Raw genomic sequence first — 57,671 nt, forward strand, 5'->3', positions numbered from 1 at the left:
CCGAGTGTTTGCCAGTCACTGGCTGCTAAAGGTATTTGGGGAACTTGCGGAGCTGTTACTCCTGGAATGCGGGTCCAGTTCCAGACAGGGAAGATATTAGCATATTCATTTCCTTCGGTTACTATGTTGGTGCATCCGTCGGACATAAAGTAAGTTTTCAGATTCTCTCCATTGCCATATTCGCAACGGGCTGTGCGTGTAGATACCATCCGGACATCAAAAGTGTAGGCAGGACGTATATGCAAGGTATAATCTCCGCGAAAATAGTGGGTATGCTTGGGTGACAAAGCATAGTCGGCAGGATGCTTTCCACTTAGGCGCGAGATGATATCTTTGTATTCATTGATGTGAGCCGGATCAAGTTCAATCATGCGTTTGGCGAACAAGGCTGTATGGGACTTTTTAGTGACTTCAGGACGACTTACACCTCTTCCCAATACATCGAATAGCATGTATTGTCCGCGCATGGTGGCATAATAAGTTTCACGCATGAACTTGCTCAGTAATGCCAGTTTTTCTTGAGGAATTGCATATTGGGTTCCTTTGGTATACATGGCTATTTGGGTGACACCTTTCAGAATTTCGTCTCCATAGCCACCGATATAGAGTTGTGCACCGTGCTGAAAATAGCTGTTGTCGTGCTGAAAACCTTCTTTGGTGGTATATACTACAGGACTGTATGCGTTTTCGAGTGCAATTTTTAGGTCGGTTTCATTTTCAGAAAGACATGCCCGGTATATCCAGTGCAGTGCAATGTCGGTACGGTTGGCGCCGGTCCATTTGGCAGGATGCCCACCGTCCTTCTCTATTCGTTCCAAAATCTTCTTTTCAAGTTCTGTCGGGAGCTGTTTCTCGCCTGTACGCATTTGTATCAGTAATATGCCCAGACGTTGAGGTTCCGCTATTTGATTGTACCACCAATTGTGGCACCACGGGTTGCGTTCGTGCCAGTACTCCAGCCCTTTTTGTATTTTGGCAAACAGGTTTTCGTCTTTATAATACTTGTTTTGAGGATTGGTATAGGCGAAAGCAAAGTCGGAGAGACGGTCAATATGTTTCATTGGTGGCCAGTTGGTTCGTTCAATACTGGCGTAATCCACATCTGTGAATGAACCGTCCACCTCATTGTAGGTCTTTAAATCTTTATCAATGGAAGGATTTTTGGCAAAGTCAAGCCTGATTTTCTGCATTAACGCTTCATACTCGTTATCAGCGTTCGGGATGTTCTGAGCAGATACTCCTGTCGACATCAGACTGCCTATGATAACTAATGCTATAAGCCGGATAGTGATCTTCATATTATTTTCAGTTTAATGTATTATTTAAGTTTTTATGGAACCATTTTATAAATCTGGTTGCCGGCTAACAGGAACGCTCCTGCTCCATAGACCTCCGTCATTTCACGAGTCACTTTCTTGGGATCTGCCCCGATGGGTTGTACATAGCCCAGCTTGCCGTCTTTCTCCACAGCTTTGACGAGGGCTTTCCAACCTTTCTCAATGGCGGGCATCATGACGGTTTTATCCAGCAATCCTTCATTGACACCGTAGGCCAGTGCATAGACAATGAAGCCGGTGGCACTTGTTTCGGGTGAAGGATAAGAGTCTGGGTCCAGCAGACTTGCATGCCAATATCCGTCCTTGCCCTGCAACCGGACGATACGGTTGGACAGGGTGATGAAGAGATCCTGGTAGAATTGGCGGTGCATGTTATTTCGGGGTAGTGTCTGGAGGATTTCACAAAGTCCACCTAATACCCAGCCATTACCGCGTCCCCAGAAAACTTTCTTGCCATTGGCCTCTTTCTGTTTAAAGTAGCGGTGATCTCTGTAGAAAAGCTCTTCTTCTTTGTCAAAAAGGTAATCGTAGGTTGCCTTGTATTCCCGATTCATGAATTCAATATATTTCCGGTCATTCGTCAACATATACATTTTGGCATATACGGGAGGAGCCATGAATAGGGCGTCGCACCATGACCAGCGTTCCAGGCTTGCCATATTTCTATAATCCAGTTCCAGCGTGCTTGCCGAAGGATGGTTGATGACGAATTCCGTGCGCGCCAGGGTGGGAAGCATCATATTGCGGTCGTTGTATTTCTGATGCATTTCCAGAAAGACTTGTCCTACGGCGATGAAGTCTGCATGATACATGTATTTTCCCATTTGCCAGGCATTCCGCCTACCTATTTTCAGGAGCCAATTGTAATATTGACTGTCACCATCTTCTTTTTCGGTCAATTCGGCCCAGTCTATCATTCCCATGTACAGTGCGGCATAGGTCCAGTTCAGGTCGTCATGTTCCGTACCTGTTGCCGGATTGGCTATTTGCCAGTCTGCCACACGTTTCATGGTAGATTTTATTTCCGTCTTATTAAAATTACTTTGTCCATAGGAACACAAGGTTGCAACGGACAGGATGGAATAGATAATTAAACGTTTCATTTTTACTTTTTTTAGGTGAGTACTTCACGATATTTATTGCCGGATAATGTTTCTTCATAATGTTAGTAAAATAATTGATTTGTTAATCTTCCTATTGAATTCTTTATTTGATACATTTAAAGCGGGTAGAATCAATAGTGCTAAGAATAAGTATCTTTTCATAATCTTCTTTTCGCTTTACGTATATTTGAGACTGGAGCAAAGATATATGTTTTTTGAACTACTTTCAGACAGTATTTTCCATATAGAGGTAGATGGACAATATGTGCTGTAAAAACGGACGGATTTGACATGTTGAGGCACAAATAGAGTGGAAGAGTCTATTGGAATTTGAACTCTTTTAGATATTTTTGCAAACACAACCTCTATTTATATTATATAACCTTGAGAAGTACATTACTATGAACCGACTTAAATACATATTGTTACTTTTTCTAATGCTGTCGCCTGCCAAATTTTACGGGCAATACTTTAAAAAACTGACAATGAAGGACGGACTTTCCAGCCCTTCGGTATTGGCTATCTATCAGGATACTTTAGGACGCATGTGGTTTGGCACAAATGAAGGAGTGAATGTTTACGATAGTAAACAGATTTCCAAATATAAATCTTATGATATCATAGATTATCAACATCGAAGAAAGAACCTCATCAACGGAGTAGTTAACCAGATTATAGGCGATTCAAATGGTGATATTCTGATGTTGAATAGCGGAGCTCTAATTAAATATGACATTCGTAAGGAAAGGTTTAGGGAGCTGGTTCCGCTTGGTGTCGGGGCTCTGGAGGTTTTATATGGAGAGATATGGTGCACTGTGCGCGACACTTTATTCAGATATGATACCGATACAGACTCATTATGCTTTTACCGAAAGTTGGATGTGGCTTCTGTCATGTGTATGGAAATGTCGGACAGGAAAATCTGGATAGGGACGGCAAGTGGGCTATATGTAATGGAGGGGGAAGAAGTAAAATGTGTACTTCCGGATATTGAGATATACAAATTGTTTGTGAGTAGTCGGAAAGAGTTATGGATTGCTTCGCGTATGCAAGGGTTGTATAAGGTGGGCAGAGATGGGAAGATCACGAAGGAAGAATACTCTCCGGAACGTGTTGTAAGTCAACAGATAAGAGGGTTTGTGGAAGATGAATGGCAGAATGTCTGGTTTGGGACTTTTGAGGGATTGCAGGTTTATAATCCTTACACGGATACATATCGTGTCTATCGTCCAGATTATCATCCGGGATCTTTGGAACATCAATCTGTTTTCTCTCTTTATAAAGACAGACAAGGTACTATATGGGTGGGCACTTATTACGGTGGCGTTAATTATTTCAATCAGTCGAAGGATGTATTTCTATATTATCCTTATGACAACACTAACAATCATTGCTTAAACTTTCCTATTGTGGGGCAGATGGTCGAAGATAAAGACCATAATTTGTGGATTGGTACAGATGGGGGAGGGGTGAATAGGCTGCATAGGGCAAGTGGAAGCTTTACTTATTACACGTCTTCCGGGAAGAACTCTATTTACCATAATAACATAAAAACGATTAGTTATGATAAAAAAAATGACCAAGTATATATAGGTACATATACTGGTGGAATAAGCCGATATAACAGAAAGCAGGACCGTTTTTATCATTATTTGGACCATTACAAGCGGACAGGAGAGGGTCCAAACCATATTATTTATCACTCTATATTTAAAGATGGATGGTTGTATGTAACTGCTCGTAATGGCTTTTGGAGAATTGATCCGGAGAAGAATGAATTTCAGTTGCTCAGTAAAAGGTCTCTTTTTCTGACGTTTGAGATTGACTCGCGAGGATACGTCTGGTTGGCTGCGGATTTTAAACTTTACAGGATAAAAATAGGTGACTGGAACCAGTTGGAATGTATCGAACTGAAAGGGAGTGCTATTACTAATGCCCGAATAACCCGCATCATGGAGGCTTCTGATGGAACGGTTTATGTAGCTACTTTGGGGGACGGCGTATATTCTTATAATCATGATACGGGAAACTGGGAACATTATACAAAAGAAAGCAGCCATTTGCTGAGTGACTTTTGCTATAACCTGGCAGAAACGCACATGAACAATATACTGATAACCGGTGATGAAGGTTTTTCCATTTATTCTCCTTTTAGTGACTCCATTCATTCTATAGAATTGGGACTTAAAGGAGGCATTTCGGCAGTAGCTGAAGGCGGTGGCATTTTAATGGCTGATGATGACCTGATTTATATAGGAGGGGTAGACGGGCTGATTGCATTCAGAGAGAAAGACTTGTATCAGGCGAGTGAGAGTAGGTCGTCTGAATTCTATTTTTCCGGTCTTTATGTCAATAACATGAAGGTTTCTCCCGATGACGGGTCGGGAGTATTATCCCAGGCACTAGCCTTTACAAGGCACTTAGATTTATCTTCGGAACAGAACAATATAATGATTAATTTTTCCAATTCCAATTATGTGGAGTTGGAAGGAAAAGATGAATACCAGTATAAACTGGAAGGTTTTGATGAAGATTGGGTGCTGACGAACCAGTTAAGAGTGAATTACACAAACCTGGCTCCGGGCAATTATATATTGAAAGTCCGTGATTTTGGCAATAAAGTGGAAAATGGGGAGCCTAAGGAAATAATGCTTGACATCACGATACACAGTCCTTGGTTTGCCACGGTTTGGGCATTTCTGGTATATTTTCTTGTGGTTGCGAGCATTGTTTATAGTTTCTGGAGGGTAAAGATGGCTCGCAGGATGTTGGCATTATCTTTGGCAGAAGAAAAGAACGAGAAAGAGCGTATAGAAGAAGTGAACAAAATGAAACTGCGTTTCTTTACGAACATATCACATGAGTTCCGCACTCCATTGACTTTAATAATAGGGCAGGTAGAGATGTTGTTGCAAATGGAGAAACTGGCTCCTGTCGTAAACAAGCGTTTGCGAGGAATACATAAAAATGCGATAAATTTGCGCCTCCTGATAACGGAATTGTTGGACTTCAGGAAGCAGGAACAGGGATTCATGAAGTTGAAAGTGGAGCGCGTAGATGTAATTTCTTTCGTGAAGGACATTTATCAGCTGTTTGTCGACTTTGCCCGTAAGAGGAATATGGAATATACATTCGAGCATGTGGAAGAGGAAGTGGATTTGTGGTTTGATCCGGTGCAGATGCAGAAGGTGGTCTTTAATTTACTGTCGAATGCTTTTAAATATACACCGGAAGGAAAGGATATAAAGGTTACTGTCAGGAGACAGCAGCGGATGATTGAAATAGCGGTAGCTGACAGCGGTTGTGGAATTCCCCGGGATGTCCAGCAGAAGATCTTCGAGCGTTTTTATCAGGTAGGAGACGAATACTCCAGAAAAGGGCTGTTGGGGAGTGGCATCGGGCTGGCATTGATTAAAGGAATAATAGATGCCCATAAAGGAGAGATTAAAGTGGACAGTACATTGGGAGAGGGTAGTGTTTTCAGGATATACCTGCCCATTGGAAATGTACAGTTTACGCAAGAGGAACTGGAGTATGAAAAAGTTGTGAAGTCTTACTCTGATCATAGGAATATGCTTATGGATGAAATAGCATTGCTGAATGATGCGATGGAAAAAGATGAACCGGAAATTATAGAAGATAAGACAGGAATGCCTCGCGTGCTGCTTGTGGAAGATGATGAAGAGGTGTTGGAAATGCTGGTGAACATCTTTTCGCCCACATACACGGTGTATAAGGCCACCAATGGACAGGTGGGCTTTGAAATGGCGCAACAGTGGCATCCGGATATTGTGGTCAGTGACGTGATGATGCCAGTGATGTCTGGTAAGGAAATGTGCTATAAAATAAAGAACTGCCTGGAATTGGCATATATGCCGGTGGTATTACTCACGGCTCAGACTTCGGAAGACTGCACGATAGAAGGATACATGTTTGGAGCGGATGATTATATAACGAAACCGTTTAATGTGAAATTGCTCTTGACCCGTTGCGGCAATCTCTTGAAAAACAGAAAGAAACTGCTCGGTAAGATAGCTCAAACAGAAAAGATGACTACCCCGGAAACCGGAATCTTGAATGTAATGGACCAGGAGTTACTGGATAAGGCAACAATCGTTATAAGGCGTAACTTTGATAATCCGGACTTTGACATGAACATGCTGGCTGCCGAACTGAATATGGGGCGTAGTAAGATGTTTACCCGCCTAAAGGAGGTGGTTGGACTTACTCCTAATGAATTTACCCTAAAACTGAAATTGGAAGAGGCATTGCGAATGTTGCAGGAAGCACCTCAATATAATATATCGGAGATTTCCTATCAACTGGGATTTGCTTCTCCCCGGTATTTTAGTCGTTGCTTCAAGGACTTTTATGGAGTGTCTCCATTATCTTATCGGAAGGAAACCTCTAACGAGGCGGAATCGAAGTAGAATTAATAAATAGGCTAATAATCAATGTCTTATATTTACCTGCCGTTTACTTGAGGATGTAAAAGCATTTACTTCAGTATGTAACGGCCTTTACCGCCTATTGTAATGGTCTTTACCTCGGTATGTAACGGCTTTTACCTCGGCGTGTAACGAGCGTTCCCCTGTGGGGTTACGGCATTCCCCCTGTAGAGTTATGGAAGGTATCCCGTATTACAACTCCTTTCGCTCTTATGATTTCTTCAGGCAAGGAAAGTGGTTTATTGTGCTAATTTCGTAGAAGTGCCAGGGGTAAAAATGTCCGTAGTGTAGCACAGATTGTCCGCTAAACAATTAGTGCACATGTATCATATATGCAGGGAAAGTGCATGTAAGGGAATTAGACTTAGTTTGCACTGTGCTTATTGAACTCTTTTCATCGTAAGCACAGAGTTAATTAATATCAATCAAAATCTATTTTATGAGAAACAAAGTATGGTTACTTGCGTTGGCTTTATTGGTCGTGCACTCAGGCAGGGCTTGGGGGGATGAAAATCATTCCCGGTCAACAGCTATTACACAGCAAGCTAAAACAAAAGTAGTGAAAGGTGTTGTGCTGGACGATATGGGTCCGGTTATTGGTGCTACTGTATTTGTGAAAGGAACCCAGAATGGTATGGCAACTAATCTGGATGGAGAATTTTCATTGACAGTTCCGGTCGGAGCTACTATTGTAGTTTCATTTATAGGTTACGAGGACAAAGAGGTTGTTTATAAAGGAGAGCCGGAGTTGAAAATCATGCTAACAGAAAATGTCACTACCCTGGAAGAAGTGCAGGTTATCGCTTACGGCACTACTAAGAAAGTAACAGTCACAGGAGCACTTTCTTCGATGAAATCAGATGAAATCATGAAATCTCCTGTAGGCAGTATTGCTAATGCCTTGAGTGGAAAAATCCCCGGATTATCCAGTGTACAATCCAGTGGACAACCAGGTGCAGATGACGCTACGATCTATGTACGTGGTGTGGGGTCGTTGACAGAAGGACTATCTGCCCCTTTGATGCTGGTAGATGGGGTAGAGCGTTCGTTTTACCAGTTGGACCCGAACGAAATTGAAGACATCACGGTATTGAAAGACGCTTCGGCAACTGCGGTGTTTGGTGTGCGTGGTGCCAATGGTGTCGTTTTGGTTACTACTAAGCGCGGACAGGAAGGCAAAGCTAAAATCAGTTTTTCTACCAGTATGGCACTTCAGTTGCCTACCCGTATACCGGAATTTGCCAATAGTTATGATTATGCAACAACTTACAATAATGCTCAGTTGCGTGATGGAGTGACAGAAGAAAACCTGGCGTTTTCACCGGAAATGCTGGAAGCATTCCGCACCCATAGTAATCCGTTGATTTATTCAGATACTGACTGGACTGATATGCTGATAAGAAAGACAGCAGTACAGACCCAACATAACTTTAATATTTCAGGTGGTTCAAAGCGTGTTCGCTATTTTGCCTCGCTGGGTGTATTTACTCAAGACGGACTTTTTAAAACCTTCGATACGCACGGACATAAGACAGGTTTTAAATATAACCGTTACAACTACCGTGTGAACATGGATGTGGATGTAACCAAAACTACTTCCATGAAAATCAATCTGGGAGGGCGCCTGACTGACAAACGTGAACCTAACTATAATAACGGTACAGCTACAAATGTTAAAAGCTTGTTCAGGGATATATATTGGACACCTCCTTTTGCAGGACCGGGTATTGTAGATGGAAAGTGGGTTACGGTAAATGCACAAACATTTGGAAAATTCGGTACTGTATATGATGCATTGAACTCCTATTATGGAAAAGGTTTCAATACGTATGATAATAATGTAGTGAACTTTGACTTTGTACTTGATCAGAAGCTTGACTTTCTTACAAAAGGATTGAAAGCTCACGTGAAAGGTGCCTATAATAGCGGTGTGAGTATAACTAAGCGTCGTGAAGGGCGCGCAGATCGTTATGAAGCTTTTCTGGGAGAAGGAGATGAAGTCTTGCTGAAGAAAAACCAGGAGATGCAAACGCTGGGATATAGTGATGAAAAATACGGTCAATCCCGCGACTGGTATCTAGAAGCTGCCGTGAATTATCAGAGGAAGTTCGGCCCTCATAACGTGTCTGCTTTGTTTATGTATAATCAAAATATGAAATATTACTATTCTGATAAGTCGTTTCCCGGTATTCCACGTAGTTATGTAGGTCTCGTAGGACGCGCTACTTATGACTATAAAACCCGCTATCTGGCAGATTTCAGCATTGGATATAACGGTTCTGAGAATTTTGCGGAAGGCAGTCGTTTTGGTTTCTTCCCTGCCGGATCCATCGGATGGATAATTTCGGAAGAACCTTTCATGAAATCTTTAAAACCATATATCAGTTATCTGAAACTACGTGGCTCGTATGGTATTGTGGGTAATGATATTGTATCTGATGGTTCCAGATTCCTGTATCTTCCCGATGCATATACAATCAGTACTGAAAAATACGGTTTTGGTTCAATTGTCAATAATGTATTGGCTGGAGCGAAAGAATCGAGAATTGGTAATCCGAACGTAACTTGGGAAACAGCGGCCAAACAGAATTATGGTATTGATCTACACTTTTTTGACAGTCGCCTGAAAACGTCTTTCGATTACTTCATTGAACACCGCAAAGACATTCTGATCTCCCGTAATATCAATCCAGGTTATCTTGCCGTAAGTTTGCCTATCGTAAATATGGGTAAAGTTAATAATAAAGGTTTCGAAGTGACGGCTCGCTGGGAAGACCAGATTCAGAATGTAAGATATCATATTGGAACCAATTGGGGATATGCCAAGAATGAGATTGTGTTCAACGATGAAATTCCTCAGCCTTATGAATGGATGCGTCGGACAGGTCGTCCTGTCGGGCAACAGTTCGGATATATGTACGATGGTTTCTTTACCGAAGAAGAGGCTGCCAATTATGCTTCGCTGAAAGGAAAAGAAGGTGGCATTCCAGATCATGGTGAGGGATTTACTCCTTTGGCCGGTGATGTGAAATATAAGGATCTGAACGGAGATCATAAGATTGACAATAATGATGTTTCGGCCATTGGTAATCCTATTTATCCATTGCTTACAGGTAATTTGTCAATGGGCTTCTCCTGGAAAGGTTTGGATTTCAGTATGACGTGGGCGGGCGCATTCAAAACTTCCCGTCTGGTTGCAGACTTTTATCGTTATCCGTTTGGAAGTACCAATAATCGCTCTTTGTTGAAGTATATGATCGATGATGCCTGGACGCCGGAAAAAGGAAATTCCGCAAAGGCGCCGGCTATTTCGTTGACAAACAGTAAACCGAATAATTATAAAGATTCTGATTTATGGTTGCGTGACGCTTCCTATGTTCGTCTGAAGAATCTGGAAGTGGGGTATTCTTTCCCTCAAGGTCTTTTGAGTAAGATGCATCTGAGCTCTTTACGCATTTCTCTTTCCGGTTATAACTTATTGACATTTGATGCATTGGGTTTCAGTGACCCCGAAAGTAATCCCAGTGGAGATACCTATCCGTTGGTGAAAGTTATAAACTTTGGATTAAAGGTTGGATTTTAACGCTTAAATAAAAGAAATGATATGAAAAATATAAAGAAACATTTTCATGCTATTGTACTGTTGTTGGGATTTCTGATTTCCACCAACGCATGCGAGGATTTAGCTTTCGGAGATAAATTCTTGCAGAAGCCCCCCAGTACGGATGTTACGATTGACACGGTCTTTTCTACGGCTGAGTATGCTCGCAGAGTTCTGTGGTACAGTTATCGATATCTGCCGATGGGACTGGAAACATCGAATAGTTATTGGAACACGATGTGGCTGGGAAATATTGAAGGCCTGACGGATTTGAATCAGGATTATCTGGGGTATTCGGGCGTTAATAAGGTTTATTATGCCGGTAATTATAATGCTGGTACGGAAAATTCGCCAAGAGGCACCTACATGGCTACCAAGATTCGTTTCAATGAGAATGAAACCCATATGTGGTCGGCTATTCGCAACGCCTGGCTGATTGTAGCCAACATAGACAGAGTGCCCGATATGGATAGGACAGAGAAAGAACGTTTGAAAGCGGAAGCTAAGGCGATGGTAGCTGTATATTATGCGCACATGTTGCGTCATTACGGCGGATTGCCCATTATAGATAAAGTCATTTCACCCGATGAAGCATCGATGCCTACCCGGGCCACTTTGCAGCAGACAGTCGATTTTATAGTAAGACTGTTGAACGAAGCTATTGATTGTCCGGAGTTCCCTTGGCATATATCAGAAGCGGAGATGTCTAATTGGGACGGACGTTTGACAAAAGCCGGTGCAATGGGGTTGAAAGCAAGAGTTTTACTTTTTGTCGCCAGTCCGCTGTTTAATAATGATGAGCCTTACTTTCAGGGAGCAGCTTCCGAAGCGCTGATGACTTGGTTCGGCAACTATGACCGTGAACGTTGGAAACATGCAATGGATGCTTGTGAAGCTTTCTTTAAGGCTGTTGACAGCAATGGTTTCTATAAATTGGTCGAAAAAGAAGATGTTAATCCCAGTGGATACCGTTATGCCTTCCGTGCAGCTTATTTTGATCGTGGTACTACCGAAACCTTAATATCTGTCCGTAGAGAGAATTATTATAAGGCTAATCAGCAACCCTATACCAACCAGTCTATTCGCTGGGGAGCAATCTGCCCGACAAAAGAATATTTTGATATGTTTCCGACTGCCGATGGAGAGAATTTTGATTGGAGTAATCCGGAACATACAAAGAATCCATTCATGAACAGAGACCCTCGTTTATCTGAAACATTCATATTGGACGGAGATCTTTTCCAGAACAGAACGGCTGGTGTTACACAAGAAAAGCCTGATGATAAGGAAAACTATCCGGCAGGAAGAGACTGGAATGTAGGACAAGTGACTGCTAAGTCTTTATTAACAGGATTATCTTGCAGAAAATGGGGATTGGACCGTGCAGGCGAATATAATGGTCATATTATTCAGTGGCCTCATCTGCGTATTGCAGAAATATATTTGAGTTATGCGGAAGCTTTGAATGAGTACAATAATGGGCCGAATGAGCTGGCTTATCATTATGTCGATAAAGTACGTGCTCGTGTCGGTATGAAAGGATTGAAGAAAGGATTGAGTAAGGAAGAATTCAGAAAAGAGCTTCTTCGTGAGCGTGCTTGCGAATTTGGTTATGAAGAAGTACGCTTTTTCGATTTAATCCGTTGGAAGATGAAAGAAAAATTCTCTACTCCTTTGCATGGATTGAATATCTATAAAAACAAGAATGACGGCAGTTATATTTGTGAAGAGTTTCCACTTCTGGGAGGAGAACAAAGTCGTTCTTGGTGGAATCCCGGTGGATTTTCGGAGAAATGGTATCTGAGTGCTTTCCCCCAGAATGAAATAAATAAAGGATATGGGTTGGTACAAAACCCCGGTTGGGAATAATACATCTGAAAAACATAGATAAAAAAGAGTATGAATAAAAAGATAAATATCATATTGGCAAGTGTGCTGTGTTCATTCAACCTGATGGCACAAGTAGACACATTGACGATTCATAAGGATAAAGTGGTGATAGATTACGGCCGCAATATTACTCATGATGCAAGAGAGGTTACCGGTGCCGTTTCTACGGCTACCAGCGATAAACTTTCGCATAAGAATAGCATTAATGCTACGAATCAATTGTTTGGTATGCTTCCGGGATTGCAGGTGTTGCAAAATGCCGGTGCGGTTTGGGAAGACGGAGCCACTTTGTATGTGCGTGGAATGGGGACTTTGAATTCCAAAAGTCCACTTATATTGGTCGATGGTTTCGAACGTTCTCTTAAGGAATTAAGTTCAGAAGAAATAGAATCGGTCAGTGTACTGAAAGATGCGGTAGCTACCAGCTTATACGGTATTCGTGGCGCTAACGGTGTAATTCTGGTTAAAACGAAACGGGGTAGTCTGACTTCTCCTCAGATTAGTTTTTCTTATGAGTTCAATATGGCTACTCCGAAGCGTTTACCCGATTTTGTAGATGGATATACTTATGCATCTGCGTTGAATGAGGCAATGAAGAACGATGGTTTGATGCCACGCTATTCGGTGGCAGAACTGGATGCTTTTAAAAACCAGACCAATCCGTTGTTTTATCCTAATGTAGATTGGGTAGACGAGACACTGAGAGGAGCCAGCTATGGTGATAATATAACCTTTTCGGCGCGTGGTGGCGGTAAGTTTGTAAGCTACTATACGATGTTAAACTTTATGGATAACCGTGGAATCTTGCAGCCTACCGAGGATAATGATGGCTACTCTACTCAACTTAAGTATTCCAAGCTGAATGTTCGTACAAATTTAGATATTGCGGCTTCACCTACTACAACTGTACAATTGAACTTATTGGGCAACTTCTCTGAACATAATCGTCCGGGAACAGGGGTTAGTGATATTTTTACAGCCTTATATCAGGTTCCTGCCGCTGCGTTTCCCATTAAGACGGAAAGAGGTATTTGGGGAGGTACTACGACTTATGGCAATAATCCGGTTGCTAATATTTCGGGTAAAGGATATGCGCGTTCTCAGACCCGTGCCTTGTTTGCCGATATACATTTGAAACAGGATCTGGCAGCTCTATTACCGGGTTTAACCGGTGGTATTAAAGTTGCTTTGGACAACACTGCTGCCTATTGGGATAGCAATACGAAGAATTTTGGTTACGAGTCGGCGGTTTTGAATTTGGAGACAGGGGAAAAAGAATTTAATACTCATGCCAATGAAGGTACACTCTCTTATTCTAAAAGTGTAGGTTCTGTTACCACTCACTTCAACTTTGAGGCTTATGCTAACCTGTCCAGACAGTGGGGTAAGCATGATTTGAATGCTACTTTCATGTACTCCATGGATAAGATAAAGTCAAAGGGACGTAATACAGGGCGGGCTTTCATGGATGTAATAGGTCAGGCACATTACGCATATAATAATCGCTATTTAGTGGATTTGTCATTGTCCGGTTCTGCGTCCAGTATATTAGACCCCGATGATCGTTGGGGAATATTCCCGGCTATTGGTGCCGGCTGGATTCTTTCAGAAGAAAGTTTCCTGAAGAATGACTGGCTGAACTTCTTGAAATTGAGAGCTTCGTATGGTGTTTCCGGGCGTGCTGATTACGCTGTGAACTTATTTCAGGATATCTATGGTAGCGGAGGCTCATACTTCTTTAAGAATGCTCCTACTTCTATGAGTGGCATGAAGTTGACTCAATTAGGAGTTGAGGGGCTTACATATGAAAAATCTCATAAGCTGAATGTCGGGGTTGATTTCAAGGCATGGAATAAATTGTCATTGGCTGTTGATGCTTTCTATGATCATCGTACAGACATTCTTGTTGCTGGCGGAAATGCAGTCTCTGGTATATTGGGTATGTCGGTACCGAATGTCAATGACGGAGTTGTTGATAATAAGGGGATTGAAATAGCTCTGAACTGGGACGATAAGATTTCAAATTTCACATACCACTTGGGTGGGCAGTTCTCATTTGTGCGCAATAAAATTATAAATCAAAATGAAGAGTATCGCCCCCATGATTATCAGAAGCGTACAGGAGGTTCTTTAAATCAGATTTTTGGTTATGAAGTGATGGGTATTTATCAGTCTCAGGAAGAAATCGATAATCGTGAGGTTAAGCAATATCTGGGCGATGTGCGTCCTGGAGATCTGATGTTTAAGGATCAAAACGGAGATAACCGGATAGATGCTTATGACCAAGTAGCATTGGGATATAACTCTACATGTCCCGAAATATATTATTCTTTTGATCTAGGAGCGGAATATAAAGGTTGGGGTGTCTATGCCTTGTTCCAGGGAACAGGTAATTACAGCAAGTTATTGGATACAAGAAGTATTTATCGGCCTATAGTAGGTAATAATACGATTTCTACTTATTATTACGAAAATCGTTGGAGTGAAACGAATCCAAACGGTACCCTCCCGCGCCTGACTTATTCAGGATCAGATAATAACTACAACAATAATTCATTGTGGGTGGCTGATGCGTCCTTTTTGAAGTTGAGGACATTGGAAATGTATTACAGGTTTCCGGAAAAACTATTGAAGAAAACCGGTTTTCTGGGTGGAGCTAAAATCTTTGCCCGTGCGCATGATTTGTTCTGTATTGATGGGATTGACATTCGTGATCCAGAGGCTATTGGTGCATCACATCCTACTATGACTCAATATGCATTTGGATTTAATTTATCTTTCTAAAAAAGTGGAATAATATGAAGCCAATAAATAAGTATTTAATAATATTTCTATCACTGTTCTTATTTGCAGCTTGTGATTTTATGGATTGTAACGAATCGGATTATTATTCGAAAGAACAGATTCAAGGGAGTTATGCACGCGTCAAGCAGTTTGTAACGAATGTCTATAGTTATTTGCCTCAAGACTTTTGCAGTATTGACGGTGCTATGCAAGATGCAGCTACAGATGATGCCATACATGTTTACAAAACATCAAACGTGCAGAGATTTGTTAATGGAACTTGGTCTGCCAATACTACGATTGATGACAAATTCTCTAACTACTATTCAGGGATTCACGACGCTAATTTCTATTTGGAAAATATGGTAGGACTGACTTTTGAAGACTGGAAGTATGGAGACGAGTATGAAGATTGGATGAAAGAATATCCGAATTATGAGTATGAGATTCGTTTCTTGCGGGCATTTTTCTATTTTGAGTTGGTGAAGCGCTATAAGAATATTCCTTTAATAACAAAAGTTGTTACTAAAGAGGAGGCGAATAATGCTGAGCCTGTGGCAGCCGGTGTGATCTTAGATTTTATTATTTCCGAATGTACCGAAATGGCGCAACTGCTTCCGGTGAGTTATACAAACTTTGGAAAAGAGCAGGAGACCGGACGTGTGACGAAGGGAGTTGCTCTGGCGTTGAAAGCTCGTGCTGCATTATATGCTGCAAGTCCTTTGTTCAATCCGGATAACGATAAAAGTAAATGGATTGCCGCCGCAGAAGCTGCCTATGAGATTATTGGTAACCAATCTGCTTTGGGATATACTTTGGATAAGAATTTTGCAAATCTGTTCGGAACACAGAATAATAGAAGTCAAGAGGTTATTTGGGCACGTCCTAACGGAGAGAATAATGGTTTTGAGGCTTCTAACTTTCCTATGGGGGTGACAGGCGGGAAAACGTCTACTTGCCCGACGGAAAATCTGGCAAGCGCATTTGAAATGAATAACGGTGAGCCTTTTGATTGGACTAATGAAGCTATGCGTGAGAATCCTTATGCTCAGAGAGATCCTCGTTTTTATCTGACCATCGTTCATAACAGTATGAAGTGGCCGGCAGATAAGGAAGTGGAAATATGGGAAGGAGGAAGCAACGGGTTGCCATTGACTAATGCTACGACGACAGGGTACTACTTGCGTAAGTATGTCAACAGTAGTATAAGTTTTGAGGCAGGTGCACCAACTACAAAAGCTCATCACAACTGGATATTATTCAGATATGCAGAAGTGTTGCTAAACTATGCTGAAGCTATGGTCAATGCTTATGATGACATTGCATTTACGAATGAAAAATGTGGCATGTCCGCATTACAAGCTGTAAATCAAGTTCGCGGCAGAGATGGGGTAAAGATGCCCGCATTGTCCGAAACTTTATCCCCTGCAGTTTTCCTGAAACGTCTGAAGAATGAACGTAGAGTTGAACTTGCCTTTGAGGGACATCGCTTTTGGGATCTTCGTCGCTGGAAAGAGCTGGACGCCTTAAAAGATATTTATGGAGTGAAGATAACGAAGGAAGAATCAGGTATAAATTATACAAGGCAATTGTTGGATACACGTTTGGTCGATGATAAGTTATACTTTTATCCGATTGCCAATACGGAACTTTTCAAGAATGACAAATTGAAGCAGAATCCGGGTTGGGATTAGCAAATGTGGTAAATATAAACAAAGGAAGGCCGTTGTTACATTAAAAAGTCAGAACGGCCTTTCTACTAATTATCCACTATGGACTATAGACATAATAATAAATATTTAGGTAAAAAGGATTAAGGATGAAAATAAATAAACTTTGGATATTGTGTTTGCTTATTCTTTGTTCGTGCAGCACAAAAAATGAGGAAGATATTGTGTCTCGTGGTTTTGAGAGAGCTGAACTGCAACTTTCTGCTCAGTTGAAAGTGGTACCGGAACCTAATGAGTATCCGCGTACCATAAAAGGCGGGAAATTGAAAACTACGAAAAAGAATGATTGGACCGAAGGGTTCTATCCGGGATGTCTGTGGTATGTATATGAACATAATCACAATGAAAACTGGAAAGAGTCTGCAATAAAATGGACTGAAGCTCTCGAACCATTGAAAAAACTGACAAACCATCATGATATCGGTTTTCTGATGTACTGTAGCTTTGGTAATGCATATCGTTTGACCGGTAACGAAACCTATAAAGATATTCTGGTAGAATCAGCCCGTTCACTATGTACACGCTTTAATCAAAAAACGGGTTGTATAGAGTCATGGAATTACCGAAAAGCGTGGAACGGAATAGATGAATGGTTTTATCCTGTAATCATTGATAATATGATGAATCTGGAACTTCTGTATTTTGCTACGAAAGTAACAGGAGATTCTGTTTATGCAAATATCGCTAATGCACATGCGGAAACTACTGCGAAGAATCAGTTCCGTGCAGATTACAGTAATTATCACGTAGTGAATTATGACGAAGAGACGGGAAAAGTACTTCATAAAGCTACTTGTCAGGGATTTTCGGATAACTCTGCTTGGGCACGTGGACAGGCATGGGCTATTTACGGCTATACGATGGCTTATCGTGAAACAAAAAGAAAGGATTTCTTGGATATGGCGATCCATACAGCCGACTTCTGGCTGAATCATCCAAATCTGCCGGAAGACGGAGTACCATATTGGGATTTCAATGCGGGGCAGGAGGGATTTGTTCCGGATTGGAATTATGACCCTCAGATGTTTAAAGAAGTGCCACGTGATGCTTCAGCAGCGGCAATTGCAGCTTCTGCTTTTCTGGAATTGACGGATTATGTGGATGATGGAGAAAAGTATGAACAGGCAGCTGAACATATATTGAAGAGTTTGTCTTCTCCGCTCTATTTGGCAGAGTCGGGAACGAACTGTAATTTTATCTTAATGCATAGCGTAGGGAGCATTCCTCATGGAAGTGAGATAGATGTTCCTTTAGTATATGCTGATTATTATTATCTGGAGGCATTATTAAGATATAGTAAGAAACAAAAATAGTCTAGTTGGCGATAGATAGCTGGAGAAGATAAAGGCTTTTCAGAGGATTTTAGAGTTGGAAAAGAGTAAATAACCCGAAATAATAGACTGATGTGTACTATTGTGTTTTTTTTATTGGTGATTTTCGCTTCAGGCTTGCAGGCTGGTGAATCGCATTTTTCTACGGCAGGTTTTTATGAGCTTGCCGGTAGTGGGCGTGAAGTATATAATATGAACGTAGGATGGAGATTTCATAAAGGAAGTTGTCCGGATGCATGGCAAAGAGATTTTGATGACTCTTTATGGGATATTGTGAGTATACCACATGGAATCGAACTACTTCCTGAAGAGGCAAGTGGTAATATTAATTATCAAGGAGAGGCATGGTATCGGAAAACCTTTTCTGTGCCTGAGAATCTAAAAAATAAAATAGTTTATCTGCACTTTGAAGGTATAATGGGTAAGTCACGGATCTGGCTTAACGGAAAGTTACTTAGAGAACATTATAATGGTTATTTGCCGGTCATCGTAGATGTAACGGAAGGATTGAATTTTGAGACGGCTAATACATTGGCTATTTGTGCGGATAATAGTGATGATCCCTCATTTCTGCCTGGCAAACCCCAGCAAGCTTTGGACTTTACTTATTTTGGAGGAATTTATAGGGATTGCTTCTTGATAGCTCATAATCCAGTACATATTACGGATGCTAATTATGAAGATGAAATTGCAGGGGGCGGTGTTTTTATCCATTACCCTTTTGTTTCGGAAGGTAAAGCTGAAATAGGTGTGAAAATTCATTTGCGTAATGAGTCGTCAGGTTTGTTTAAAGGAGAGCTTATGCTGACGTTACGGGATATCTCAGGCAAAGAGATTAGCAGAGGAGTAAAAAAACTCTCGCTACGAAAGGGCAGGGCAAATTATTATGATGTGAATCTGTATGTGGAGTGTCCGGAGCTTTGGACACCTGATTCTCCTATTTTGCATCAGTTAGAGATTAAACTGGTAGATGGGAATGGTATCCTCATTGATGGAATGTTACAGAAAGTAGGAATTCGTAAAATAGAATACAGAGGGAGAGATGGTCTGTACTTGAATAATAAACCTTATCGGGATAAGCTGATAGGAGTTAATCGTCATCAGGATTTTGCTATTATCGGTAACGCACTGCCCAATTCTTTACATTGGCGCGATGCGAAAAAACTGCGTGATGCGGGAATTCGTGTTGTACGCTGTATTCATTACCCTCATGATCCAGCTTTTCTGGATGCCTGTGACGAATTCGGTATTTTAACGATATTGGCTGTTGCCGGATGGCAATTCTGGAATGATGAACCGGTTTTTTCAGAAAGAGCCTACTCTGATATTCGTGGTCTGGTTCGTCGTGATCGTAATCATCCTTCTACTTTTATGTGGGAACCGGTTTTGAATGAAACACATTTTCCTAAGGAATATGCTCATAATGCGAAGAAAACTGTCGATGAAGAATACCCGTATGAACAAGCTCTTTCTGCCTGTGATCCGGGATCACCGGGAAGTGATTATTTTCCTGTGATTTACACTCATCCTACATCTGTGTCCGCTGGTAAGAAATCGGTTTATAATGCCGGTACGTTGAAAGAAGAAATCATGTACTTTACTCGGGAGTTCGGGGATAATGTAGATGATTGGAATTCCCATAATTCAAACAGTAGGGTACATCGTTCGTGGGGAGAAAGTCCTATGTTACAACAAGCTGTACATTATGCTTCTCCTGCTTATCCTTATACATGCCTGGAGACACTCTACGCTTCGCAACTTGCACATGTAGGTGGAACTTTGTGGCATGCCTTTGATCATCAACGCGGATATCATCCTCAACCGTTCTATGGTGGAATAATGGATGCTTTTCGCCAGCCCAAAATGTCTTATTATATGTTTATGGCACAGAGGCCTTTTGACAAATTGGACAAACTTCCGGCAGAGAGTGGTCCTATGGTCTATGTAGCGAACGAGATGACACCTTTCTCATCAGAAGACGTTACAGTTTATTCTAATTGTGAAGAAGTGCGTTTGACTGTTTTTGAGAATGGTAAAAAATACGTTTACCAACGTTCTACCGATAAGTGCAAAATGCCTTCTCCTATTATTACTTTCAAAGATGCTTTTCATTTTATGGAATTGAAGGCTTTGGCCCGTTCCGGAAAACGAAAAGAAGCATATATATTGGCAGAAGGGCTGGTAAACGGTAAGATTGTGGTAACCAATAAAAAGTATCCTTCATGGCGGCCAGTGAGTCTGCGCCTTCGTGTAGATGATGACGGTTTGCCTTTGCATGCTGATGGTTCAGATGTTGTTACGTTAATAGCGGAGATTGTAGATGAGGAAGGTACGGTAAAGAGACTGAATAATACTTCTGTACGTTTTACGGTTACGGGTGAGGCTACATTGTTAGGGGATTGCGATATTGCATGCAATCCTGTACCGGCCCATTGGGGAAGTGCCCCTGTCTTGATTCGTGCGACAACAAATGCAGGAAAGATAAATATTCGGGCAGAAGTCTTGGGAGAAGGAGTACATGCTATTGTTCCTTGTGAGTTTGAATATAAGTCTGTGAAGCCTGTGATGCGCTTTATTTATAATCCGGTTGAGGTTCGGAACAGTGCCGAAAAAAAAGTTGAAACTCACGGGACAGACGATCTGGAACTCAGTTCAATGAAAGAGGAAATTTTACGATTGAAAAGAAGGATTTCTAAATATGAATTGCGTGAAGTAGAATTACAACAGGAAAGTTTTGGAGAAAAAAAATAATATCTATATTTGGGACACGTTTGAAACATATCTGAAATGTGTTCACCTTGTATGCGATGAAATTTAATAATCTGATAGTATGAAAAAAAATATAATAAGTTTAGTTGCAGTATGTCTGTTAGGTGCTTTGTTTACAGTAATGGCAGGTGAAGTGAAAACGATTAAAATTCCGTATTGGCAGGACATACAGACAGTTTCGGTGAACAGGGAAGAACCGCGCACTGCTTTTATGACGTATGATAGCCGTCAGTCTGCACTTAGCGGGGAATATGAGAATAGTAAATACTATAAATTGCTGAATGGAACATGGAAGTTCTATTACTCGGATTCGCATCGTAGTTTGCCGGGAGATGCTGTTCAGGCTGTAGCTGATATGAATGGTTGGAGTGATATCCAGGTTCCGGGAAATTGGGAAGCGCAAGGATACGGTACACCTATTTATACGAATCACGGATATGAATTCAAAGCGCTTAATCCGCAACCGCCACAATTGCCGGAAGATATACCCGTAGGTATTTATCGTCGGGAAATAACTGTGCCGGAAGACTGGATGTCACGAGATATCTATTTGCATATTGCGGGCGCTAAATCCGGGGTTTATGTGTATCTGAATGGAAATGAAGTTGGCTATAATGAAGATTCTAAAAATCCTGCGGAGTTTTTGATAAATAAATATCTCCGGAATGGTAAGAATACATTGGCCTTGAAGATTTTTCGCTGGAGTACGGGTTCCTATCTGGAGTGTCAGGATTTTTGGCGTCTGAGTGGAATTGAGCGCGATGTGTTTCTCTATTCTCAGCCAAAAGTAGCTGTAAAAGACTTCAGGGTGATCTCTACATTGGATGACAGTTATACGGATGGTATTTTCAAGTTGGCTGTTGATGTTCGTAATCATGCTCTTGCCGGTAAAAAGATGCAAGTGTTTTATGAATTGATAGATAAAGTTTCCGGTAAGGTTGCAGTTAATGGTGTAAGTGATTGTGAGGTAAAGAGCTCAGAAACTCAAACGGTTACTTTTGATGCAAGTTTGCCTGGAGTAAAAACCTGGACTTCAGAAGCTCCTAATCTCTATAAGTTGTTGATTACGTTGAAAGAAGGAAATGAAGTGACGGAGATTATTCCTTTCAATGTTGGTTTTCGGCGTATTGAAATCAAAGCGATTGATCAAATTGCTAAAAATGGGAAACCGTATGTCGTATTACTTATTAATGGTCAGCCTTTGAAGTTGAAAGGTGTCAATATTCATGAGCATAATGAAGAAACGGGGCATTATGTAACGGAAGAATTGATGCGCAAGGACTTTGAATTGATGAAACGTAATAATTTGAACACGGTTCGTCTTTGCCATTATCCGCAAGACCGTCGGTTTTATGAATTGTGCGATGAGTTTGGGCTCTATGTATACGATGAAGCCAATGTTGAATCACATGGAATGTATTACGATTTGCGCAAAGGTGGATCATTGGGCAATAATCCGGAATGGTTGAAGCCACATCTGTATCGTACTGCAAATATGTACGAACGGAACAAGAATTATCCTTCTGTTACATTCTGGTCTTTGGGAAATGAGGCTGGTAATGGTTACAATTTCTATCAGACATATTTATGGATAAAAGGACAGGATAAGGAACTCATGGACAGGCCGGTGAATTATGAACGTGCACAGTGGGAATGGAATACGGATATGTATGTACCCCAATATCCCAGCGCAGAATGGCTGAGGTATATTGGTGAAACTGGGTCTGACCGGCCGGTGGTTCCGTCGGAGTATTCTCATGCAATGGGAAATTCAAATGGTAATCTATGGGATCAATGGAAAGAGATTTATAAATATCCTAATCTTCAAGGGGGATATATATGGGACTGGGTAGATCAGGGATTATTAAGAACAGATGAGAATGGACGTAAGTATTGGACGTATGGGGGCGATTATGGTGTAAATATGCCGAGTGATGGTAATTTCTGCTGTAATGGACTTGTCGGTCCTGACCGCAAACCGCATCCTGCCATGGCGGAAGTGAAATATGTGCATCAGAATGTGATGTTTAGTGTTGTTGATGCAACTTCCGGTAAGTATCGAGTGTTCAACCGATTTTATTTTACTAATTTGAGAAAGTATACCATCCAATATGAATTACGTGCTAATGGTATGGTGCTGAAAAAAGGGAAGTTATTATTGGATGTCGCTCCTCAAGCAGAAAAGGAATTTACTATTCCGGTGAAGAATGTGCAGGGAAAAGCTGGAATAGAGTATTTTGTGCATTTCAGTGTAGTCACTACTCAGCCGGAACCTCTGATACCGGTTGGACACGAAATAGCATATGAACAATTCAGACTTCCGGTAACAGTTGATAAAGCGGCATATAAAGCTGCGGGACCTACTTTGAGCTTTAAAGAAGAAGGTAATAATCTGATTGTTTCTTCATCTAAGGTTTATTTTGAGTTTAATCGTGATTCAGGTCTGGTTACTTCATATAAAGTGGATGGAACTGAGTATTTTGACCGAGGATTTGGAGTACAACCCAACTTCTGGCGGGCACCTAATGATAATGATTATGGGAATACAAATCCGAAACGTTTGTTGATTTGGAAAACTTCAAGTCATAATTTTAATATTAGTAATGCTTCCATAAGTATGGAAGGGCAAAATGCAGTTCTGAGTGTAGTATATAATTTACCGGCTGGCAACCAATACTTGATGGATTATAGAATATATCCGGATGGAATAATAAATGTGAACGTGAAATTTACTGCAACTGATCAGGAAGCTATACGGACTGAAGTTCAGGAAGATACTCATCTTGCCACTTATACTCCCGGTAAAAAGAAAGAGAATAAAGATCAGCTCGAAGTACCTCGTATTGGTGTGCGTTTCCGTATACCACAAAGTCTGAATGTAGTAGAATACTTTGGGCGTGGTCCCGAAGAAAATTACATTGACCGTAATGCAGGAAGTATGGTAGGACGTTACAAGACTACTGCTGATTTCATGTATGTAGATTATGTTCGTCCACAAGAAAACGGTCATCGTACGGATACACGCTGGGTAGCTTTGACTGATAAAAATGGTCGGGGCCTGCTAGTTCAGGCTAAACAGACTATAGGCTTTAATGCTTTGAGAAATACGGTGGAGGATTTTGATTCGGAAGAATCATCGCGTCCATATCAATGGAGGAATCGTTCTCCAGAGGAAATTAATCAGCATAATGTGGATGAAGCTAGAAATCTGATACGGAAAATGACTCATATTAATGATATTGTTCCTCGAAATTTTGTGGAGGTTTGTGTGGATATGAGACAGCAAGGAGTGGCTGGTTATGACAGTTGGGGAGCAAAAGTGCAGCCTGGCTATACGATACCTGCTAACCAAAATTATGAATGGGGATTTACATTTGTACCAGTGAGGGCAAAGGGCGATGTAGACAAGTCACTACGTTATAATTATTAATTTTGTAATATTATGAATAACATATTCCTCTTATTAAGGGAATACAATAATAATTTATGTATGAAGAAATTTAAATTTTTATTGCTGAGCGCGTGTATTGCGCTAGTTGCGTGCACAACTAAAACATCGTCTGAACAACAAGTTTCAGACAAAGGGACAAAATGGAGTTGGGACAAGGGAACGATTGTTGTAGAAACTCCCGAGCGTCCGGCTGAACAAACAAGTGTAATAGGGCTGACGATACCTAAAATGGAAGTGGTTCGTGTGGGATTTGTAGGTTTGGGAATGCGTGGTCCCGGAGCTGTAGAACGTTTTACGTATATTCCGGGTGTAGAAATCGTTGCTTTATGTGACTATGAAAAGGAACGGGCAGAGAAATGTCAGAAGTATTTACAGAGAGCTTCTATGCCTAAAGCAGCTATATATTCAGGTGAAAAAGGATACGAAGAATTGTGTAAACGGGATGATATAGATCTGGTGTATATCGCAACAGATTGGCTGCATCATTTCCCTGTCGCTATGTGTGCGATGGAGAATAATAAAAATGTCGCCATCGAAGTTCCTTCTGCTATGGACTTGAAAGAGTGTTGGGCATTGGTAAATATGAGCGAGAAGACTCGCAAACATTGTATGATCCTTGAGAACTGCTGTTATGACTGGTTTGAAATGAATACTCTGAATATGGCGCAACAGGGTGTGTTTGGGGAGGTCGTTCGTGCCCAGGGAGCTTATATTCATAATCTGGAACCTTTCTGGGATCATTACTGGAAGAATGGTGAAAATGACAAACTGGGTTGGCGTCTGGAATATAATATGAAGCATCGGGGAGATGTATATGCCACTCATGGTCTTGGTCCTGTAGCGCAAGCGCTGGATATACATCGTGGTGACCGTATGAAGACACTCGTTGCTATGGACACCAAATCGGTAGTAGGTAAGTCGTTGGTAGAAGAAAGAACGGGACAGCCTTGTGAGAATTTCCGTAACGGTGACCATACAACTACGTTGATTCGTACGGAAAATGGAAAGGTGATTGAGATACAACATGATGTGATGACTCCGCAACCCTATAACCGTCTATATCAGTTGACCGGTACCAAGGGGTTCGCAAATAAATATCCGATAGAAGGTTATGCATTGGATGCAAAACAGCTGAATGCGTCGGGAGTTGCACCTGAGGTAGATAACTTGAATTCCCATAGTTTTATGCCTAAAAAAGATATGGAAGCTCTAGTGCAGAAATACCAGCATCCCATCCTGAAGAAATATGGTGAAATGGCAAAAGAAGTTGGTGGTCATGGTGGCATGGACTTTATTATGGATAGCCGTTTGGTGTATTGCCTGCAAAATGGACTTCCCTTAGATATGGATGTCTATGATTTGGCAGAATGGTGTTGTCTGGCCGAGTTAGGCGAATTGTCTATGGACAACAATTGTGCAGCCGTTGCTTTCCCGGACTTTACCCGTGGCGAATGGAATAAAGTGAAGGGGTATAAGCATGCTTATGCTTCCCCTGAAGATGAAAGTGTTGCCATGGAGAAAGCCAAAAAAATCACGGCAAAGCTGAAAGAAAAAGGTGCCGTAGAATGGGCGGGTGAAGCTGTGGAAAATAAAAAGTAGATGTAAGTAGAGATTAGGTAAAAGTAGACGAAAAAGGAACTTCAACGTTTGGAGTTCCTTTTTTGATTTATTGATTGTGAAAAGTGCTTATAAATGTATTAGGTAGTTTAAAAGAAGTTATAAAACGAAGCCCGGAAACTTTTGAGGATGAAAAAGTTTTTAATTTTGCACACTATGTGTAAGTATAGATACCATATATGGAACAAAAATATATATTAAGCGCAATAGATGCTGCTCTGCAAGCCGGTGCAGACATTCTTTCCATCTATAATGACCCGGCATCGGACTTTGAAATAGAAAAAAAAGCGGATAACTCCCCTTTAACCATTGCGGATCGCAAGGCACATGAAACGATTACCGGTTTTCTGTGCGATACTCCTTTTCCCATTCTGAGTGAAGAAGGGAAACATTTACCCTATGCAGAACGCTGTGGATGGGATGCTTTGTGGATTGTAGACCCTCTGGACGGTACCAAGGAGTTTATTAAACGAAATGGAGAGTTTACTGTAAATATCGCATGGGTTAATCATTCAGTACCCGTAATGGGAGTTATTTATCTTCCTGTGAAACAGGAACTTTATTTTGCAGAAGAAAGCATTGGGGCATACAAACTCTCCAATGTAACTTCTCGCGGAAATGCTTCACTGGATGAACTGATTGCATCCGCTACCCGTCTGCCTTCTGTTACCGAAAGAGGAAAATTTGTAATCGTGGCTTCCCGTTCGCATCTAACTCCGGAGACGGAGGCTTATATCGAAGAAATGAAGCGTCAACACTCGGAAGTAGAACTTATATCTAGTGGTAGTTCCATTAAAATCTGCCTTGTAGCCGAAGGAAAGGCGGATGTATATCCTCGTTTTGCACCTACCATGGAATGGGATACGGCAGCAGGACATGCTATAGCACGTGCTGCCGGATTGGAAGTTTATCAGGCTGGAAAAGAAGAGCCGCTTTGTTACAATAAAGAGAATTTACTGAATCCGTGGTTTGTGGTGGAACCTAAGCAAATGAAATAGTAACAAGATACAGTATAATGTATGACATTTGAGATAATATTTGTGCTATTGGCACTTTTGGGCATGGTGGTGGCATTGGCATTGGATAAAATGCGTCCCGGCATGGTGCTATTTTCCGTTGTGGTTTTGTTCTTATGTGCCGGCATCCTGACACCCAAAGAGATGCTGGAAGGTTTTAGTAATAAAGGAATGATTACCGTAGCTATGCTATTTTTGGTCAGTGAGGGTATTCGTCAGTCCGGAGCATTGGGACAGGTTATCAAAAAGTTGCTTCCTCAGGGCAAGACGACTGTGTTTAAAGCCCAACTTCGCATGCTTCCCACTATCTCTTTTATTTCTGCTTTTCTTAATAACACCCCTGTTGTTGTAATATTTGCTCCGATAATCAAGCGTTGGGCAGAGTCGGTAAAATTGCCTGCTACCAAGTTTTTGATACCTCTTTCTTATGTGACTATTTTGGGAGGTATATGTACTCTTATCGGAACTTCTACTAACCTGGTAGTACACGGCATGATATTAGAGGCAGGTTATGAAGGATTTACTATGTTTGAGTTAGGCAAAGTGGGTATTTTCATAGCTATAGCAGGAATTATTTATTTATTTCTATTTTCTTCTAAACTCTTGCCGGATGTGCGTACGGATGCTGTGAAGCAAGATGACGAACCGGAAGAAGATGTTGGTTTGCATCGGGTTGAGGCTGTACTTGGTCCTCGTTTTCCTGGTATTAACAAGAAGTTGGGAGAGTTTAATTTTCAGCGTCACTATGGAGCAGCTGTTAAGGAAATAAAGCGGAGCGGACAAAGTATTACTGCGAATCTGGATAATGAGGTTTTGCGTGAGGGTGATACATTAGTGGTGATGGCGGATGATTCTTTTGTTCAAACTTGGGGAGAGTCTTCCGTGTTCGTTTTGTTGGCCAATGGCAAAGATAACGAACCGGTTCCCGGAAAGGGGAAACGTTGGTTTGCCCTTTTATTACTGATATTGATGATTACCGGGGCTACGGTAGGCGAGCTGCCGGTTGTGAAAGAGGCATTCCCGAATATCAAGTTGGATATGTTTTTCTTTGTTTCTGTGACTACTATCATTATGGCATGGACTAAAATTTTTCCGGCCCGTAAGTACACTAAATACATTTCATGGGATATTCTGATAACAATTGCGTGTGCTTTTGCTATCAGTAAAGCAATGGTTAATTCCGGTGTGGCAGATGTCGTGGCAAGTTATATCATTGGTATGACTGAACATTACGGTCCTCAGGTGTTACTGGCAGCTGTATTTATCATTACGAACTTGTTTACCGAATTGATAACCAATAATGCCGCTGCTGCATTAGCTTTCCCATTGGCGCTCTCCATTTCTTCGCAGATGGGTGTCAGCCCTATGCCTTTCTTTGTAGTGATCTGTATGGCTGCCTCTGCCAGTTTCTCTACACCTATCGGTTATCAGACAAATTTGATTGTGCAAGGTATTGGAAACTATAAGTTCACTGATTTTGTCCGTATCGGATTGCCGCTGAATATTATAGCTTTCTTGATATCCATATTCCTTATTCCATTAATTTGGCCCTTTTAATAATTAGATTATGACAGACAATAATATATATCCGATTTTTGATAGGATGTTGTCAAGAGAGGATAAAGAAGAACTTCTCGGTCAGCATAGTGTGATGATATGGTTTACCGGATTGAGCGGTTCCGGTAAAAGTACGATAGCTATTGCTCTGGAGCGCGAATTGCATAAGCGAGGTTTACTTTGCCGCATTCTGGACGGGGATAATATCCGTAGTGGTATCAATAATAATTTGGGCTTTACTGAAGCTGATCGTGTAGAAAATATCCGCCGTATTGCAGAAGTTTCCAAACTTTTTATTGATTCAGGCATTATAACTATTGCTGCTTTTATCAGTCCTAACAATGATATCCGAGAAATGGCGGCTAATATCATCGGGCAGGAGGACTTCTATGAAGTGTACGTAAGTACCCCTTTGACTGAGTGTGAGCGTAGGGATGTAAAGGGGCTGTACGCAAAGGCACGCCGGAGAGAGATTAAAAATTTTACGGGGATTTCCGCTCCGTTTGAAGCACCCCTTCATCCGGCATTGACGTTAGATACCTCAAAACTCAGTCTGGAAGAGTCAGTCAACCAACTGCTCGACCTCATTTTACCGAAAATACAGATTAAAAAGTGATTATATAAAAAATGGAAGAATATAAATTGAGCCATCTGAAAGAACTCGAAGCAGAGTCTATTCATATCATCCGTGAAGTGGCAGCGGAATTTGAAAATCCGGTGATGCTTTATAGTATTGGGAAAGACTCTTCGGTAATGGTTCGCCTTGCCGAAAAGGCCTTTTATCCGGGTAAAGTACCCTTCCCGTTGATGCATATCGATTCGAAGTGGAAATTTAAGGAAATGATTCAATTCCGCGATGAGTATGCCAAAAAACATGGCTGGAATCTGATAGTAGAAAGTAATATGGAGGCTTTTCATGCAGGTGTAGGACCGTTTACTCATGGAAGTAAAGTACACACAGACTTGATGAAAACTAAGGCTCTTCTGAGTGCTTTGGATAAATATAAATTTGACGCAGCTTTTGGGGGTGCTCGTCGTGACGAAGAGAAATCACGTGCGAAAGAACGTATTTTTTCTTTTCGTGATAAGTTCCACCAATGGGACCCGAAGAACCAGCGTCCGGAATTGTGGGATATCTACAATGCCCGTGTGCATAAGGGAGAAAGCATTCGTGTGTTCCCGTTGAGTAACTGGACGGAGCTGGATATCTGGCAATACATTCGTTTGGAAAATATTCCTATTGTTCCGTTGTATTATGCTAAGGAGCGTCCGTGCGTAGAAATTGATGGTAATTTGATTATGGCAGATGATGACCGCCTGCCTGAAAAATATCGTGATCAGATAAAGATGAAAATGGTACGTTTCCGTACGTTGGGTTGTTGGCCGTTGACCGGTGCGGTAGAGAGCAATGCGGATACGATTGAGACAATTGTAGAGGAGATGATGACTACCACCAAGAGTGAGCGTACCACCCGTGTAATCGACTTTGATCAGGATGCCAGTATGGAGCAGAAAAAGCGTGAGGGATACTTTTAAGAATTAAGAATTAAAAATTAAAACCTGAGGATTGAAATCTTAAACCTGACCTTTAGAACTTTAATGCTTAGGTTTAAGAAGATAAAGGTGACAATTAAAAAGTAAAAAGTGATGGAGAATAACTCTAAACTAAATATCAAGGAGTTTCTGGATAAAGACGAACAGAAAGACTTACTCCGCTTTCTGACTGCCGGTTCGGTGGATGATGGAAAATCTACGTTGATTGGGCGTTTGTTGTTTGATAGCAAGAAATTGTATGAAGACCAGTTAGATGCATTGGAACGTGATAGTAAGCGTATGGGAAATGCCGGTGATCACATTGATTACGCATTGCTGCTGGATGGTCTGAAAGCAGAACGTGAACAAGGTATTACGATTGATGTGGCATATCGATATTTCTCTACTAATAATCGTAAATTCATCATTGCTGATACTCCGGGGCACGAGCAATATACGCGTAATATGATTACCGGCGGTTCAACGGCTAATCTGGCTATCATTCTTGTAGATGCCCGTACCGGTGTCATTACACAGACGCGTCGTCATTCTTTTCTGGTGTCTTTGCTGGGCATTAAGCACGTGGTGCTTGCTGTTAATAAAATGGACTTGGTAGGCTTCTCTGAGGAGCGCTTTAATGAAATCGTTAAAGAGTATAAACAGTTTATTGCACCATTGGGTATTCCTGATGTGACTTGTATTCCGCTCTCCGCTTTGGATGGCGATAATGTAGTGGAGAGGTCTGAACGCACTCCATGGTACAATGGCATTTCTTTGCTCGATTTCTTGGAGACTGTCCATATTGATAACGATCATAACCTGTCGGACTTCCGTTTCCCGGTACAGTATGTATTGCGCCCTAATCTTGATTTCCGTGGTTTTTGCGGTAAAGTTGCATCAGGGGTAGTACGTAAAGGGGATGAAGTGATAGCGTTACCTTCCGGCAAAAAATCACGTGTCAAGAGCATTGTTACGTATGACGGCGAACTGGATTATGCTTTTCCGCCTCAATCTGTAACTTTAACGCTGGAAGATGAGATTGACGTATCGAGAGGAGAGATGTTGGTACATCCTGATAATTTACCGGTTGTAGATCGCAATTTTGAGGCCATGCTGGTGTGGATGGATGAAGAGCCGATGGATCTCAATAAATCCTTCTTCATCAAGCAGACTACTAATTTGAGTCGTTCACGTATCAGTAACATTAAATATAAAGTAGATGTTAATACGATGGATCAGTTGTCCGTTGATAATGGACGATTGACGCCTGATGATCTGCCTATGCAGTTAAATCAGATAGCTCGTGTTGTTCTTACTACTGCCAAGGAATTATTCTTTGATCCTTATCAAAAAAATAAGGCAACAGGTGCATTCATTCTGATTGATCCGATTACCAATAATACCAGTGCTGTCGGTATGATTATCGATAGGGTAGAGGATAAGGATATGCATCTTTCTGAAGATCTTCCGGTTTTGAACTTACCGAAGTTAGAAATTGCTCCCGAACACTATGAAGCTATAGAAAAAGCGGTGAAAGATTTGAAGCGCCAAGGTATTGAAGTGAAAATAATCAAATAATGTACCATAATTATGGGTTTACTGGAATTTAACAAACTCCCTATAAATACTTTGGTGGGAGCCGATTGGAAAACATTTAATGCTATTACGAAAGGGCGGGAAATTGATGCGGCATACAAAGGCAAATACCGTTTGACTAAGGCGGTATGTCGTCTACTTTCTACACTGGCTCCTTTGCAGAACGGACGTTATGAGAAACGGTTGGCATCCCAACCGTTAGAGCATGATCCGGTATTCATTCTTGGCCATTGGCGCAGCGGGACGACCTTTGTGCATAATGTTTTCTCATGTGACAAGCATTTTGGCTATAATACTACTTACCAAACTGTATTTCCGCATCTGATGATGTGGGGACAGCCTTTCTTCAAGAAGAACATGAGCTGGCTGATGCCTGATAAGCGTCCTACAGATAACATGGAACTTGCTGTAGATCTGCCACAGGAAGAAGAGTTTGCACTTGCCAATATGATGCCTTATACCTATTATAACTTTTGGTTCCTCCCAAAGTATCAGCAGGAATATGCAGATAAATATTTGCTGTTCGATGATATAACGGAAAAGGAACTGAAGGTTTTTGAAGAAGTGTTTATCAAGCTGATTAAGATATCATTGTGGAATACTAACGGAACACAGTTCTTGAGTAAGAATCCACCCCATACGGGACGTGTGAAGGAACTGGTCAAAATGTTCCCTAATGCTAAATTTATCTATCTGATGCGTAATCCTTATACGGTGTTCGAGAGTACCCGAAGTTTCTTCACGAATACAATCCAGCCGTTGAAGTTGCAGGATATCAGTAATGACGAAATTGAAAAGAATATTCTTTCTATTTATGCCAAACTGTATCATAAATACGAGGCTGATAAATCTTGTATTCCTGCCGGTAATCTGATGGAAGTAAAGTTCGAAGACTTCGAAGCGGATGCTATGGGGATGACTGAGCAGATTTATCGTGGCTTGTCTATTCCCGGATTTGCTGAAGCACGCAATGATATAGAAAAGTATGTAGGTGGAAAGAAGGGATATAAGAAGAATAAATATAAATATGATGATCGCACCGTGCAATTGGTTCAGGATAACTGGAACTTTGCATTGGAGCAGTGGAAATATGAACTTTAATTAAAAAAAAGCTAATGAGATGATGCAGAAGAAAATTTGTATGTACGGCTTGCTATCCGCTTTTTTATGTTGCGGAACGGCACTTGCACAGCAGCAACAGCATACTGTGGAAGTGATTCCGTTCGGAGACATGGATCAATGGATAGACCGTCAGATTAAAGAGTCGGGCATTATCGGTGGTGCGTTGAAGAATGTATATGCTATTGGACCGACTGCGACTATTCGTGAGAATAAGGCCTATAAGAACATGGGTGGTTCGCCATGGGCTACTTCGAATGTGATGGCGCGCGTGGCGGGTATTACTAAAACCAATACTTCAGTGTTTCCCGAGAAGCGTGGCGATGGCTACTGTGCCCGTATGGATACCCGTATGGAAAGCGTAAAAGTATTGGGTATTGTTGATATCACAGTACTTGCCGCAGGTTCTATGTTTTTGGGGGAAGTGCATGAGCCGATTAAGGGCACAAAGAATCCGCAAAAGATGCTGAATTCCGGTATTCCCTTTACCAAGAAACCTATCGCTGTGCAGTTTGACTATAAAGTTAATATGTCTGATAGGGAAAAGCGGATTCGTGCTACCGGTTTTAGCCGGATAACGGACGTAGAAGGTAAAGACTTCCCGGAGGTGAATTTGTTTTTGCAGAAGCGTTGGGAAGACAAGGATGGCAATATTTTTGCTAAGCGGGTAGGGACTATGGTGGTTCGTTACTATAATACCACTGATTGGCATAATAATGCTACTTATTCAATCATGTATGGAGATATCACCGGTGATCCTGCTTATAAGCCCCACATGATGCGTTTGCAGGTAGAAGAACGTTACGCTATTAACAGTAAAGGTGAAAGTGTTCCGGTCAAAGAAGTAGCATGGGGAACAGAAGAAGATGCTCCTACACATTTATTATTGCAGTTTACTTCCAGCCATGGAGGAGCATACATAGGTTCTCCCGGTAATTCACTCTGGATCGATAATGTGAAACTGGTATATTAAAATATTATTTCAGTATAAAATGAAGAGGGCGGCTAACATCAGTTAGCCGCCCTCTCTTCGATTAGAGTTTACAACTCTTTGTCCCTATATCTTATTCCAGAATTACTACTCGGTTCAAATAGTTCTTACCGAACATGTTAGCAGTACCACCGAATCCAACGAGTTCGAGCTGATCCTTATCAACGCCTTCCTTAATCAATGCGTCGTAAACAGCCTGAGCACGTTTTTCAGACAACTTCTGGTTCCAGGAAGCGCTACCCGTAGCCTTGTCAGCATAACCGGCAACTTTGTACTTCTTATCCGGGTTAGCCTTCAGAATCTTAGCAGCCAACTGGATGTTAACCATACCGTAATCATCGATGCGAGCGCTACCAATCTTGAAGAAGATGGCACGAGGACCGGCAACTTCAATTTCCTTCACTACTTCCTTAGTTACAGGCTTAGCGTTAGCCAAAGCGTTCTTAGCGTTAGCCAGGTCAGCCTGAGCTTGTGCCAATTCGCTTCTGTACTTATTGATTTCGTTGTTGATAGCATTCTGATCAACTTTCGCGCCACAAGCTACGAACTTCTTGCCACCGAAAGTATAGGTTGCACCTACAGTTAAGCCTACAATACCTTCAGTTTTAGCATCGCTTACAGAACCGAAAACAGAAGGAGATACTGTACCACGAGCTTCGAGGTCGATAGCCCATTTCTGGTCAATGTTGTATTTAGCACCCAAACCTAAGCTTGCGCCAACCAACAGACGTACCTTATCATCTTTAGGATAACTCTTAGAAGGATCCAGTTCTTGCTTATAAGTCAAAGAACCATCAGCGTTAGTAACCTCAGTGGTCTTTGTTGCAAGATTCCAAGTACTATAAGAATTTGAGATATTCAATGTAGGACCTACAAAGAACATAAACTCAAACTTACGGCCTTCTTTGTAACCGCAGAAGAGGTTAGTCAGGTTCAACATTGCATCAGCATTCAATGCAACGAACTTCTTCTTATAGTTATACCAATTCTCGTCTTTGCCTACGTTTTCAAAAGGGTATTGAGTATGAAGTTTACCAGACCATCCGGCAACCTGACCACGGATACCCCATACCGGGCTGAAGAATTTTCCCAGTGATATATTCACCAGAGGTGTTATGGATTCACCGAATCCATAATCAAAGTTGCTGGGGTTGGTCACAACTTGTCCACCCACGCCTACACTGATAAAGAAATTGTCCTTCCAGCTTTCACTGTAGTACTTTTCTTTAGTCTGTGCATTGGCAATGGTTGCCCCTGACAACAGTAAAGATAATATTACTAATTTACTTTTCATTGTTTTTTAGTTTTTAATAGATTTAACTCTTTATTACTTATTCATTCTTCACCATTTCTCTTATTTCAGGTTGAACCTGAACATCAATCCACCAGTGAAATATTGCATTCGTTGTAATTCCACCTGTAAATGCAAATGGTTGAACAACAAATAGGTGGCACCCAACGCAAAATCTTTCGAATCATATTCCGCTATCACCCTCAAATCCGGTGCGAAACTGGGATTGTAAGTGATACCCGCCGCTATTCCGTTCAGTTTGTACTCCTTTCTCTGATTATATAAATAAGAGAGGTGTACTCCGATTTCTTCTGTTCCTATCGGCAGGTGCTTGGTTGCAGCTATATAGAAACGGCTGAAATATCCGTTTCCGCTTGATGAACCAATTACGCCACCTCCGGAAGAAGTAAACGGGTCTGATGTTCCCAGAACCACAGCCGGCATATACTTCCAGAATTGCCCTTCTTTCAAAGCTCGCAGTCGGACAGAGAAATATCTGTCCTGATTCGTAAAACCCGAGTAACCGTAAGGCTTCAAGCCCAATGCTTCCGCTTTGAAAAGTGTGCATGTGTATGCCACTTCCAACCAAGGGAAAAAGGTCACATTCAGGTAATAGTTGTACGTATGATAGTACCACGTAGGAGGAGTTATCTCCTTGTTCATAAAGTTGGCACCCAGCATTATTGTTTTATCTTTCTGCATTTCTGCCGAAGGGGCATGCAACAAACCTGTAGTACCGTAAGTTAATTGAGCCGAAAGTACAAACGCACAGCATAAAAACAAGTACGTAACTATTATTCGCTTCATCTGCATCTGCCTTTCTCTATACACTTTATACTTTCGGGTCAATTATGATCTATTGTTCTTAACAATCAGAATTATTCAGCTTCGATGATACCACCACCAGCGTTGCCTGTACCATGACCGTGGTCATGACCATGATCGTGAGAAACCTTAATGATTTCCATATCGTCATAGTTAACGGTAGCTGTACCTGCAGCTTGGTATTTAGCATATACTCCAGACAGATCCATGTTTACATCTGTTGTTGTTTCAACCGGTTCTTCATCTCCTGAAGTAATAATAGTAGTAGAAGTTACCTTTGTTACTCCTATAGTGAAATCAACGAATTCTTGTTTAGAAGTGATACTCTTAACAGCAGTATAAGGTGCTAATTCGAATTTGTATCCCTTTTCTATAAGTTCGTTTTTGTATCCATCAGCAACGATTGTATCAGTAGCTGCCTTCATAGCTTGAGCAACTGCTACACCTAATGCAGTTTCGCTGCCAAGGTTACCTCCCTGTATGTCAATAGTCTTCATACCTACTAATACTGGAATGTCATAAGTATATTGCTTAACTCTATCAGTTCCATTTACAATCATAGGATCGAAAGTATCTACTGTCGGTACAAGAGTAGGAGCGGCATTAGTTCTTGTAACTTCAACATTGAATGAGAAATCAATCTTCACTTCAACATTCGGTTCTTCTCCACCCGGTTCTGTGCTAGCTGTAGGTTTAGCAATCTTCTGAACTAAAGTCATTTCAATACCATTCTCATCAACAATCTTGAAAGTAGCTGTAAAGAATTTAGAAGAAATAGCTTTGGTTGTAGTCTCTTCTACGAATTCAGTTTCAGGAACATTAAACTTATACGCATAAGTGTTGGAGTTACCTTCACCGTAGAATTGAGTACCCTTGTCATTGTACAAACGTACAACTTTTGCCAACATCCATCTGTTACCAAACTTCAAGTCACCTGCAAGAACTACTGTTCCTGTAGCAGTTTTAACCAGAACGATTTCTGTAGTGTAATCTTCAGTAGCAAATGCGTCTGCGAAGTCAATAGCTACTTCTTTCTTAGCATTCGGTAAAGAGATGTATTGGATAGTAGATACAAATCCGTCTTTGCTTGCTTTAATCTTATATGCACCGGCAGTCAGAGGAGTAGTTTCATAATCTACTTCTTCGGTACCTTTACCATATACAGTTACGTCAGCATCGTTGATTTCATTCATGTCTTCATCCAAAACTGTTACTTTGAGGTTATATCTCAATTCAACTTCTTTGGTTGTAGCTGTTTTGCCTAACACGAAATTAACAGGATAAACGGCAGCTTGTCCCGGTTTCAATTCAGCAATGTTCACAGTAGTTTCTTGGTTGTCGAAACCTGTACATTTAGCTGTAACCTTTACAGCACCGGCTGACAAACCTGAAATAGTGAAAGAACCGCTGCTTTGAGTAACAGTACCTTTATCTGATTCAACTGTTGCGGCAGTCAAGATAGTACCTTCAGCACTGTAAATTGTACCTGTAATTGTGTACTGGGCAGCTGGCAATGTTACACTCTGATCGGGATCGATGATATCCAATCCTTCATCTTTGTAACATCCAGTGAGTAATGACCCTGTTAAGGCCACTACGGCTAATGCTAATTTAGCATTGTAGCCGTTAAAGAAACTTTTCTTTTTCATCTCAATAAAATTAAAAATTTAGTAATTCTGATTTAATAAAATATGGATTAAAACTATTATTACTCATTATGTTCTCGCTTGCGTTAGCCCGGAATCCCTTATAATAATAGCGTTCATTGCCTGCATTATAAGCTATCCCCATGTTCTTTGAGGGCGTCACCCGCGGTATATATCCTTTTCTCTTATATTTATAAGGTGGGAGCGCTATTTGAAATCTAAAACCGCCATTTGATTTTGCCCCTTGCGCTTTCATTGCATAAAAGCCAATCGAGCAATAGCGGAAGTGGCGAATCAAATCGAATCTTACGCCTTTTTCACCCAATAGATATTGTTCCCCTTTCAAACTTGCCTGAACATTATATTCGGGCCAATAAAAATTAGCTCCTAAACTCCATGTCAAGCGTGTCTTTGTTCCATAGTAAAATTCAAATCCATCCCATTCATACGCAGCGGTCAATCCAATGCGTCCTTCAAACGAAAAACGTTCATCGGCTTTTAACACATGAAGCAATTTCAAATCACCTCCATACCGGCTTGCATTAAATGTTCCGACAGTTCCTGTAAGCCATGTATTATAAGGTAAACGAACAGTTTGTTGCAATGTCAGAAATCCAGGACGTACTTTATCAGCTGAATCACCATACCCGTCATTATAAACCGGAAAAATAACCTGTGCGGTCAACTTCATTCCCTTCCAGAATGAAACCTCAACTGCCGGTGACAAGTTAAAAAGCACTTGGTATACCTGCGTAATCACCAGATTCTTTAATGAAACTTCCGGATACACAACTACATCCACCTTAAACAAAGAACTATTTTTTCTCTTTTCTTTCCGAACCAGTTTCCATGAGTCACCTAAATTGTAACTAACGTCCCAATCCGCACGACTTGCTTCAGGGACGCTGTCACCGATTATCGGTTTATAGTAAAGAGAAATTTGAGGTATATTATTATCTAGAACAATTATTCTACATGGCTTTTTATCCGGTAAACCCATTTTTTGAATAATGTCTACCGCTTTGCCAATGCCGACTCCATTCAGACGATACGCAGAATTTTGCAAGACGTATACACGTTCTTTGCCATCTTCTGTCCACCCTACATTTTCAAATCCCATTTCTACTAAAGTGTTCACCGTACTTTCTCCTGTTTGGCAAATTCCTTTTAAAGGAAGCAAACAGAATAAAAAGAGCGCCGCACATCGTGCTATTGTTTTAGTAGCTAGACACTTTCTCATGTTAGAGTTTCTATACCTCATTTTATTTATTCAATTTTCATATCTTTACGACATAAAATATGGTGCAAAAATAGACACATTTTTAATAATACCAAAGAATTTTACATGAAAAAATAAAATAATGTAGCTTTTTCTGCATAATTGTTCTCATAAAGCTAATATTCTTTGTCTATGAGCTTATAATGCGTGATAAAGAGGTTAATAAATGACTAATAAATACGACATTTATATGAAAAATATACCCTCAAACGTAATTTTGATTATATATACCTTTCGTAAAAAACGAATTATTATTTATTTAAGAGTTCCGCAAGCTTGTTCTACGTGTGTATAATGATAATTTATAACCTCTTCTATAAACATACGATATGTTTTTTTAGGTTCGGGAGGTCTAGCTTTCAATATGCAGAGCTTCAAAAAAACAAGTTGGTAATCATTTTGACATTCTGTACTTTTAGTTAGCTGAGAATCCGTTGTTTTGACCCGACAGTTGTGATGATGAAAAGAAAGAACTAAAGAGTAGCGAAATGCAGGCTATTAAGTGTATGTCGCAGCCTCCCAGAAGGAGGGAAATTAGGATAATATCAGTTATTTCTTGTTTCTTGCTCAATTGGATTATAAATCCTAAGCAGGGAACGCAGTGAGAGCAAGGTAAAGTCATGAATAAAATTACTCACCATGGGGTGATACCATTTTGTTTCATACCGTGAAACCGATAGTTTCAAGGCATGAAACCGTTAGTTTCACCTATTGAAACCGGGAGTTTCACGGCATGAAACTCACAATTCCAAATGGAGAAACCAGAGCATCAAACAGGCAATCTGTACGTATCAAGAACAGTGATGCTAAAGTTATCCGATGCAAACGGCGGATAGTAAACAAAATAAGATGTAAAAGAAGAACAACAATAGAGACTATATTTTCAGAAAGAAATGAAATCTCTCGCTTTATCGCATCATCACAATTTCCGAGTAGGGATAGCCGATGCCGGGAACTTGTCAGCCCGGACAGTGTTGAATAACGCGACTTGTTTGTAAAGCGCCATACGGTGACAAAAAGCACTTGCAAAGGGTATGCAGCGTGATAAATCGGCTGCGACGGGCATATTCACCGTTTATGCGGGGAAAAAAGCTGAAAAATATAGGATTACAGACTTGTTCGATATACTCGTTAAATGCAAGTTAATATAATGTAATAGAATGAGTTAGGGCGTGAGAAAGGACGAGACAGAGTGAGAGTAGCCCACTTACTCTCACTCCCGGATTTTACTCTCACCCACACTTAATATATTAGCTATCAACGATTCGTACTTAAAGTGAGGGTAGTGAGAGTAACTTGAGCCAACTTATTATTGAATCCCTGAGTTCACAATTATGTTATATTGGGTATGAGGTCAATTGCCTTTTTCTTACTCTCATCAACAAGTTTGGCATAAATCTGTGTAGTCTGTATGTTGGTATGTCCAAGCAGTTTGGAGACAGTATACAGATCGACGCCTAAAGTTAACAACATAGTTGCGTGGGTATGTCTGGCAGTATGAAATGTGATATGTTTCTTAATCCCGGCCTGTTCAGCCCATTTAGGTAAAATTTCATTAGTTCTTCCCAATGTTATTAACTTTTTGAATATTATATCGTCCTCCTTAGCATCTTCTCGCTTCGGTAACTGTTTTATCGCTTCCTGACTTAAAGGCAAAGAAATGGCTTCCTTGGTTTTCTTTTGTATGATATACAACCGGGAATTGCCATCATCATCCATTTCTATGTCTCCCCACGTAAGCGCTATGATATCGGAATGCCTCAACCCGCAAAAACAACTGAAGAGAAAAGCTTTCTTTAGTAAACCATTATAAAAAGGGGTTTGAGCCAGCTTTCGCAATTCGTCAATAGTGAGATATTCTCTTTCCGTACGGTGTTTATGTGGCTTTTCTTCATTTTTTATTTTATTCATAGGATTAGCTGATATCAGTTCTTCTGATACTGCATAATTCAGGCAATACCTCAGCATTTTGTAATAATAGACCTGGGTATTGACATGCAGCAATTTCTCTTTCTTGGTATGAGTTTGTTTTGCTGTCTTTAGGTAATCCAGAAATCCCAAAATATAATCTTTATCTATCCTGCTTAATTGGATATCATTAGGGTTGTAACGTCTAAGATGATAGACTACGGCGTGTAGTACCGTTTTGCGAACTTCATTCTCCGACTTCTTTTCAGCTACACTTTGTATATAGTCGGTTAGTTTAATGTGAGATGTCTTATTGATCTTAAAACCGTGGCTCTGATTTTGTAATTCAATAATTCTTTGAGCCTTAATGGCATTTGCCAATTTTAGCGTTTCACTATTACGCACCCTGTCTGACTTATTATATTCAGGTATAATATATAATTTCAGAAACTCGTATTTTCGTTTCCCATTCATATACATATCAAGATATATCGACTTATTGCCATTAGCCAGATGTTTGACTCTTAGCTTTATTGGCTCTTTTATTCTTAGTTCTTCTTTCATATCTCTGTTTAGAATCTCCTGTTTATTAAAAATAATATACACATTTATTTGTACGGTAACAACATGGTAACAAAAACCGGTTCCAAATGATTTCGCATTTGAGTTTTATTCTGTTCTGCTACTTCTATTTGAATTTAATTTATTGAATACTAGAAAAATAAAAGGAAGGTTCATTTGCTCCAATGATGTATAAATAGTAACAAACCAGCAACAAATATATAATATTAATGTCTAAAAAAGAAACAATAAAGGAAAGTAATGATATTGTTTAGTATTATGCAATTCGCTAAATACTAGCTAATTGTATGTTTAATTTATCTAAGATTTCTTTATCCTGATTTCCGGATAAAAAGCCATGTCGGATTGTTGTTCTGGATAATAACGTACCCCAAATTTCATTATTTTATAAACCAATTATAGGCGACAGTGTACCAGGGGTAGCTCGACGGGATTGGGATGTAAGCTATAGTTTGGGCAGTAACTGGAAAAAGGCTGGTAAAGTAAAAAAAAAGAATAGTTCTTTGTTCAAAGTGGACGTGGTAATATATCCGGAATTGTCATTAAAGAACTTAGTAATTACGCAGATATATCAAGTTCTGTTCAATCTGGCACCGGCAATAGAAGTTTCTTTCTGGAAAGGAATGAGACTGACAGCACAACTGGAAGTACCTATTTATAATGACGGATATCCAGATATGTATAATAAAATACATCCTGGTTTTATTGGCGTGTCACAAACGGTAAGACTACCCTATAATATCTGGGGAACACTTACAGTAGGGCATTTCAGTAGCGAACGTTATGGGGTAGATATGAAAATTAGCCATCGTTTCATCCGTGATAATAGATTTGGAATCGAAGGACGTGTTGGATATACAGGAGCGGCATACTGGGATGGATTTACTTGCCACTTTGGAACACAGAAAAAAATGACATGGTCAGTTGGAGGTTATTTCTATTGGCCACAATATAATGTAGAAACGACTATGAAACTTGAACAGTATTTATTGGGTGAAAAAGGGGTGCGGATAGATATTATCCGGCATTTCCGCTATGCTTCAATAGGTTTTTATGCAATGAAAGCGCAAGGAGCAAAGTCCAATGGTGGCTTTCGTTTTCAGATTGCCTTGCCACCTTATAAATATAGAAGAAGAGGATATATTCCTCGGTTTACCCCCTCCAGAAACATGGGGCTGGCGTATAATGCAGGAAACGAGCAATATTATTACAAGAACTATCGCTCATCACCCGGTGACAATATAATGCAATCAAATAGTTTTAACCCATATTTTATTAAATCAGAATTATTAGTTTATTAATTTTAATTTTATTGAGATGAAAAAGAAAAGTTTGTTTGGTATTAACGTGAAGTTAGCGTTAATGTTAGTAGCAATCTGCGGCATGTTCGCCAGCTGCTACGAAAAAGAAGAATTAACGACAGAGGCACCGAGTGCAGTGAAACCGGTATACAAAATTACAGGTGTCGTTTCTAATGCTTCTACCGGAGAACCGTTGTCTGGTGCCAAGGTTAATGGTGCTACAACTGCTACCGATGGAACTTATGCTTTAGATGCAACAGAAGGGTTGAATGTTCTGACTGTTACTAAAGATGATTACAAGACTGTCACAACTTCTGTGTATGTAGAAAAGATTGAAAATGGCAAAACTGCTGTCTACACAGTAAATGCAGCTATGTATCCGGGATATGATACTCCGACATACAAAACTGTAAAATATACCATAAAAGGTACTGCAACAGATGAAAGTAGCGCTGCTGTAAAATTGTCGTCAGTAGTTATACCTGGATGTACAATTGCAGTTGTTAATAACACATTCACAGTAGAAGGGGTACAGCCGGGCACTTACTATGCTGTTCTTAAAGCTGAAGGTTACAAAAACGCTTACGCTACCATCGCTGTAGCTCCTGTTGCTGCTGAAGAAGGTGAAGGCGACCAAATTGTAACCTCTACAGTTGCCGTATTGATGCAAAAGGAAGAAACTGCAAAGGTGTCTAAATACTATGTGTGCGGCTTCGTTACCAATGAAAAAGATGCTGCTGTGCCCGACGCTACTGTAAAAGTTGAAGTTGGTGAATTCAAAGCTGATCTTACTACTGACAATCGTGGTTATTTCAATATAGAAGTAGCAGCTGAACATATCACTCCTACAACATTGGCTATTATTACAGTTTCAAAAGCTGGTTATGTTGCACAAGCAAAAGCCACAGTTGTGAAACTGGTTGAGACCGGTGCTACTTCTGTGACTTCCATTGAAGTTGTATTGAAAGCTGAAAGCAGTGATATCCCTGATGAAGATCCGAGTAAGGGTGGTGAACAAACTATCGAAGTGCCTGTAGATAAAGCAGAGCCAACGAAAGTTGAAGATATTAAAGAACCTGAAGTTAAAGCAGACATCGAGAAAGTTGCCGAAGAATTAGGTATTGAGGATATTACTAAAATTGATATTCCAGTGGTAAAAGTAGAAGAGGCTCTCGTAGTAGAACTTGTATCTACAGAAGCTGTTATTGATGAAACAACAGGTGAAACAACTCAAGAGACTAAAACTGTTGCCGACCAGATCACATTGCCTGCTAACACACAAGTTTATTATGTAGGTGGCCAAGCTCAAGCAATCAAACTAACTCGTGATATACAAACTGAAAAGGCAACTGCTGCTGTACGTACTTACGAAGGACAACCCAGCGGTACTGTGTTCTCTCAACCGCTGGAAGTTAAGTTCCAGGCTCCGATTACTGTTACTGTAGAGCCTGACTATGTATTAGGTGTTCTTTATCAAAATGAAAAAACCGGTGTATGGTCAGCTGATGCTAATAATTATGCTGAATACGATATGACTTCAGGTACTTTCGTTGGTAAAATCAATCACTTCTCCAAGTTCCGTTTCGGTTTTGAGTCAGCCATCGTTCCAGTAGACAGCGTTAAGTTGGATGCCGAAATCATCAATAAACCTTGCTATACAGGCTCTGCAGCCGCTGTAGTTACTGTAAAAGGAAACTACATGGGTGGAACCGCTTATGATGGAAACACTCCTGCTTTGGCTGTTGAAACTGCCTTGTCTGGTATGAATGCAGAAACGAAATCTTACGTAACAATGTTACTGAAAAATATGATTCTAAAAGACAATGCTAATATTGCACCGAAGAACAGCTACTCAAAAACTGCTCTGTCTGTAGATATATCAGTTCCTGCATACAAGCAAATTGATAACTTCAGTATGGTCAGAAAACAAGTAAGAAGATCATATACTGTTCATGTAATTGATAAGAACAAAAAAACTACAGACGTAACAGTGGTAGTTAAAAAGATTATCTCTACAACTCTGACTGCAAATTATGCTATTGGTCACACTCATGGACATGGCAATGGTGAAGATTTGAACGCAGGTGGTGGTATTATCGATTTTGAATAGGCCTGTTTTTAAATAATGCAATTGAACCTAAAGCATGAGATTATACATAATGAGAATAAAGCGAATGTTTATTGCGACACTGCTTATCAGTGTATCATCCATGCTTTCGGCTCAATTGACTTATGGAACTACCGGTTTGCTGCATGCTCCTTCGGCAGAGATGCAAAAGGACAAAACAGTGATGCTGGGAGGGAACTTTATGAATAAGGAGATAACTCCTCCTACGTGGTATTACCATACGTACAATTATTTTTTGAATGTTACCATTTTGCCGTGGATGGAAGTTGCTTATACTTGCACCCTGTTTAAGGCAGAAGCTTTAGGGTTAAAGCCTTATGGCTATTCAGGATTCACGAATCAGGATAGATATTTTTCTATCCGGTTACGGGCTTTGAAAGAAGGACAATTTTGGAGGTATATGCCAGCTGTTGTTTTCGGAACATCAGATCCATTTACTTCATCCGGAGGAGGCTCGATTGGTTCTACAGAAGGAAACGGATATTATAGTCGTTTCTATGCAGCGGCCACCAAGCATATCTCTATAGGAAAAGAAGAAATAGGGGTACACTTTTCTTATTTATATAATAAAAGAAAAGAGTACAAGCTGAATGGAATAGCGGCAGGTATTAGTTATAATCCAACTTTTGCGCCTGAATTAAGAATGATTGCAGAGTATGATTCAAAAGATTTTGCACTGGGAGCCACTTACTTGCTTTTAAAACATCTGCATATACAGGTGGAACTGCAAAAGATGAAATATTTCACGGGTGGATTGTGTTTCCAGTTCCGGTTGAAATAAAGAAACTGGCAGAAAAAGCATAGAGTTAATCATTTTAAAATAGAAAAAACAATGAAATGTAAATTTGGTATAGTATCTATCATGTTGGCGGGATTAGCTCTTACAGCTACTGCACAGACTAAAGAGAAATACTACAGCGAAAAATTTAAAGATAATATCTTTATAAGCGCTGGTGTAGGAGCTCAGGCATGTGTTAATCCTGATAACTTTGATTATGGCTTTGGACATGCCATCACGCCATTGATCCACGTATCAGTGGGTAAACTGTTCAATCCTATCTGGGGAGTTCGCGGACAAGTTGCCGGATTATGGTCGACACTGTATACAGAGCGCGGACAAATAAAAGGCACTTATGCTGAGGTTAAGAACAAGAAGTATTTCACTCTGCGTGCAGATGCTATGTATAACCTGTCTAACTCTGTTTGCGGATATAATCCGGAGCGCTTATTTACTTTATCTGTGTTCGCAGGTCCCGGATTGACTTTTGCAAAGGCTTATGGTGAGCAAGATAAATTAAATGCTTTGATTAACGGTTCTGTAGGTTTGATGGGACAGTTCAATGTGAGCAAGTATTTGGATATCAACATTGAGGCAAGAGGTGAAGTGTCTCCTTCTATGTTTGGGAATAAGAGCAGCGCCTACACGGATGGTGCAGTATCTCTGACTGCAGGTGTTACTTATACTTTTGGCGGTAAGAACTTTATATCTTGTGGTGCAAAAGTTGATCAGAATGCCATCAATAACGAAATCAATAAATACAGAAGCGAACTGGCACAGGCTCAGGCTGACCTGGCAAGTGCTAAAAATGCCATGGCTAACTCTAAGCCTGTAACTAAGGAAGTAGTGAAGGAGATCGAAGTTGCCGGTCCTCGTGCCATCTTCTTCAAGATTGGTAGCGCTCGCATCGATGATTACGGCATGGTTAACATCCAGTTGGCTGCTAAGATTCTGAAGGCTAACCCGGATAAGAAGTACAAAGTTGCCGGTTATGCTGATAAGGCTACGGGTAGCGCTTCCTGGAACCAGAAGTTGTCTGAAAAACGTGCTCAGGCTGTTTACGACGCATTGATTAAGGAAGGCGTTGATAAGGATCAGCTCGAACTCGTTGGATTCGGTGGTACTGCTAACATGTTCGGCAAGAACTATTTGAACCGAGTGGTAATTCTGGAATAAAATAAGATTTCTTATAATAGAAATTCTATAAAAGAGAAAAGGTGTCTAGCTATTGCTAGACACCTTTTTTGTTATAAAGAAATCAAGTAATTTCCGGTTGGTAATGAAATTGTTTATGTGGCAATATTAGAATTGAATTAGGAAATATCAATTATTGACATCAGAAATCTCTTTAATGATTCTTTTTGACAAATATATAATTAAATAATTATTAAACACACCAAATGAGTAGGGAAACAAACAGGTAACAATAAAGCTTTGCATAACATGAAAAACGATAAATATCTCAATATTTTACTTTTCGCAAACAGTATGCTATTGACTGATTATCAAGCATTAATCAAATGAATACATTCTTGTCAATACCTCTCTCAGTTTCCGGATAAAAAGCCATGTCGAGTAATTGTTTTGGACAATAATGTACCTCAGATTTCTCTCTACTATAAACCGATAATCGGTGATAGCGTTCCTGAAGCGAGTCGTCGGGACTGGAACGTTAGTTATGATTTGGGTGGAACGTGGAAGGAAGCACGGAAAATAGGGAGGAAGAATAGCTCTTTGTTTAAGGTAGATGTGGTGGTATATCCGGAAGTTTCATTGAAGAATCTAATAATAACGCAGATTTATCAGGTGCTGTTTAATTTGTCACCGGCAGTTGAGGTTTCATTTTGGAAAGGGATGAAGTTGACGGCGCAGGTTGTTGTTCCTGTTTATAATGACGGGTATGGAACCTTAGCTGGTAAAACGCATCCGGGATTTCTAACATTGCAACAAACAGTTCGCTTACCTTATAATACGTGGTTTACAGGAACTGTGGGTACTTTTAATGCTGGTCGTTACGGGGCGGATTTGAAATTGTTTCATGTGCTAAAAGCCGACGAGCGTTTTTCGTTTGAAGGACGCATAGGATTAACCGCTGCGTATGAATGGGATGGATTTGAATTTTACTATGGAACAAAGACACGCTTGACGTGGAGTTTAGGAGCTAATTTTTATTGGCCCGAATACAATGTTCAGGCAAGTTTGAAAGGGGAACAATATCTATTGGGTGAAAAAGGCGTAAGATTCGATTTGATTCGCCACTTCCGCTATTGCTCGATTGGCTTTTATGCAATGAAAGCGCAAGGGGCAAAGTCAAATGGCGGTTTTAGATTTCAAATAGCGCTCCCACCTTATAAATATAAGAGAAAAGGATATATACCGCGGGTGACGCCCTCAAAGAATATGGGGATAGCTTATAATGCAGGCAATGAACGCTATTATTATAAGGGATTCCGGGCTAACGCAAGCGAGAACATAATGAGTAATAATAGTTTTAATCCATATTTTATTAAATCAGAATTACTAAATTTTTAATTTTATTGAGATGAAAAAGAAAAGTTTCTTTAACGGCTACAATGCTAAATTAGCATTAGCCGTAGTGGCCTTATCTGGGGCTCTTTTAACCGGATGTTACAAGGATGACGGTTTAGATGTGAACGGTCCTGCAGGAGAAGTTATTCTTCCTGATCCAGTTTATACAATTTCAGGTAATGTTTTAGATGCTGAGACCTTGGAACCAATTGCGACAGCATCTGTGTCAGGTGATGCAACTGCAACAGTTTCTAATGGTGGCTTCTCTGTTGAAGTGAAAGATGCTAAGTCTTATAGCTTGAAAGTAAAAGCAAATGGTTATGAGGATACAGACGTTGTGGTAGATGTTAAGAAGGTGAATGCGGGACAATCTGCTGTGTATACTACTTTAGTTGCTATGCAACCCAAATATGAAGGTAAGTATACTTTGAAGGTTGTTGATACAGAACTCGGTGCTTTGGATGCAGCTGATTGGAAGGTTACAACTCTTTCTGGTGATGCGGTTACATCTCCTTATGCAGGTGGTGCTACTTACTTAGTAACCATTGCCAAAGAAGGTTATGTCACTAAATATATAACAATGGAATTACCGAAGACAAGAACTGATAAAGAAAAAATTCTTAATGTTACTTTGACTAAACAGGTGATTGGTAAAGTTAAGATATATGGTGATTTGACTATCGATAATAAGCCTTATGAGGCAAAATCCATTAAACTGAAAAATAAGAATGGTGTTGTATTAGGTATTGGTCAAGGTTGGGTTTACAATTTTGAAGTTGAAGCAACGGAATTTGCGGTAGAAGCTGCAGAAACAAAAGCGGTTTCTGAAACTAAGGTTGCAACATTCACATTTGAAATTGTAGACATAAATGATATTAAAATTTCTTTTGAAAAGAAATTTACTATAGTAGTCGCTCCTGATGGTAGCGTAGAAGGTAGTGATAGCGAACAAGAGGCACCTATTGAATTTAAAGTTGAAGTAACTCCAGAGTCTAACTTGGATGAGAACTGGTCAACTAAAGTTGTGAAAACAGTTGATTGGTGTAATGATGATACGAAACCACATTATATGGATGTTGAATATCTGAATTATACAGGTATGACTGTTGAAGGTGGCGATTATGAAGCTAAATTGGCTAGTATCGGTTTGAAGGATATTAGTCCTTTATATATCGCTGTTAAGGCTAAAATGACTGTAGGTATCTCTGATATCAAAGAGGAAACTATTATAAAAAAGGGTGAAGATGGTTTGAAAATTCCGGCTTTGCATTTAATGAAGACTATGACTATTTTCCATCCTTATAATAAGGTTGTTCGTACTTTAACTGCTATTACTGTTGGTGGCGTTGAGACTTCTTCTGAAGAACTTAAGAGTGTATACAAAGCAAATAATATATTGAAACAAGCTGTTCCTTCATATTTTGAAGGTGGTGAGTTGTACTCTATTGAACATTCTCACTCTCACGGTCATGGTCATGGTGATAATCAGAATTCTGGTGGTGGTATCGTTGAAGCAGAATAACTCTGATTATTAAAACAGTATATTATATTGAACCGAAAGTATAAGAAAGCAATAGTGAAATGATAAAGCGTTTTATAGTTAGTTGTTTGTTACTTTGTAGTACACTTGTACTTTCGGCTCAATTAACTTACGGTACTACAGGTTTGTTGCATGCCCCTTCGGCAGAAATGCAGAAAGATAAAACAATAATGCTGGGTGCCAACTTTATGAATAAGGAGATAACTCCTCCTACGTGGTACTATCATACGTACAACTATTACCTGAATGTGACCTTTTTCCCCTGGTTGGAAGTGGCGTACACATGCACACTTTTTAAAGCGGAAGCACTGGGCTTGAAGCCTTACGGTTACTCAGGTTTTACGAATCAGGACAGATATTTCTCTGTCCGACTGCGAGCTTTGAAAGAAGGGCAATTCTGGAAGTATATGCCGGCTGTGGTTCTGGGAACATCAGACCCGTTTACTTCTTCCGGAGGCGGGGTAGTTGGTTCATCAAGCGGAAACGGATATTTCAGCCGTTTCTATATAGCTGCAACCAAGCACCTGCCGATAGGAACAGAAGAAATCGGAGTACACCTCTCTTATTTATATAATCAGAGAAAGGAGTACAAACTGAACGGAATAGCAGCGGGTATCACTTACAATCCCAGTTTCGCACCGGATTTGAGGGTGATAGCGGAATATGATTCGAAAGATTTTGCGTTGGGTGCCACCTATTTGCTTTTCAACCATTTGCATGCGCAGGTAGAATTGCAAAAAATGAAATATTTTACCGGCGGACTCATGTTTAGATTTACGTTGAAGTAAGTTTCGCCTGAAAAGTGAATAAGTATAAAGAGTTAAACAATAAAAACTAAAAAACAATGAAAAGTAAATTAGTAATATTATCTTTACTGTTGTCGGGAGCAGCTGTTGTTGCCACTGCACAAACTAAAGAGAAGTACTACAGTGAAAGCTGGAAGGACAATATCTTTATCAGTGTGGGGGTAGGTGCACAGGCTGGTACGAATCCTGACACCAAATTTGGTAAGACGGTGACTCCGCTGATCAACCTGTCAGTGGGTAAGTACATTTCTCCTATATGGGGAGTTCGTGGACAAATCTATGGTTGGCAATCAAAGCAGGAAACTGCTTATCCGTTCCTGGATTTGGATAATCGCAAAGAGCGTAAAGAAAACTATGTAGGTTTGAACGCCGACGCTATGTTGAACCTTACCAACTTGATTTGTGGTTATAACCCGGATCGTTTGTTTGAGTTGAGCGTATTTGCAGGTCCTTCGGTTAACATTGTGAAAAATTATGCAGATTGGCAATTGGGATATAAAACCGATGCAGGAGTAACGACTCCGAATGGAGATACGAAATATACTACAACGATTGATCCTGCAACTACTACACCTGTTAATCACGATTTACGTTGGTTAGTTGGTGCCAGTGTAGGTGTAGGAGCTAAATTTAATGTGAATAGATCTTTGGCTATCGATGTAGAAGCTCGCGGTCAGGTTACTCCGTCAATCTTGGGTGCTTATAGTAGCGCTAATACCGATGGTTATATTCATCTGACTGCAGGTGTTACTTATACTTTCGGTGGCAAGAAGTTCGTAGCTTGTGGCGCGAAAGTTGATCAGAATGCTATCAACAACGAAATCAATAAGTACAGAAGCGAACTGGCACAGGCTCAGGCTGACCTGGCTAACGCTAAGAACGCTTTGGCTAACGCTAAGCCTGTAACTAAGGAAGTAGTGAAGGAAATTGAAGTTGCCGGTCCTCGTGCCATCTTCTTCAAGATTGGTAGCGCTCGCATCGATGATTACGGTATGGTTAACATCCAGTTGGCTGCTAAGATTCTGAAGGCTAACCCGGATAAGAAGTACAAAGTTGCCGGTTATGCTGATAAGGCTACGGGTAGCGCTTCTTGGAACCAGAAGTTGTCTGAAAAACGTGCTCAGGCTGTTTACGACGCATTGATTAAGGAAGGCGTTGATAAGGATCAGCTCGAACTCGTTGGATTCGGTGGTACTGCTAACATGTTCGGTAAGAACTATTTGAACCGAGTAGTAATTCTGGAATAAGATATAGGGACAAAGAGTTGTAAACTCTAAACAAGAGAGGGGGCTTAACATGAGTTAGGCCTCCTTTTTTGTTATTATGACAGCAGATGCGTCAAATATCAAATTTTAATCGTAATTTTGTAGCCCATTATGAGTAGAATATTAGCGATTGATTACGGTAAAAAGCGTACGGGGATAGCCGTCAGCGATACGTTGCAAATGATTGCTAACGGGTTGACAACTGTACCTACACATGAACTGTTGACGTTCATCCTTGATTATGTAGGAAAAGAACCGGTGGAACGCATTCTTGTAGGGCTTCCTAAACAAATGAACAATGAAGCTTCGGAAAATATGAAGCGAATAGAGCCTTTTGTTCGTTTGTTGAAGAAAAAATTGCCGGCAATGCCTGTTGAATATGTTGACGAGCGTTTTACTTCTGTTTTGGCACATCGTACTATGCTGGAGGCTGGGCTGAAGAAAAAAGATCGACAGAATAAAGCTTTGGTAGATGAAATCAGTGCGACTATTATCCTACAAAGTTATTTGGAGAATAAACGTTTTGCCTTATAATAATAAGGTATATATACTTATATATAATAGTGATTTAATAATTTGTAATTAGATAAACAATGATTTTACCCATTTACGTGTACGGGCAGCCCGTATTGAGAAAAGTGGCGGAAGATATTACTCCCGACTATCCTGGTTTGAAAGAGTTAATAGCGAATATGTTCGAAACGATGGACCATGCAGAAGGTGTGGGACTTGCTGCTCCACAAATTGGACTTCCTATTCGTGTTGTAGTGGTAGATTTGGATGTACTGTCTGAAGATTATCCGGAATATAAGAATTTTCGGAAAGCATATATCAATCCTCATATCCTTGAAGTATCTGGTGAAGAAATATCTATGGAAGAAGGGTGTTTGAGTCTTCCTGGTATCCATGAGTCTGTGAAACGTGGTAATAGAATTCATGTTACATATATGGATGAAGATATGGTAGAGCATGATGAGGTTGTTGAAGGTTATCTGGCGCGTGTGATGCAACATGAATTTGATCATTTGGAGGGAAAGATGTTTATTGATCACTTGTCTCCCCTACGTAAACAAATGATTAAGGGAAAACTGAATGCGATGTTGAAGGGCAAAGCTCATTGCACGTATAAAGTGAAAACTGTGAAATAAGCCAATCTTATAATATGGTATAAAAGGCTCAAAAAATATAAAAAGTCTTCCGCTAATCCTGCTAGGTAAATGAAAAGCATTAAATTTGTTTCGTTTACAAGCATTTATAAGACAAGATGATAAAAAAGATACTGACGGCTTTCCTGTTGCTTCCAACGTTGCTGTGTGCGCAGATCAATACGGAGCGGGTGATGACAATCGCGCGCAATGCATTGTATTTTGAAGACTATGTGCTTTCTATCCAGTATTTCAACCAGGTAATTAACGCTAAGCCTTATTTATATGAGCCTTACTTCTTTCGTGGTTTGGCAAAGATTAATCTGGATGATTTTCAAGGTGCGGAAGCGGACTGTAATGCTGCTATCCAACGCAATCCTTTTGTGGTAGGTGCTTATCAAATACGTGGGTTGGCTCGTATTCGGCAGAATAATTATGACGGAGCCATAGAGGATTATAAGACAGCCTTGAAATATGATCCGGAAAATCTTGTCTTGTGGCATAATCTTTCTCTTTGCCACATGCAGAAGGAGGACTATGGAGCAGCTAAAGAGGATCTGGGAAAATTGTTGAAAATAGCGCCCAGATACACTCGTGCTTATCTGATGCGTGGTGAAGTATCACTGAAGCAGAAAGATACGATACAGGCCTTGAATGATTTTGAAAAGGCGATTGAAATGGATCGCTATGATCCTGACGGGTGGGGAGCACGCGCTATTGTCCGTCTGCAACAAGGAAAGTATGCGGATGCTGAAGCTGACTTGGATCATTCTATTCATTTGAGTGCAAAGAATGCAGGTAATTATATTAATCGTGCATTGGCTCGTTTTCATCAGAATAATTTGAGAGGTGCCATGAGTGATTATGATCTGGCATTGGATATTGATCCGAATAACTTCCTCGGACACTATAACCGTGGTTTGCTCCGTGCTCAGGTGGGTGATGATAACCGTGCAATAGAAGACTTTGATTTCGTTCTGCAGATAGAGCCGGATAATATGATGGCAACCTTCAACCGTGGTTTGCTACGTGCACAGACCGGAAATTATCGTGGTGCAATCAGTGATTATTCGAAAGTGATTGATGAATACCCCAACTTTATGGCAGGATATTATCATCGTGCTGAAGCTCGTAAGAAGATCGGTGATCGTAAGGGGGCTGAACAGGATGAATTCAAACTCATGAAGATGCAGATTGACAAACGTAACGGAGTTACAGCAGATAATAAGGATGTCGCGGATAATGCTCAGGATGGTGAGGATAAGAGCAAGACGCGTAAAAAGTCCGATAAGAATATGGACAATTACCGGAAGATTGTGATTGCTGACGACTCTGAGCAGGATGAGAAGTATAAGAGTGATTACCGCGGACGTGTACAAGACCGGAATGTATCTATCAAGATGGAGCCGATGTATGCGCTGACCTATTATGAGAAATTAAGCGAGGTAAAACGTATCGTCCATTTCCATAAGTATATCGAGGAGTTGAATCATTCTAAATTGTTCCCGAAGCCTTTGCGTATCACCAATATGGAAGCTCCGTTGACGGAAGAACAAGTGAGATTCCATTTTGCTTTGGTCGACTCGCATACCTCGGATATTGTTGCAGATGACAAAGATGCCAAGAAACGTTTCTTACGTGGGCTTGACTTCTATTTGGTCCAAGACTTTGCCAGCTCCATTGATGACTTTACGCAGGCGATTTTGCTGGATGATAAATTCTTCCCGGCTTATTTCATGCGAGCATTGGTGCGCTACAAACAGCTGGAATATAAAAAAGCGGAAGCTGAGTTAACTGAAGGTGTTCCCGGAGCTTCTTCCGATAGTAAGAAACAACCAGAAGTAACGTCAATAGATTATGATATTGTGAAAAATGATTTGGATCATGTCATCCAATTGGCTCCTGATTTTGTTTATGGCTATTATAACCGCGCCAATGTATTATCAATGTTGAAAGATTACCGTGGGGCATTAGAGGATTATAATAAGGCTATTGAATTGAACAAAGACTTTGCTGAAGCTTATTTCAACCGTGGTTTGACTCATATCTTCTTGGGTAACAACAAGCAGGGAATTACAGATCTGAGTAAGGCGGGTGAATTGGGTATCGTATCAGCTTATAATATTATAAAGAGATTTACCGATACGCGTGAATAACATTTTTTTGCTAAAAAATAAAATATCAAAAAAGAATTAGCTATTTTTGCGTTCTGAAAATTGAAATATACACAACATTATGATAAAGATAACATTTCCAGACGGCTCCGTACGTGAGTATAACGAAGGAGTAACGGGACTGCAGATTGCAGAAAGTATCAGTTCACGCCTGGCACAGGAGGTGCTGGCATGTGGTGTGAACGGTGAGATTTATGATTTGGGACGTCCTATCAATGAGGATGCTGAGTTTGTTCTCTATAAATGGGAAGATGAGCAGGGTAAACACGCTTTCTGGCATACCAGTGCTCACTTGCTGGCCGAAGCTTTACAGGAATTGTATCCGGGTATTCAGTTCGGTATTGGTCCTGCTATCGAAAACGGTTTCTATTATGATGTGGATCCGGGGGAAGCTGTCATTAAAGAATCTGACCTTCCGGCTATTGAAGCCAAGATGGCAGAATTAGTGGCGAAGAAGGAAGCTGTTGTAAGAGAAAGTATTTCAAAAACGGATGCATTGAAGAAATTCGGTGACCGTGGTGAGAACTATAAGTGTGAGTTGATCTCCGAATTGGAGGATGGTCGCATAACAACTTATACACAAGGTGCTTTCACGGATTTATGCCGTGGTCCACATTTGATGACTACCGCGCCGATCAAGGCTATTAAGTTGATGTCGGTGGCCGGTGCATATTGGCGTGGACATGAGGATCGTAAGATGATGACGCGTATTTATGGTATCACATTCCCGAAAAAGAAAATGTTGGATGAATATCTGGCTATGCTGGAAGAAGCCAAGAAGCGTGATCATCGTAAGATCGGTAAGGAAATGGATTTATTTATGTTCTCCGACACAGTGGGTAAAGGACTACCGATGTGGTTGCCGAAGGGGACTGCGTTGCGCTTGCGTCTGCAGGAATTCTTGCGTCGTATCCAGGCTCGTTACGATTATCAGGAGGTTATCACTCCCCCGATCGGTAACAAGTTGTTGTATATCACTTCCGGCCACTATGCAAAATATGGTAAAGATTCGTTCCAGCCTATTCATACGCCCGAAGAAGGAGAGGAGTACTTCTTGAAACCGATGAATTGTCCTCATCACTGTATGATTTATAAGAATTCTCCGCGTTCATATAAAGATCTGCCTTTGCGCCTGGCTGAGTTTGGTACGGTTTGTCGTTATGAGCAAAGTGGTGAATTACACGGATTAACGCGTGTACGTAGTTTTACGCAGGATGATGCACATATCTTCTGCCGTCCCGATCAGGTGAAGGATGAATTCTTGCGCGTGATGGATATTATTTCAATCGTATTCCGTTCCATGGACTTTGCCAATGTGGAGGCTCAGATTTCCTTGCGTGACAAAGTGAATCGTGAAAAATATATTGGTAGCGATGAAAACTGGGAAAGAGCTGAACAATCTATCATTGAGGCTTGTGAAGAAAAGGGCTTGAGTGCCAGAATTGAGTATGGTGAAGCTGCTTTCTATGGTCCGAAGTTGGATTTTATGGTGAAAGATGCTATCGGCCGCCGTTGGCAGTTGGGTACCATTCAGGTGGACTATAACTTGCCGGAGCGTTTTGAATTGGAATATACAGGCGCTGATAATCAGAAACATCGTCCGGTAATGATACACCGTGCGCCGTTTGGTTCTATGGAGCGTTTTGTTGCTGTGCTTATTGAGCATACGGCTGGTAAATTCCCATTGTGGCTGACTCCTGAACAGGTGGCTATTCTGCCCATCAGCGAAAAATTCAATGACTACGCACAAGAAGTGAAGAAGTTCTTGAAACAATACGATATTCGTGCAATTGTGGATGAGCGTAACGAGAAGATAGGACGTAAGATTCGCGATAACGAATTGAAGCGTATTCCTTACATGTTGATTGTGGGTGAAAAAGAAGCTGAAAATAGAGAAGTTTCCGTCCGCAAGCAAGGGGAAGGCGATAAGGGTACTATGAAATTTGAAGAATTTGCTAAAATTTTGAACGAAGAAGTTCAGAATATGATAAATAAATGGTAACTTTGCGCCCACTTATAAAAGCATAGCATATAGTGATGTTTTGAAGATAGCTTTTATCTAACTTAAAAAATAATAATTTGGGAGTAATAAATAAGAAACAAACTGGAAATAGAGGTTATTTAATGAAAAATGACAGCTTAAAAGGGCAATATCGGATTAATGAGCAAATCCGTGCCAAAGAAGTCCGCATAGTGGGCGATGAAGTAGAACCAAACGTATATCCGATAGCTCAGGCATTAAAGCTTGCCGAAGAGCGTGAGGTGGATCTCGTGGAAATCTCTCCAAACGCGCAACCCCCTGTTTGTCGAATCGTTGATTACTCTAAATTTCTTTATCAGCTGAAGAAGCGTCAGAAGGAACAGAAGGCAAAGCAGGTTAAAGTAAATGTGAAGGAGATTCGTTTCGGTCCACAAACCGATGATCACGATTACAACTTCAAGTTGAAACATGCCAGAGGATTCTTGGAAGATGGTGATAAGGTGAAAGCCTATGTATTCTTTAAAGGTCGTTCAATCTTGTTTAAAGAACAAGGGGAGGTATTGTTGCTGCGATTTGCCAATGATTTGGAAGACTATGCGAAAGTAGACCAAATGCCGATA

36 protein-coding genes (2 of these 36 running past the window's edge) are annotated in these 57,671 nt (G+C 40.6%); 29 read left to right on the plus strand and 7 right to left on the minus strand.

Annotated features, from left to right (window positions below; all coding sequences use genetic code 11):
* On the minus strand, positions 1–1,298 hold the 5' portion of the coding sequence (locus tag K429_RS0107350) for a polysaccharide lyase 8 family protein (protein ID WP_025726506.1). 841 nt of this gene lie to the left of the window's left edge; 1,298 of the gene's 2,139 nt are visible here — the first part of the coding sequence; its start codon is at positions 1,296–1,298; the stop codon falls past the left edge of the window.
* Positions 1,299–1,330: 32 nt separating this feature from the next.
* The gene (locus tag K429_RS0107355) at positions 1,331–2,440 is read right to left on the minus strand and encodes a glycoside hydrolase family 105 protein (protein ID WP_025726507.1); all 1,110 of its coding nucleotides are present in this window, start codon (positions 2,438–2,440) and stop codon (positions 1,331–1,333) included.
* Between the two features lie 485 nt (positions 2,441–2,925).
* On the opposite strand from K429_RS0107355, the gene K429_RS0107360 reads away from it, so the two are divergent.
* The 16 genes from K429_RS0107360 (at position 2,926) to K429_RS0107435 (ending at position 33,855) form a co-directional block, all read left to right on the plus strand.
* Positions 2,926–6,870, plus strand: coding sequence for a two-component regulator propeller domain-containing protein (locus K429_RS0107360; RefSeq protein ID WP_081750839.1), 3,945 nt, complete (start codon positions 2,926–2,928; stop codon positions 6,868–6,870).
* A gap of 457 nt (positions 6,871–7,327) precedes the next feature.
* Positions 7,328–10,471, plus strand: a complete 3,144-nt coding sequence (locus K429_RS0107365; protein WP_007217756.1) for a TonB-dependent receptor — start codon at positions 7,328–7,330, stop codon at positions 10,469–10,471.
* 21 nt (positions 10,472–10,492) lie between these two features.
* Positions 10,493–12,358 (plus strand): RagB/SusD family nutrient uptake outer membrane protein, encoded by a 1,866-nt coding sequence (locus K429_RS0107370; protein WP_025726509.1) that lies wholly within the window; start codon positions 10,493–10,495, stop codon positions 12,356–12,358.
* 30 nt (positions 12,359–12,388) lie between these two features.
* Complete coding sequence (locus tag K429_RS0107375) at positions 12,389–15,163, plus strand: SusC/RagA family TonB-linked outer membrane protein (protein ID WP_025726510.1); 2,775 nt, start codon at positions 12,389–12,391, stop codon at positions 15,161–15,163.
* A gap of 14 nt (positions 15,164–15,177) precedes the next feature.
* Positions 15,178–16,857: a RagB/SusD family nutrient uptake outer membrane protein gene (locus K429_RS0107380; protein ID WP_007217759.1), complete on the plus strand. Its 1,680-nt coding sequence runs from the start codon at positions 15,178–15,180 to the stop codon at positions 16,855–16,857.
* 125 nt (positions 16,858–16,982) lie between these two features.
* Complete coding sequence (locus K429_RS0107385) at positions 16,983–18,206, plus strand: glycoside hydrolase family 88 protein (protein WP_007217760.1); 1,224 nt, start codon at positions 16,983–16,985, stop codon at positions 18,204–18,206.
* A 90-nt stretch (positions 18,207–18,296) separates the two neighbouring features.
* On the plus strand, positions 18,297–20,975 hold the full coding sequence (locus tag K429_RS0107390; protein ID WP_025726511.1) for a glycoside hydrolase family 2 TIM barrel-domain containing protein: 2,679 nt from the start codon (positions 18,297–18,299) through the stop codon (positions 20,973–20,975).
* Positions 20,976–21,054: 79 nt separating this feature from the next.
* The gene (locus K429_RS0107395) at positions 21,055–24,423 is read left to right on the plus strand and encodes a glycoside hydrolase family 2 TIM barrel-domain containing protein (RefSeq protein ID WP_025726512.1); all 3,369 of its coding nucleotides are present in this window, start codon (positions 21,055–21,057) and stop codon (positions 24,421–24,423) included.
* Positions 24,424–24,483: 60 nt separating this feature from the next.
* A complete protein-coding gene (locus tag K429_RS0107400; protein WP_025726513.1) occupies positions 24,484–26,043 on the plus strand; it encodes a Gfo/Idh/MocA family protein in 1,560 nt (519 codons plus the stop codon).
* 197 nt (positions 26,044–26,240) lie between these two features.
* On the plus strand, positions 26,241–27,059 hold the full coding sequence (gene cysQ, locus K429_RS0107405) for a 3'(2'),5'-bisphosphate nucleotidase CysQ (protein WP_007214386.1): 819 nt from the start codon (positions 26,241–26,243) through the stop codon (positions 27,057–27,059).
* Positions 27,060–27,080: 21 nt separating this feature from the next.
* Positions 27,081–28,634: an SLC13 family permease gene (locus K429_RS0107410; protein ID WP_025726514.1), complete on the plus strand. Its 1,554-nt coding sequence runs from the start codon at positions 27,081–27,083 to the stop codon at positions 28,632–28,634.
* Positions 28,635–28,644: 10 nt separating this feature from the next.
* Positions 28,645–29,250 (plus strand): adenylyl-sulfate kinase, encoded by a 606-nt coding sequence (gene cysC, locus K429_RS0107415; RefSeq protein WP_025726515.1) that lies wholly within the window; start codon positions 28,645–28,647, stop codon positions 29,248–29,250.
* A gap of 11 nt (positions 29,251–29,261) precedes the next feature.
* The gene (gene cysD, locus K429_RS0107420) at positions 29,262–30,170 is read left to right on the plus strand and encodes a sulfate adenylyltransferase subunit CysD (RefSeq protein ID WP_007214383.1); all 909 of its coding nucleotides are present in this window, start codon (positions 29,262–29,264) and stop codon (positions 30,168–30,170) included.
* Between the two features lie 111 nt (positions 30,171–30,281).
* On the plus strand, positions 30,282–31,745 hold the full coding sequence (gene cysN, locus K429_RS0107425) for a sulfate adenylyltransferase subunit CysN (protein WP_007214382.1): 1,464 nt from the start codon (positions 30,282–30,284) through the stop codon (positions 31,743–31,745).
* 12 nt (positions 31,746–31,757) lie between these two features.
* Positions 31,758–32,864, plus strand: coding sequence for a sulfotransferase (locus K429_RS0107430; protein ID WP_007214381.1), 1,107 nt, complete (start codon positions 31,758–31,760; stop codon positions 32,862–32,864).
* A 19-nt stretch (positions 32,865–32,883) separates the two neighbouring features.
* Positions 32,884–33,855: a PCMD domain-containing protein gene (locus K429_RS0107435; protein ID WP_007217766.1), complete on the plus strand. Its 972-nt coding sequence runs from the start codon at positions 32,884–32,886 to the stop codon at positions 33,853–33,855.
* Between the two features lie 91 nt (positions 33,856–33,946).
* On the opposite strand, the gene K429_RS0107440 is transcribed toward K429_RS0107435, so the two are convergent.
* From K429_RS0107440 to K429_RS0107465, 5 genes are all read right to left on the minus strand, one after another.
* Positions 33,947–35,167 (minus strand): OmpA family protein, encoded by a 1,221-nt coding sequence (locus K429_RS0107440; protein WP_007217767.1) that lies wholly within the window; start codon positions 35,165–35,167, stop codon positions 33,947–33,949.
* A 60-nt stretch (positions 35,168–35,227) separates the two neighbouring features.
* The gene (locus tag K429_RS0107445) at positions 35,228–35,977 is read right to left on the minus strand and encodes a YjbH domain-containing protein (protein WP_025726516.1); all 750 of its coding nucleotides are present in this window, start codon (positions 35,975–35,977) and stop codon (positions 35,228–35,230) included.
* Between the two features lie 65 nt (positions 35,978–36,042).
* The gene (locus K429_RS0107450; RefSeq protein WP_025726517.1) at positions 36,043–37,638 is read right to left on the minus strand and encodes a carboxypeptidase-like regulatory domain-containing protein; all 1,596 of its coding nucleotides are present in this window, start codon (positions 37,636–37,638) and stop codon (positions 36,043–36,045) included.
* A gap of 10 nt (positions 37,639–37,648) precedes the next feature.
* Positions 37,649–38,896: a hypothetical protein gene (locus K429_RS0107455; protein WP_025726518.1), complete on the minus strand. Its 1,248-nt coding sequence runs from the start codon at positions 38,894–38,896 to the stop codon at positions 37,649–37,651.
* Between the two features lie 1,350 nt (positions 38,897–40,246).
* Positions 40,247–41,386, minus strand: a complete 1,140-nt coding sequence (locus tag K429_RS0107465; RefSeq protein ID WP_007217777.1) for a site-specific integrase — start codon at positions 41,384–41,386, stop codon at positions 40,247–40,249.
* 530 nt (positions 41,387–41,916) lie between these two features.
* Here K429_RS0107465 and K429_RS0107470 point away from each other — a divergent pair.
* The 13 genes from K429_RS0107470 to infC form a co-directional block, all read left to right on the plus strand.
* Complete coding sequence (locus K429_RS0107470; protein ID WP_225979664.1) at positions 41,917–42,705, plus strand: hypothetical protein; 789 nt, start codon at positions 41,917–41,919, stop codon at positions 42,703–42,705.
* 61 nt (positions 42,706–42,766) lie between these two features.
* Positions 42,767–44,815 (plus strand): carboxypeptidase-like regulatory domain-containing protein, encoded by a 2,049-nt coding sequence (locus tag K429_RS0107475; RefSeq protein ID WP_231501823.1) that lies wholly within the window; start codon positions 42,767–42,769, stop codon positions 44,813–44,815.
* 49 nt (positions 44,816–44,864) lie between these two features.
* Positions 44,865–45,614 carry a YjbH domain-containing protein gene (locus K429_RS0107480; protein WP_225979663.1) on the plus strand — a complete coding sequence of 250 codons (750 nt, stop codon included), beginning with the start codon at positions 44,865–44,867 and terminating at the stop codon, positions 45,612–45,614.
* A gap of 51 nt (positions 45,615–45,665) precedes the next feature.
* The gene (locus K429_RS0107485; RefSeq protein WP_007217773.1) at positions 45,666–46,787 is read left to right on the plus strand and encodes an OmpA family protein; all 1,122 of its coding nucleotides are present in this window, start codon (positions 45,666–45,668) and stop codon (positions 46,785–46,787) included.
* A gap of 348 nt (positions 46,788–47,135) precedes the next feature.
* The gene (locus K429_RS0107490; RefSeq protein WP_081750840.1) at positions 47,136–48,143 is read left to right on the plus strand and encodes a hypothetical protein; all 1,008 of its coding nucleotides are present in this window, start codon (positions 47,136–47,138) and stop codon (positions 48,141–48,143) included.
* Between the two features lie 10 nt (positions 48,144–48,153).
* A complete protein-coding gene (locus K429_RS0107495; RefSeq protein WP_025726523.1) occupies positions 48,154–49,662 on the plus strand; it encodes a DUF3869 domain-containing protein in 1,509 nt (502 codons plus the stop codon).
* Between the two features lie 59 nt (positions 49,663–49,721).
* Positions 49,722–50,468, plus strand: a complete 747-nt coding sequence (locus K429_RS0107500) for a YjbH domain-containing protein (protein WP_025726524.1) — start codon at positions 49,722–49,724, stop codon at positions 50,466–50,468.
* A gap of 56 nt (positions 50,469–50,524) precedes the next feature.
* The gene (locus tag K429_RS0107505) at positions 50,525–51,733 is read left to right on the plus strand and encodes an OmpA family protein (protein WP_025726525.1); all 1,209 of its coding nucleotides are present in this window, start codon (positions 50,525–50,527) and stop codon (positions 51,731–51,733) included.
* A gap of 129 nt (positions 51,734–51,862) precedes the next feature.
* On the plus strand, positions 51,863–52,285 hold the full coding sequence (gene ruvX / locus K429_RS0107510; protein WP_007213998.1) for a Holliday junction resolvase RuvX: 423 nt from the start codon (positions 51,863–51,865) through the stop codon (positions 52,283–52,285).
* Between the two features lie 59 nt (positions 52,286–52,344).
* Positions 52,345–52,899, plus strand: a complete 555-nt coding sequence (gene def / locus K429_RS0107515; RefSeq protein ID WP_022209390.1) for a peptide deformylase — start codon at positions 52,345–52,347, stop codon at positions 52,897–52,899.
* A gap of 116 nt (positions 52,900–53,015) precedes the next feature.
* Positions 53,016–55,052 (plus strand): tetratricopeptide repeat protein, encoded by a 2,037-nt coding sequence (locus K429_RS0107520; RefSeq protein ID WP_025726526.1) that lies wholly within the window; start codon positions 53,016–53,018, stop codon positions 55,050–55,052.
* A gap of 79 nt (positions 55,053–55,131) precedes the next feature.
* The gene (gene thrS / locus K429_RS0107525; protein WP_007217788.1) at positions 55,132–57,072 is read left to right on the plus strand and encodes a threonine--tRNA ligase; all 1,941 of its coding nucleotides are present in this window, start codon (positions 55,132–55,134) and stop codon (positions 57,070–57,072) included.
* A 122-nt stretch (positions 57,073–57,194) separates the two neighbouring features.
* On the plus strand, positions 57,195–57,671 hold the 5' portion of the coding sequence (gene infC, locus K429_RS0107530; RefSeq protein WP_025726527.1) for a translation initiation factor IF-3. The gene runs 120 nt beyond the window's last position; only the first 477 of its 597 coding nucleotides appear in the window; the start codon lies at positions 57,195–57,197; its stop codon lies off the right edge, out of view.

The sequence above is a fragment of the Bacteroides sp. 14(A) genome (assembly GCF_000526555.1).
In the GTDB taxonomy this organism is placed as follows: domain Bacteria; phylum Bacteroidota; class Bacteroidia; order Bacteroidales; family Bacteroidaceae; genus Bacteroides; species Bacteroides cellulosilyticus.

What these genes read in the sequence shown, in the direction of transcription:
- K429_RS0107465 (WP_007217777.1), bottom strand. Translation starts at nt 41,386, where the DNA reads ATGAAAGAAGAACTAAGAATAAAAGAGCCAATAAAGCTAAGAGTCAAA.
- K429_RS0107485 (WP_007217773.1), top strand. Translation starts at nt 45,666, where the DNA reads ATGAAATGTAAATTTGGTATAGTATCTATCATGTTGGCGGGATTAGCT.
- K429_RS0107455 (WP_025726518.1), bottom strand. Translation starts at nt 38,896, where the DNA reads ATGAGGTATAGAAACTCTAACATGAGAAAGTGTCTAGCTACTAAAACA.
- thrS (WP_007217788.1), top strand. Translation starts at nt 55,132, where the DNA reads ATGATAAAGATAACATTTCCAGACGGCTCCGTACGTGAGTATAACGAA.
- K429_RS0107435 (WP_007217766.1), top strand. Translation starts at nt 32,884, where the DNA reads ATGATGCAGAAGAAAATTTGTATGTACGGCTTGCTATCCGCTTTTTTA.
- K429_RS0107440 (WP_007217767.1), bottom strand. Translation starts at nt 35,167, where the DNA reads ATGAAAAGTAAATTAGTAATATTATCTTTACTGTTGTCAGGGGCAACC.
- K429_RS0107380 (WP_007217759.1), top strand. Translation starts at nt 15,178, where the DNA reads ATGAAGCCAATAAATAAGTATTTAATAATATTTCTATCACTGTTCTTA.
- K429_RS0107430 (WP_007214381.1), top strand. Translation starts at nt 31,758, where the DNA reads ATGGGTTTACTGGAATTTAACAAACTCCCTATAAATACTTTGGTGGGA.
- K429_RS0107390 (WP_025726511.1), top strand. Translation starts at nt 18,297, where the DNA reads ATGTGTACTATTGTGTTTTTTTTATTGGTGATTTTCGCTTCAGGCTTG.
- K429_RS0107445 (WP_025726516.1), bottom strand. Translation starts at nt 35,977, where the DNA reads ATGCAGATGAAGCGAATAATAGTTACGTACTTGTTTTTATGCTGTGCG.
- def (WP_022209390.1), top strand. Translation starts at nt 52,345, where the DNA reads ATGATTTTACCCATTTACGTGTACGGGCAGCCCGTATTGAGAAAAGTG.
- K429_RS0107520 (WP_025726526.1), top strand. Translation starts at nt 53,016, where the DNA reads ATGATAAAAAAGATACTGACGGCTTTCCTGTTGCTTCCAACGTTGCTG.
- K429_RS0107475 (WP_231501823.1), top strand. Translation starts at nt 42,767, where the DNA reads ATGTTAGTAGCAATCTGCGGCATGTTCGCCAGCTGCTACGAAAAAGAA.
- cysN (WP_007214382.1), top strand. Translation starts at nt 30,282, where the DNA reads ATGGAGAATAACTCTAAACTAAATATCAAGGAGTTTCTGGATAAAGAC.
- K429_RS0107395 (WP_025726512.1), top strand. Translation starts at nt 21,055, where the DNA reads ATGAAAAAAAATATAATAAGTTTAGTTGCAGTATGTCTGTTAGGTGCT.
- K429_RS0107495 (WP_025726523.1), top strand. Translation starts at nt 48,154, where the DNA reads ATGAAAAAGAAAAGTTTCTTTAACGGCTACAATGCTAAATTAGCATTA.
- K429_RS0107370 (WP_025726509.1), top strand. Translation starts at nt 10,493, where the DNA reads ATGAAAAATATAAAGAAACATTTTCATGCTATTGTACTGTTGTTGGGA.
- ruvX (WP_007213998.1), top strand. Translation starts at nt 51,863, where the DNA reads ATGAGTAGAATATTAGCGATTGATTACGGTAAAAAGCGTACGGGGATA.
- K429_RS0107410 (WP_025726514.1), top strand. Translation starts at nt 27,081, where the DNA reads ATGACATTTGAGATAATATTTGTGCTATTGGCACTTTTGGGCATGGTG.
- K429_RS0107365 (WP_007217756.1), top strand. Translation starts at nt 7,328, where the DNA reads ATGAGAAACAAAGTATGGTTACTTGCGTTGGCTTTATTGGTCGTGCAC.
- K429_RS0107505 (WP_025726525.1), top strand. Translation starts at nt 50,525, where the DNA reads ATGAAAAGTAAATTAGTAATATTATCTTTACTGTTGTCGGGAGCAGCT.
- K429_RS0107500 (WP_025726524.1), top strand. Translation starts at nt 49,722, where the DNA reads ATGATAAAGCGTTTTATAGTTAGTTGTTTGTTACTTTGTAGTACACTT.
- K429_RS0107355 (WP_025726507.1), bottom strand. Translation starts at nt 2,440, where the DNA reads ATGAAACGTTTAATTATCTATTCCATCCTGTCCGTTGCAACCTTGTGT.
- K429_RS0107400 (WP_025726513.1), top strand. Translation starts at nt 24,484, where the DNA reads ATGAAGAAATTTAAATTTTTATTGCTGAGCGCGTGTATTGCGCTAGTT.
- cysQ (WP_007214386.1), top strand. Translation starts at nt 26,241, where the DNA reads ATGGAACAAAAATATATATTAAGCGCAATAGATGCTGCTCTGCAAGCC.
- K429_RS0107385 (WP_007217760.1), top strand. Translation starts at nt 16,983, where the DNA reads ATGAAAATAAATAAACTTTGGATATTGTGTTTGCTTATTCTTTGTTCG.
- K429_RS0107375 (WP_025726510.1), top strand. Translation starts at nt 12,389, where the DNA reads ATGAATAAAAAGATAAATATCATATTGGCAAGTGTGCTGTGTTCATTC.
- K429_RS0107360 (WP_081750839.1), top strand. Translation starts at nt 2,926, where the DNA reads ATGAAGGACGGACTTTCCAGCCCTTCGGTATTGGCTATCTATCAGGAT.
- K429_RS0107450 (WP_025726517.1), bottom strand. Translation starts at nt 37,638, where the DNA reads ATGAAAAAGAAAAGTTTCTTTAACGGCTACAATGCTAAATTAGCATTA.
- K429_RS0107480 (WP_225979663.1), top strand. Translation starts at nt 44,865, where the DNA reads ATGAGAATAAAGCGAATGTTTATTGCGACACTGCTTATCAGTGTATCA.
- cysD (WP_007214383.1), top strand. Translation starts at nt 29,262, where the DNA reads ATGGAAGAATATAAATTGAGCCATCTGAAAGAACTCGAAGCAGAGTCT.
- cysC (WP_025726515.1), top strand. Translation starts at nt 28,645, where the DNA reads ATGACAGACAATAATATATATCCGATTTTTGATAGGATGTTGTCAAGA.